Annotated in this window: 59 protein-coding genes and 1 pseudogene (1 of these 60 cut by a window edge); 47 read left to right on the top strand and 13 right to left on the bottom strand. The window is 40.5% G+C overall.

The window, feature by feature from the left end; all coding sequences use genetic code 11:
* From ABD010_RS08275 to ABD010_RS08285, 3 genes are all read right to left on the bottom strand, one after another.
* Positions 1–251 (bottom strand): hypothetical protein (locus tag ABD010_RS08275; protein ID WP_343811993.1); only part of this gene is annotated, 251 nt, incomplete at its 3' end.
* A 244-nt stretch (positions 252–495) separates the two neighbouring features.
* A complete protein-coding gene (gene rpsD / locus ABD010_RS08280; protein WP_343811994.1) occupies positions 496–1098 on the bottom strand; it encodes a 30S ribosomal protein S4 in 603 nt (200 codons plus the stop codon).
* A gap of 362 nt (positions 1099–1460) precedes the next feature.
* Positions 1461–1943, bottom strand: a complete 483-nt coding sequence (locus tag ABD010_RS08285; RefSeq protein ID WP_343811995.1) for a GAF domain-containing protein — start codon at positions 1941–1943, stop codon at positions 1461–1463.
* A gap of 118 nt (positions 1944–2061) precedes the next feature.
* Here ABD010_RS08285 and refZ point away from each other — a divergent pair, with 118 nt between their 5' ends.
* The 6 genes from refZ (at position 2062) to ABD010_RS08315 (ending at position 9100) form a co-directional block, all read left to right on the top strand.
* Positions 2062–2670, top strand: a complete 609-nt coding sequence (refZ, locus tag ABD010_RS08290; RefSeq protein ID WP_343811997.1) for a forespore capture DNA-binding protein RefZ — start codon at positions 2062–2064, stop codon at positions 2668–2670.
* A 235-nt stretch (positions 2671–2905) separates the two neighbouring features.
* Positions 2906–4597 carry a septation ring formation regulator EzrA gene (gene ezrA / locus ABD010_RS08295; RefSeq protein WP_343811999.1) on the top strand — a complete coding sequence of 564 codons (1692 nt, stop codon included), beginning with the start codon at positions 2906–2908 and terminating at the stop codon, positions 4595–4597.
* A gap of 158 nt (positions 4598–4755) precedes the next feature.
* Complete coding sequence (locus tag ABD010_RS08300; RefSeq protein WP_343812000.1) at positions 4756–5898, top strand: cysteine desulfurase family protein; 1143 nt, start codon at positions 4756–4758, stop codon at positions 5896–5898.
* A 6-nt stretch (positions 5899–5904) separates the two neighbouring features.
* A complete protein-coding gene (gene thiI, locus ABD010_RS08305) occupies positions 5905–7107 on the top strand; it encodes a tRNA uracil 4-sulfurtransferase ThiI (protein ID WP_343812001.1) in 1203 nt (400 codons plus the stop codon).
* Positions 7108–7177: 70 nt separating this feature from the next.
* Positions 7178–7378 carry an alpha/beta-type small acid-soluble spore protein gene (locus ABD010_RS08310; RefSeq protein WP_343812003.1) on the top strand — a complete coding sequence of 67 codons (201 nt, stop codon included), beginning with the start codon at positions 7178–7180 and terminating at the stop codon, positions 7376–7378.
* Positions 7379–7495: 117 nt separating this feature from the next.
* Entirely contained in the window at positions 7496–9100 is a 1605-nt protein-coding gene (locus tag ABD010_RS08315; protein WP_343812005.1) for an amidohydrolase, read from the top strand.
* Between the two features lie 632 nt (positions 9101–9732).
* Here the strand turns inward: ABD010_RS08315 and ABD010_RS08320 are convergent.
* Positions 9733–10536 (bottom strand): NAD kinase, encoded by an 804-nt coding sequence (locus ABD010_RS08320; protein WP_343812006.1) that lies wholly within the window; start codon positions 10534–10536, stop codon positions 9733–9735.
* 120 nt (positions 10537–10656) lie between these two features.
* On the opposite strand from ABD010_RS08320, the gene ABD010_RS08325 reads away from it, so the two are divergent.
* From ABD010_RS08325 to ABD010_RS08350, 6 genes are all read left to right on the top strand, one after another.
* On the top strand, positions 10657–11223 hold the full coding sequence (locus ABD010_RS08325) for a DUF2953 domain-containing protein (RefSeq protein ID WP_343812007.1): 567 nt from the start codon (positions 10657–10659) through the stop codon (positions 11221–11223).
* A gap of 12 nt (positions 11224–11235) precedes the next feature.
* Complete coding sequence (gene ytfJ, locus ABD010_RS08330) at positions 11236–11766, top strand: GerW family sporulation protein (RefSeq protein ID WP_343812009.1); 531 nt, start codon at positions 11236–11238, stop codon at positions 11764–11766.
* Positions 11767–11868: 102 nt separating this feature from the next.
* Complete coding sequence (gene tpx, locus ABD010_RS08335) at positions 11869–12369, top strand: thiol peroxidase (RefSeq protein ID WP_343812010.1); 501 nt, start codon at positions 11869–11871, stop codon at positions 12367–12369.
* Between the two features lie 115 nt (positions 12370–12484).
* Positions 12485–13477, top strand: coding sequence for a class I SAM-dependent methyltransferase (locus ABD010_RS08340; RefSeq protein ID WP_343812012.1), 993 nt, complete (start codon positions 12485–12487; stop codon positions 13475–13477).
* Positions 13478–13495: 18 nt separating this feature from the next.
* Positions 13496–14680, top strand: coding sequence for an acetate kinase (locus ABD010_RS08345; RefSeq protein ID WP_343812014.1), 1185 nt, complete (start codon positions 13496–13498; stop codon positions 14678–14680).
* Between the two features lie 12 nt (positions 14681–14692).
* The gene (locus ABD010_RS08350) at positions 14693–15205 is read left to right on the top strand and encodes a MogA/MoaB family molybdenum cofactor biosynthesis protein (protein WP_343812016.1); all 513 of its coding nucleotides are present in this window, start codon (positions 14693–14695) and stop codon (positions 15203–15205) included.
* A 27-nt stretch (positions 15206–15232) separates the two neighbouring features.
* Here ABD010_RS08350 and ABD010_RS08355 read toward each other — a convergent pair whose 3' ends face one another.
* Entirely contained in the window at positions 15233–15667 is a 435-nt protein-coding gene (locus tag ABD010_RS08355) for a universal stress protein (protein WP_343812595.1), read from the bottom strand.
* Positions 15668–15824: 157 nt separating this feature from the next.
* Between ABD010_RS08355 and ABD010_RS08360 the strand changes: the two genes are divergently transcribed.
* Both ABD010_RS08360 and ABD010_RS08365 read left to right on the top strand, forming a co-directional pair.
* Positions 15825–15977, top strand: a complete 153-nt coding sequence (locus tag ABD010_RS08360) for a hypothetical protein (RefSeq protein ID WP_343812632.1) — start codon at positions 15825–15827, stop codon at positions 15975–15977.
* A gap of 140 nt (positions 15978–16117) precedes the next feature.
* Complete coding sequence (locus ABD010_RS08365) at positions 16118–16876, top strand: SDR family oxidoreductase (protein WP_343812018.1); 759 nt, start codon at positions 16118–16120, stop codon at positions 16874–16876.
* 34 nt (positions 16877–16910) lie between these two features.
* Here the strand turns inward: ABD010_RS08365 and ABD010_RS08370 are convergent, their stop codons facing one another.
* Positions 16911–18008, bottom strand: coding sequence for a M24 family metallopeptidase (locus ABD010_RS08370; protein WP_343812021.1), 1098 nt, complete (start codon positions 18006–18008; stop codon positions 16911–16913).
* Positions 18009–18183: 175 nt separating this feature from the next.
* On the opposite strand from ABD010_RS08370, the gene ABD010_RS08375 reads away from it, so the two are divergent.
* The 5 genes and pseudogenes from ABD010_RS08375 to ABD010_RS08395 all read left to right on the top strand — a co-directional run bounded on the left by ABD010_RS08375 (position 18184) and on the right by ABD010_RS08395 (position 23118).
* Complete coding sequence (locus ABD010_RS08375; protein ID WP_343812023.1) at positions 18184–18855, top strand: PspA/IM30 family protein; 672 nt, start codon at positions 18184–18186, stop codon at positions 18853–18855.
* A 149-nt stretch (positions 18856–19004) separates the two neighbouring features.
* Positions 19005–19685: a metal-dependent hydrolase gene (locus ABD010_RS08380; RefSeq protein WP_343812025.1), complete on the top strand. Its 681-nt coding sequence runs from the start codon at positions 19005–19007 to the stop codon at positions 19683–19685.
* A gap of 322 nt (positions 19686–20007) precedes the next feature.
* Positions 20008–20541: a hypothetical protein gene (locus tag ABD010_RS08385; RefSeq protein WP_343812026.1), complete on the top strand. Its 534-nt coding sequence runs from the start codon at positions 20008–20010 to the stop codon at positions 20539–20541.
* A 57-nt stretch (positions 20542–20598) separates the two neighbouring features.
* Positions 20599–20754, top strand: a pseudogene (locus ABD010_RS08390) (GNAT family N-acetyltransferase); the annotation flags it as partial.
* A gap of 99 nt (positions 20755–20853) precedes the next feature.
* On the top strand, positions 20854–23118 hold the full coding sequence (locus ABD010_RS08395; RefSeq protein ID WP_343812028.1) for a YhgE/Pip domain-containing protein: 2265 nt from the start codon (positions 20854–20856) through the stop codon (positions 23116–23118).
* Positions 23119–23605: 487 nt separating this feature from the next.
* Here ABD010_RS08395 and ABD010_RS18350 read toward each other — a convergent pair whose 3' ends face one another.
* Both ABD010_RS18350 and ABD010_RS08400 read right to left on the bottom strand, forming a co-directional pair.
* Positions 23606–23692, bottom strand: coding sequence for a putative holin-like toxin (locus ABD010_RS18350; protein ID WP_390351090.1), 87 nt, complete (start codon positions 23690–23692; stop codon positions 23606–23608).
* Positions 23693–23838: 146 nt separating this feature from the next.
* Positions 23839–24054: a VOC family protein gene (locus tag ABD010_RS08400; RefSeq protein WP_343812030.1), complete on the bottom strand. Its 216-nt coding sequence runs from the start codon at positions 24052–24054 to the stop codon at positions 23839–23841.
* Between the two features lie 158 nt (positions 24055–24212).
* On the opposite strand from ABD010_RS08400, the gene ABD010_RS08405 reads away from it, so the two are divergent.
* The 9 genes from ABD010_RS08405 to ABD010_RS08445 all read left to right on the top strand — a co-directional run bounded on the left by ABD010_RS08405 (position 24213) and on the right by ABD010_RS08445 (position 32165).
* Entirely contained in the window at positions 24213–24566 is a 354-nt protein-coding gene (locus ABD010_RS08405; protein ID WP_343812032.1) for an HTH domain-containing protein, read from the top strand.
* A 129-nt stretch (positions 24567–24695) separates the two neighbouring features.
* Entirely contained in the window at positions 24696–24815 is a 120-nt protein-coding gene (locus ABD010_RS08410) for an SDR family NAD(P)-dependent oxidoreductase (protein WP_343812034.1), read from the top strand.
* Positions 24793–25458, top strand: a complete 666-nt coding sequence (locus tag ABD010_RS08415; RefSeq protein ID WP_343812036.1) for an SDR family oxidoreductase — start codon at positions 24793–24795, stop codon at positions 25456–25458. Before ABD010_RS08410 ends, ABD010_RS08415 begins: the two co-directional genes overlap by 23 nt.
* A 216-nt stretch (positions 25459–25674) precedes the next feature.
* The gene (locus ABD010_RS08420; RefSeq protein ID WP_343812597.1) at positions 25675–26562 is read left to right on the top strand and encodes a GNAT family N-acetyltransferase; all 888 of its coding nucleotides are present in this window, start codon (positions 25675–25677) and stop codon (positions 26560–26562) included.
* A 790-nt stretch (positions 26563–27352) separates the two neighbouring features.
* Complete coding sequence (locus ABD010_RS08425; RefSeq protein ID WP_343812038.1) at positions 27353–28774, top strand: VWA domain-containing protein; 1422 nt, start codon at positions 27353–27355, stop codon at positions 28772–28774.
* A gap of 187 nt (positions 28775–28961) precedes the next feature.
* Positions 28962–29486, top strand: a complete 525-nt coding sequence (locus ABD010_RS08430) for a GNAT family N-acetyltransferase (RefSeq protein ID WP_343812040.1) — start codon at positions 28962–28964, stop codon at positions 29484–29486.
* Positions 29487–29673: 187 nt separating this feature from the next.
* Positions 29674–30426 (top strand): prepilin peptidase, encoded by a 753-nt coding sequence (locus tag ABD010_RS08435; protein WP_343812042.1) that lies wholly within the window; start codon positions 29674–29676, stop codon positions 30424–30426.
* 131 nt (positions 30427–30557) lie between these two features.
* Positions 30558–30779 carry a hypothetical protein gene (locus tag ABD010_RS08440; RefSeq protein ID WP_343812044.1) on the top strand — a complete coding sequence of 74 codons (222 nt, stop codon included), beginning with the start codon at positions 30558–30560 and terminating at the stop codon, positions 30777–30779.
* A gap of 78 nt (positions 30780–30857) precedes the next feature.
* Positions 30858–32165, top strand: coding sequence for a DRTGG domain-containing protein (locus ABD010_RS08445; RefSeq protein WP_343812046.1), 1308 nt, complete (start codon positions 30858–30860; stop codon positions 32163–32165).
* A 48-nt stretch (positions 32166–32213) separates the two neighbouring features.
* Here the strand turns inward: ABD010_RS08445 and ABD010_RS08450 are convergent, their stop codons facing one another.
* The gene (locus ABD010_RS08450) at positions 32214–32519 is read right to left on the bottom strand and encodes a YtpI family protein (protein WP_343812048.1); all 306 of its coding nucleotides are present in this window, start codon (positions 32517–32519) and stop codon (positions 32214–32216) included.
* A gap of 185 nt (positions 32520–32704) precedes the next feature.
* On the opposite strand from ABD010_RS08450, the gene ABD010_RS08455 reads away from it, so the two are divergent.
* Complete coding sequence (locus ABD010_RS08455) at positions 32705–33652, top strand: DHH family phosphoesterase (protein ID WP_343812050.1); 948 nt, start codon at positions 32705–32707, stop codon at positions 33650–33652.
* Between the two features lie 48 nt (positions 33653–33700).
* On the opposite strand, the gene ABD010_RS08460 is transcribed toward ABD010_RS08455, so the two are convergent.
* The 3 genes from ABD010_RS08460 to ytrH form a co-directional block, all read right to left on the bottom strand.
* Positions 33701–33898, bottom strand: a complete 198-nt coding sequence (locus ABD010_RS08460; protein WP_343812051.1) for a YtzJ family protein — start codon at positions 33896–33898, stop codon at positions 33701–33703.
* Positions 33899–34072: 174 nt separating this feature from the next.
* Positions 34073–34582 (bottom strand): sporulation membrane protein YtrI, encoded by a 510-nt coding sequence (gene ytrI, locus ABD010_RS08465; protein WP_343812053.1) that lies wholly within the window; start codon positions 34580–34582, stop codon positions 34073–34075.
* Positions 34582–34914, bottom strand: a complete 333-nt coding sequence (gene ytrH, locus ABD010_RS08470) for a sporulation membrane protein YtrH (RefSeq protein ID WP_343812055.1) — start codon at positions 34912–34914, stop codon at positions 34582–34584. Before ytrH ends, ytrI begins: the two co-directional genes overlap by 1 nt.
* Before the next feature lie 62 nt (positions 34915–34976).
* Between ytrH and ABD010_RS08475 the strand changes: the two genes are divergently transcribed.
* From ABD010_RS08475 to ABD010_RS08515, 9 genes are all read left to right on the top strand, one after another.
* The gene (locus tag ABD010_RS08475; protein ID WP_343812057.1) at positions 34977–35114 is read left to right on the top strand and encodes a hypothetical protein; all 138 of its coding nucleotides are present in this window, start codon (positions 34977–34979) and stop codon (positions 35112–35114) included.
* A 21-nt stretch (positions 35115–35135) separates the two neighbouring features.
* Positions 35136–38498: a DNA polymerase III subunit alpha gene (gene dnaE, locus ABD010_RS08480; protein ID WP_343812059.1), complete on the top strand. Its 3363-nt coding sequence runs from the start codon at positions 35136–35138 to the stop codon at positions 38496–38498.
* A gap of 259 nt (positions 38499–38757) precedes the next feature.
* Positions 38758–39963, top strand: a complete 1206-nt coding sequence (ystJ, locus tag ABD010_RS08485; RefSeq protein WP_343812599.1) for an NADP-dependent malic enzyme — start codon at positions 38758–38760, stop codon at positions 39961–39963.
* Between the two features lie 25 nt (positions 39964–39988).
* On the top strand, positions 39989–40627 hold the full coding sequence (locus tag ABD010_RS08490) for a FadR/GntR family transcriptional regulator (protein ID WP_343812061.1): 639 nt from the start codon (positions 39989–39991) through the stop codon (positions 40625–40627).
* A gap of 101 nt (positions 40628–40728) precedes the next feature.
* Positions 40729–41589 carry an acetyl-CoA carboxylase, carboxyltransferase subunit beta gene (gene accD / locus ABD010_RS08495; protein ID WP_343812063.1) on the top strand — a complete coding sequence of 287 codons (861 nt, stop codon included), beginning with the start codon at positions 40729–40731 and terminating at the stop codon, positions 41587–41589.
* On the top strand, positions 41586–42542 hold the full coding sequence (gene accA / locus ABD010_RS08500) for an acetyl-CoA carboxylase carboxyl transferase subunit alpha (RefSeq protein WP_343812065.1): 957 nt from the start codon (positions 41586–41588) through the stop codon (positions 42540–42542). Before accD ends, accA begins: the two co-directional genes overlap by 4 nt.
* A 106-nt stretch (positions 42543–42648) precedes the next feature.
* The gene (gene pfkA, locus ABD010_RS08505) at positions 42649–43608 is read left to right on the top strand and encodes a 6-phosphofructokinase (protein ID WP_343812601.1); all 960 of its coding nucleotides are present in this window, start codon (positions 42649–42651) and stop codon (positions 43606–43608) included.
* A gap of 17 nt (positions 43609–43625) precedes the next feature.
* A complete protein-coding gene (pyk, locus tag ABD010_RS08510) occupies positions 43626–45386 on the top strand; it encodes a pyruvate kinase (RefSeq protein ID WP_343812068.1) in 1761 nt (586 codons plus the stop codon).
* A gap of 65 nt (positions 45387–45451) precedes the next feature.
* Positions 45452–45844, top strand: coding sequence for an FxsA family protein (locus tag ABD010_RS08515; RefSeq protein WP_343812070.1), 393 nt, complete (start codon positions 45452–45454; stop codon positions 45842–45844).
* Between the two features lie 2 nt (positions 45845–45846).
* On the opposite strand, the gene ytvI is transcribed toward ABD010_RS08515, so the two are convergent.
* Positions 45847–46953 (bottom strand): sporulation integral membrane protein YtvI, encoded by a 1107-nt coding sequence (gene ytvI, locus ABD010_RS08520; RefSeq protein WP_343812072.1) that lies wholly within the window; start codon positions 46951–46953, stop codon positions 45847–45849.
* Between the two features lie 294 nt (positions 46954–47247).
* On the opposite strand from ytvI, the gene citZ reads away from it, so the two are divergent.
* From citZ to ABD010_RS08565, 9 genes are all read left to right on the top strand, one after another.
* Complete coding sequence (gene citZ / locus ABD010_RS08525) at positions 47248–48363, top strand: citrate synthase (protein WP_343812074.1); 1116 nt, start codon at positions 47248–47250, stop codon at positions 48361–48363.
* A 100-nt stretch (positions 48364–48463) separates the two neighbouring features.
* The gene (gene icd / locus ABD010_RS08530) at positions 48464–49735 is read left to right on the top strand and encodes an NADP-dependent isocitrate dehydrogenase (protein WP_343812077.1); all 1272 of its coding nucleotides are present in this window, start codon (positions 48464–48466) and stop codon (positions 49733–49735) included.
* Between the two features lie 345 nt (positions 49736–50080).
* Positions 50081–50560 carry a MaoC/PaaZ C-terminal domain-containing protein gene (locus ABD010_RS08535; RefSeq protein ID WP_343812079.1) on the top strand — a complete coding sequence of 160 codons (480 nt, stop codon included), beginning with the start codon at positions 50081–50083 and terminating at the stop codon, positions 50558–50560.
* A 115-nt stretch (positions 50561–50675) separates the two neighbouring features.
* Positions 50676–51368: a response regulator gene (locus ABD010_RS08540; RefSeq protein WP_343812081.1), complete on the top strand. Its 693-nt coding sequence runs from the start codon at positions 50676–50678 to the stop codon at positions 51366–51368.
* Positions 51368–52732 (top strand): two-component system histidine kinase PnpS, encoded by a 1365-nt coding sequence (gene pnpS, locus ABD010_RS08545; protein ID WP_343812083.1) that lies wholly within the window; start codon positions 51368–51370, stop codon positions 52730–52732. The genes ABD010_RS08540 and pnpS overlap by 1 nt, the downstream gene beginning before the upstream one ends.
* A gap of 239 nt (positions 52733–52971) precedes the next feature.
* Positions 52972–55608 (top strand): DNA polymerase I, encoded by a 2637-nt coding sequence (gene polA / locus ABD010_RS08550; protein WP_343812085.1) that lies wholly within the window; start codon positions 52972–52974, stop codon positions 55606–55608.
* A 12-nt stretch (positions 55609–55620) separates the two neighbouring features.
* Positions 55621–56448: a DNA-formamidopyrimidine glycosylase gene (gene mutM / locus ABD010_RS08555; protein ID WP_343812087.1), complete on the top strand. Its 828-nt coding sequence runs from the start codon at positions 55621–55623 to the stop codon at positions 56446–56448.
* A gap of 23 nt (positions 56449–56471) precedes the next feature.
* Entirely contained in the window at positions 56472–57074 is a 603-nt protein-coding gene (gene coaE / locus ABD010_RS08560) for a dephospho-CoA kinase (protein ID WP_343812089.1), read from the top strand.
* 135 nt (positions 57075–57209) lie between these two features.
* A protein-coding gene (locus ABD010_RS08565; protein WP_343812091.1) for a glyceraldehyde-3-phosphate dehydrogenase crosses the window boundary here: on the top strand, positions 57210–57671 show its 5' end (the start). Its footprint extends 570 nt past the window's final position; only the first 462 of its 1032 coding nucleotides appear in the window; its start codon is at positions 57210–57212; its stop codon lies beyond the right edge, outside the window.

Genomic DNA, 57671 nt, shown 5'->3' on the forward strand with positions numbered 1-57671 from the left:
TTGTTTTGCTGTTGCTGCTGGGAGGCTTGAGCCTGTTGTCCCTGTTGCTGTTGAGCTTGTTGGAGCTGTTGTTTAGCCTGCTGCAGCTGCTGTTGCTGTTGGGCATCAGCCTGAGCTGATTGCTGTGCTTGCTGTTCAAGTTGTTGCAATTGCTGCTGCGCCTGCTGAATTTGCTGTTGATCACCTGATTGGGCAGCCTGCTGTGCCTGTTGAACTGCTTGCTGTAATTGTTGCTGATTTTGTTGTGCCATAAAAAATACCTCCTGTTAATAATTGTTTTCGCTGGTAGTTTGTACAGCAATTGGTTAATTTATGTATATTGAAATAAAAGATTTGGAAAAGGTGGTCAGCATTATATCTTTAAGAACGAATATGCTGCAGTTGTCGCGGAGGGATTGGTACCAAAAGTAAAAATTGTGTTGGGGAATTTTACATAATAAAAAGCCCCCAAAAATTTGGGAGCTTTTGCGTGAATTAAATGCTGAAACACTAGTTTTAACGTGAGTAGTACTCAACGATAAGTGCTTCGTTGATTTCAGCTGGAAGCTCGGACCGTTCTGGAAAACGTGTGTAGCTTCCTTCTAGTTTATTTTCATCGAATGAAAGATATTCCGGTACGAAGTTATTTACTTCAATTGCTTCTTTAACGATGTCCATGTTCTGTGACTTTTCACGAAGGCTGATAACCTGCCCCGGCTTGACTGCGTATGATGGAATGTCAACGCGTCCGCCGTCTACAGTTACATGACCATGATTTACAAGCTGACGTGACTGTCTGCGTGTACGAGCAAGTCCAAGACGGTAAACAAGGTTATCCAATCTTGATTCAAGCAGGATCATGAAGTTCTCACCATGAACACCTTTCATTTTACCTGCTTTGTCAAACAGGTTACGGAATTGACGCTCGTTCAATCCGTACATAAAACGCAATTTTTGTTTTTCTTGTTGTTGCAGGCCGAATTCTGAGATCTTTTTGCGCTGATTTGGTCCATGCTGACCTGGTGCATATGGACGTTTATCAAGTTCTTTACCGGTTCCGGTTAAAGAAATGCCTAGACGACGTGATTTTTTCCAAATGGAATCTGTAAAACGTGACATGGGACATTTCCTCCTTTATTGTTTTATTCGCATAAAATAAAACCGTGTGTTCCAGTTCGCCATACATTTTGTTTTCATGTACCATCGCTCCAGCAGCCGAGAGTTACGCGATACACCTCATATCGAGGAACAAAATGACATAAACGCAGGTTCACTTAAGCTACCTTTTTATTTTACACAACGAATAGTATATAAGTTTTAGCACAGGAAGTCAATCATAATCCGTGTTTTTTATAAAACTTTACTTGATTACCTTAAAGAATATCGTACATTCCAGCGGTTTTCGCACGTTTCGAGACGGGTTCGCGTGTATCAACGAATGATACATCTAATTCATGCCTGTATAATGATGCTGCGTAAAATTATCTCGAAAATCCTTCGACAATTCCCGCGAATTTTTCGAGATATTCCCGATCTGTTTCGTCAAAACGGTTTGTGCTTGGACTGTCAATATCCAGGACTCCGTATATTTCATTATCAATTATCAATGGCACCACAATTTCTGATTTACTGGCACTGTCACATGCGATGTGACCAGGGAACTTTGTGACATCTTCAACCAGCTGTGATTTTCGTGTTTTAATAGCTGTTCCGCATACTCCTTTTCCATAATCAATGCGCAGACATGCGGGCAAGCCTTGGAATGGACCAAGTACGAGCTGGTTTCCTTTCCACAGATAAAACCCAACCCAGTTGACATCGTGCAGAAACTGGTTTAATAGAGCGGAGGCGTTGGAAAGATTGGCGGTTGTATCACGTTCGTCTTCAGTCAGTGCCGTAAGCTGTTTTAACAATAATTCGTAATCATTAACTTTTCTACCTGAATATGCTGTTGCCTGAAACATGGTTACATTATCCTTTCATTGGCTGATATTTCGACATCCATTGAGTTATTTGTCGATAGAAAATTGAAGGATATATCTTTTGTTTGTCGTAAAATAGATATAAGGAGATGAATTTAATATGAAATATCCAACAAAACAAAAAGTCGTCGATGCAGCTTCCCAGTTGTTTTTTCAAAATGGATTTCATGGAACCTCGGTAAGGGATATTGCTGACAGGGCGACGGTAAACGTTTCTCTTATAAGTTACTATTTTAAAAGCAAGCAAGGATTATTGGAACATGCCGTGACACGTTATTATGAGACGTATCTTGAAACGATTGAGGAGACATTAAAGAATAGTGAATCCGAACAACCAATAACCCGGCTGAAACAAATGATTGAAACAATTATACAGTATAAACAGAGCAATCATCAATTTTCATGTTTTATCCACAGAGAATTATCGCTGGATTCTGTTTTTGTGCGGGAAATGGCGGTAACATATCTTGCAAAAGAAAATTATTTCATTAAAAATACATTTTTTGATGCACTTACAGTCAGTAACAGGAACAGGGCTAATGATCATCAATTTTTGCTGATGCAGTTAAAAGGGATGTTGATTACTCCCTATATTCTGCAGCATGAATGGAAAGATCAGGTAATTGGCGAGCGTTCACATGGTGCATTTGCCAGAAAGTATATTAAAACAATTGAAGAATGGATCGATTATGTCATCAAAAGCGGGTAGCATAGGTGAAAAATGTCATATTATACGTTTGTTATAAGCATATCAGAAAAAAATCTTGTCAAAATCGCAATTTAATTGAATTTTTTTAGCCAAAAATGTAGATTACATGGTATCATTAGTATAATAATGACATAATTGCAGGTGTTTTGTTGATAATCCGACAATCCCTGTTCTTCCAAGAGAAATTCATCGAATGATAACCCTCTTTTACAGGAGTACAGTCAGGAGGCATTTTATGGCTTACATCATTGGCATTATACTGATAGTTATTGCGCTGATTATTACCGGACTTATAATGCGAAAAAAGATTTATGATGTGGTAGACAGGTTGGAAGCCTGGAAAATGGATATTATGAATCGCAACGTTGCATCCCAGATTGGTCGGATTAAAAGTTTAAATCTTTCCGGTGAAACACAGGACAAATTCGAATCATGGAAAGATCGCTGGGAACTAATTGTTACAAAAGAATTGCCGGATATAGAAGAATATTTGTTTGATTCTGAAGAGGCGGCAGACAGGTACCGGTTTTCCAAATCAAAAAAGAAATTGCGTGAAACAGAAGAGATTCTCCAGTCTATTGAGGACGAGATTGAGAAGATGTTAAACGAGTTGAATCAATTAATGGAATCCGAAGAGTCGAGCCGTAAAGAAATTGAACAGATTCAACCAACCATAAAGGCATTGCGGAAGAAGCTCTCCCAAAATCGGTATCAGTACGGCAAAGCTGAAGGGCATTATGACGATAGGATTGATCAGTTGGATGAACAGCTGGCGCAATACCATGAACATGTTGAATCCGGAAATTATTCGGAAGCACATCATTTGGTGGAGGAATTGAAAGGTGAGCTTAACAGCCTTCAAAAAGAAATGGAGGAGTTCCCGTCACTTTACAAAGCATGCAAGAATGAATTGCCTGATCAGCTTGCAGAACTTTTAAATGGGCTGAAGGGTATGAAAGCTGATGGCTATCGGGTTGAACACTTTGGGTTCGAAAAGGAAATACATACGTATCAGCAGCGGCTGATGGATTGTGTGCGCGCATTGGAAAACGGCAATGAAGACCCGGCCAAAGAAATTAAAATCGAGGTTGAAGAACGAGTTGCAGAAATGTATCAGCTGCTTGAAAAAGAAGCGGTTGCCAGAAATTATACAGAAAGCAAATTGCCGGTTTTTCAGGAAGAAGTGGAAAATCTGGAAAATGATTTTCTTGTTACTAAGGAAGAGATTGAGGACTTACAGAAAGCATATTATTTTGAAGACACTGATATGGAAAAATACCTCGTACTTGGCAAATCAATTGGACAGCTAAAAAAACAGCTTGATATGGTTATGGCGGAAACAGAGGAAGCGGAATCTTCCCATTCCACACTGCGCTCTGAATTGGAAAATGGGTTTGAGCAGGTGGAAGACTTGCAGCAAAAACATGATGAATTTAAAAATCAAATTCAAAATTTGCGTAAAGACGAAGTGACAGCAAAAGAGAAATTGGAAGAAATGAAGAATGAACTTTATCGTATAAGCCGACGCTTAAACAAAAGCAACATTCCAGGTGTGCCAAGTTTTATCTGGAACCTGATGGAAGATGCTGCAAATAAAAATACCAGGGTATTGGATGCACTGAACAAACAGCCGCTTGACATTTCGGAAGTGCAGCAGGCATTATCCGATGCGGAAGCGGGTGTGGCCCAGATAGCTGATAAGACTGAAATAATTCTGGATCAGGCATATCTGACCGAACAGGTTATTCAGTATGCCAACAGATACCGCAGTCAGAACCCGGCTTTGTCTGCTAAGTTGTCAGAATCGGAGCGGTTATTTCGCTCATATGAATACGAATTGGCATTGGAGCAGGCTGCCAAGGCAGTTGAAGAGATTGAGCCAGGTGCACTGAAACGTATTGAAGAATATCAGCAAGCTGCAAACTGAATAATAGTAAAGACAAATCGTTTAATGTATGATGAACATTGCTTGGAATAAATGTTGTAAATGATGGGGCTGTCTTAAGAACGGGGTATGCGGTAAACCTGTTTCTAAGTCAGCCTTCGTTGTTTTGTCTTTGACATAGGGTTAAAAGGAGTTTTAGTATGATTTATTTGGATAATAGCGCAACAACGAAACCGGATCCTGCCGTTCTGCAAAGTTTTCATCAGGTTGCGGAAAGCTTTTTTGCTAATCCATCAAGCATCCATCAGTTCGGAGGAAAAGCGGAAACGCTACTGCAAAAATCAAAAGAGCAGGCATCAACCCTTTTGGGAGTGTCAGCGGAGGAAATCATCTTTACCTCGGGAGGAACCGAGGGAAATAACCTGGCAATTAAAGGATTTGCCACGAAACATCAGAACCGCGGAAAACACATTATTACTACTGAAATTGAACACCCATCCGTTTATCAGGTATGTCAAAGTCTTGAAGAGGAAGACGGGTTTCGTGTCACTTATTTACCTGCAGACGAAAATGGCCGAATTTCAATAGAAGATTTGAAAAATGCAATTCAGGAGGACACCATTCTAATCAGTATCATGCATGTGAATAATGAAATTGGTTCCATTCAGCCGGTTCGTGAAATTGGTGAGATTGCAAAAAAATATCCAAAACTTGCATTGCATGTTGATCATGTACAAGGAATGGGGAAAGTTCCATTGCAATTAGATGAGAGCGGAATTGACCTGTGTACCATTTCCGGTCATAAAATACATGGATTAAAAGGTACAGGGATATTATATGTTAACCAACGGACTAATTTGCTGCCACTGTTTCATGGTGGAAATCAGGAAAGGTCATTACGTTCCGGCACGGAAAATCTTGCTGGCTCAGTTTCACTGGTTAAGGCAATGCGATTAATCAGAGAACGTGAAGCTGATGGTATTGAGCATATGTATAAGCTGCGGAAAATACTTGCAAAACGCCTGGGAGTGATGAATGGGGTCATAATAAACTCAGCTGCAGAAGCTGCACCGCATATTATGAATATTTCTGTTCCCGGCATAAAGCCTGAAGTGATTATTCATATGCTTGGTGAAAAGGATATATTTATTTCTACTAAATCAGCTTGTTCATCCAGGCAATCGGATGAAAGTAAAACATTGGCTGCATGCGGGTTCGATTTGGAACGTTCCACATCCGCATTACGTATAAGCATGTCGTTTGATACAACTGAATCAGAAATCGAACAATTTTTGCAGACACTGGAAGAAGCAATCAATAAATTTAAGGCAGTTATGAGGTAGATAATTATGGAATATGATCACATTTTAATCAGGTATGGGGAAATGGCCCTTAAAGGGAAAAACAGAAAGAAATTTATTATACAGCTGCAAAATAATTTAAAGAATAAATTAGTTGAATTTCCCGGGGTCAAAGTAAAACGGACACAGGGAAGAATGTTCGTGTTATTAAACGGTTATGAGCCGGAACAGGTAATGCAAAAATGCAAAAATGTTTTTGGAATTCAAAGTCTGAGTCTGGCTATTAAAGTGTCCAATGATTCTAATGAAATAAAAGAAGCTGCATTATGGGCATTGAATAACAGTTCACAGGTTCAGACATTCAAGATATCCGTCAAACGAATTGATAAAGAATTCCCTATCCGTTCACAGGAAATGAACCAGGTTCTTGGCCGCCATTTGTTGACAAATACAGATGGATATACAGTCGACGTCCACCATCCCGACCTTGAAATTAAGGTTGAAATCAGAACCGAAGCAACCTATCTAACATCCAGTGTGGTAAATGGTCTTGGCGGATTACCTGTGGGAACTTCCGGTAAATCGCTGCTCCTGCTCTCGGGCGGGATTGACAGTCCGGTTGCCGGTTTTCTTGCGATGAAACGTGGTGTTCAAATTGAAGCAATTCACTTTCACTCGCCGCCTTTTACAAGTGAACGTGCCAAGCAAAAGGTATTGGATTTAGCTGAGAAACTGACTGTATATGGAAATGCAGTTAAAGTGCATGTCGTACCGTTCACGAAACTGCAACAGCATATTTTCCGAACGATGCCGGACGGATATGCAATGACCATCATGCGCCGGATGATGTTTCGAATAAGTGAGAAGATTTGTGAACAGGAATCAATCCTTTCCATGACAACCGGGGAAAGTCTCGGACAAGTGGCAAGTCAAACAATGGAAAGTATGAATGCGATTAATGAGGTGACAAATATTCCGATTATCCGTCCATTAATTGCAATGGATAAAGATGATATCATTAAAGTTTCTAGAAATATTGACACATACGATATTTCCATCAGACCTTACGAAGACTGTTGTACGATATTTGTGCCCAAATCACCAAAAACAAGACCGGGCCGGGAAAAAATTAATCAATTTGAATCACAGGAAGATTTCACATCATTAGTTGATGAAGCAGTGACCGGCACAGAGGTCATTAAACTTACAGGAAAACCAGAAAAAGAAGATGAATTCAGTGATTTGTTTTAATTTACAGCAACTACCAGTTTAAAATCCCTTCAACCTTCAAACTCTATAAGTACCAAGGAGGTGATTGAAGATGGCAAACAATAATTCAAACCAATTGGTAGTACCTGGTGCACAACAAGCACTGGATCAGATGAAAACTGAAATCGCATCAGAATTTGGTGTGCAGCTTAGTGCTGACAACACTTCCCGCGCAAATGGTTCAGTAGGCGGAGAAATCACAAAACGCCTTGTTCAAACTGCTCAGCAACAATTTGGCGGTGCACAACAGTAATAACAACAAAATATTAATTGGATTGGGCTGCTCCTATTTTAGGGGCAGCCCTTGATTTTTATTGGTTAAATGGGTAAAGTTTTTATAAAGAATACGAACTTTACTGGGGGAGATTACATGGGCAGACTTTGGTTCGGTGGTCCAATTTATACGATGGAGAATGAGAGAAATGCAGCAGAGGCGGTCTTTACGGAAGGGGAATTTATCAAAGCTGTCGGTACATATGAACGACTGTATCATGATTTTTTTGACCAGATTGACAATGTCGTGAACCTGAAGGGAAAAATGATGCTTCCCGGGTTGGTGGATAGTCATATGCACATCATCCAACACGGGGAAAAATTACTTCGGCTGGATTTGTCACAGATGAAATCTGCCAATGAAGTAAAGGAAGCGTTGAAAAATCGGACTGCTAATTTGTCAGATGGAGAATGGCTTGTCGGTGAAGGCTGGAATGAAAATCAATGGCAGAATCCGGCGATATTTTCCAAAGCTGAATTGGATGACATATGCCCGGATAACCCGATGTTGCTTTCTAGAGTGTGCCGCCATGCTTTACTCGCAAATTCAAAGGCCATGCAACTATCCAATATTACGAAAGAAACTCTTGATCCCCAAGGTGGTATTATCGTTCGGGATGAGGACGGGGAAGCAGCCGGTTATTTTTTGGACACAGCTCAGGATCTAATCAAAGCGGCAATGCCGGATGTTTCACAGGAATATTTACAACAGGTAATTAAAATAGCTGTGGATGATCTTTTAGCAAAGGGACTTGTCGGGGGACATAGTGAAGATTTGAATTATTACGGTGGGTTCACAAAAACATATCAGGCATTTATGCATGCTGTAAATGAAAACAACAGAAAGTTCAAGGCGCATTTACTGGTTCATCATGAAGTGTTGGATGACAGGATAGAAGAAAATCTGGGATTTCTTGATGGAACAGTATATATTGAATTGGGAGCCGTTAAGATTTTTTCTGATGGTGCGCTTGGCGGCCGGACTGCATGGCTCAGCAGTGACTATAGTGATGATGAAGGAAATACAGGTGTTGCGATTCACAGCAGGGAAAGTCTGGAAAAAATTGTGCGAAAGGCGAGAAAGCATGGTCTGCCAATTGCGGTCCATGCGATAGGAGATCGGGCTGCTGATGAAATCATAGCTGCTATGAAGAAATATCCGTTGCAAAATGGAGCACGTGATCGATTAATTCATGGTCAGATACTTAATGAACGTTCATTAAAAACATTGACTGAAATACCCGTTATCGTGGATATTCAGCCGTCTTTTGTAGCATCTGATTTTCCGTGGGTCATTGACCGGCTTGGCAAGGATCGATTGAAGCTTTCATATGCATGGAAGACAATGACGGAAGATGGTGTGATTTGTGCTGGTGGATCTGATGCCCCAATTGAGGATGCCAACCCACTTTTGGGCATCCAGGCAGCGGTGTTGCGAAAATCTTCATTTGATGGAGATGTTTATTTACCGGATCAGAAACTTTCCATGTTTGAAGCAGTGCGCCTTTATACTGTTGGAAGTGCGCAAGCGATTAGTCAGGAAAACTTCCGTGGTCTTATTAAAGAAGGATTTACCGCAGATTTTACTGTTTTAGGTGACGATATTTTTCAGATAGACCCAGAAACGCTTGATCAGGTCGAAGTGGCCATGACTGTAGTGGACGGAGACATCGTCTATGAAAGAACCCCTTACCAATCGTGATATGCAAAGTCATTCGCAGTTGAACTAAACTGCGATATAACTGCTGGAATATTTTCTATAATTCGCCCTCCCTGCCGTCCGGGATCTCTCCGGGCGGATGCTTTCCGCGGGCACGGCCTCAGCCCCCTTGAGAAAACCGCTCTGCGGGGTCTTCGGACTCGTGCTGTTCCCGCAGGAGTCACTGCCCTCCGCTCACCCAGACTAGTGTGGTGGTATCATCCGTTTTTCTATAAGGATTTCGATTCAAGTAAAGAATCATAAACGTAAAAATAGCGGAGGAAATACGTGCCCCTACAAAGGGGTATGCCGACGTTGGCCGCAAAGGCCGGTTTTAGTCGGCCTTCCTTCACTCGGGAGCAGAGGCCTAGATGAGACTCCGTAGCGCAGTAGTGATTTTTTTGCGAGGAGTGTAATACCACTGAATGTGCTTGCAACACGACGAGCTCAAGGAGGCTCATCAGCCGCCCACGGTAAAGAAGACACAGCGAAAGTGATTTTCTTGAGCTGATGTCGCACTTATACTCGAAAGTGAAAGCGACGTGTATTTCCGCAGTGGTGGTAGAACATCATGCTATGTCGCAGTTTATAGATTTTTTGTGTGTCATTCCGCATCATTTTATGGAGAATACAGTCTACAAAAATGTCCGCTTCACCCGGGACCAGAATGAATTGTTCTTCAGCTTTACCGTTTTAATGACCTTATCGCTGAGGGTAATGTTTAATGATTGAATGTTACGGATTGAATATGCCTCATTATCCAAACCAATGATTGGATAATCATTCCCGTCCTGTACAATTTCCAGTGTTAATTCACGATCACTATTTAATAAAAATGGTGATCCCAGTGTCCGGTACCGGTTGTTATTTAATGATGCCAGTTCAGATACCTGGAAACAATGAAGTTTCGGGTCGATAACGGATCCGCCGGTTGATTTATTGTATCCGGTGCTTCCAGTTGGTGTGGCGACAATTAAGCCGTCTCCCCTAAACGTTTCAAAGTGCATATCATCAATATAAACATTTACAACAATCGTCTTAATGATTGTTGAACGAATACTGACCTCATTCAGACAATTAAAGTCGGATTCACCATTAACCTGTACGTTTATTACCGGAAAGCGTCTGACTTCGAGTTCTGCGTGTTTCATGGTATGCAGCATTTCATCCATGTTATCCATATTAAAATCACAATAGAGACCTGATTCATTTGATTGTGTAATCCCTGTATATAAACAGTCCTGCCGAAAACCGGTTTTGCGGACTGCCTGAAGAAACGCACCATCACCACCGATGCTCAAAATTATATTCGCATCACTGGCATTATTGACAATTGTAAATCCATTCTTTTCAGCTTCCGTAATCAAGGAATCGAGCTGATTTTCTGTAGTACCGGCTGTTTGAAAAAGATAAATGTTTTTACGATTTTCACGCGTCAATGTTATTCCTCCCATCCATATCCTTTTTTTATCGTACCATTTTTGCTTCTTTCGCACTAATAATTAGCTGAAATGGATAAAAAATGAAATTTGCTGCAAAGTATTGCTAGAGGTGAGGTTATGTGGATTGTTGGTATCATCTTATTGATATGTATAATAGTTTTGTGTTCAAATGCTCTTATTACCTGTCAGGCAGTCTTTCAGAAGGATTGCCAAAAAGTTGTCGTCTCCGTACAGTTTTATCGTATCAAAATTTTCAGCAGAACGGTTCATCTTTCCGAACAAGAAACAGTTGAAATGTCCGTTGAGCAAAGTGTTGAATTGTTTCAATCTACCGGCACAAACCTGATAAACAGCGTTAAAGCGTATCATGATGCAGCCACCATTTTATTGAAGCAGCTTACATTTAGAGAGTATTACTGGAAAACGGAATTTGGAACCGGAAAAGCTGACGCTACCGGTCTGGCGTCAGGTGGTATATGGGCGATTAAAGGATATTTGACCGGATATGTAAGTAACAAAAGCACCTTTAAAAACAAGCCTTCCATTTCCGTAACACCTTACTTTAACAGGATTTGTTTCCGCTCCGAATTGGAGTGCATTGTTTCAATAAGAATCGGGCAAGCTATGTACGCACTTCTTAAAGTGATACGGAAAGTTCCGTTTAAAAAAGAAGCGGTAATATAAAGGAGGAGCATCATGAGTGAACATCCAATTCAAGGATTGATGACAACTGCAATGGAAAATTTGAAAGATATGATTGAGGTTAACACGATTATTGGAGACCCGGTTGAATCCCCTGATGGCAGTGTTATCGTTCCTGTTTCAAAAGTAGGCTTTGGGTTTGCTGCCGGTGGAAGTGAATTTTCAGGCGGAGGAGGTAAGGGCGATGATTCTGGTGGTGACAGCCTTCCGTTCGGTGGAGGTAGCGGCGGCGGTGTCTCCATTACACCTGTTGCTTTTTTGATTGTCAGCCAGAAAGGGATCAAAATGATTCATATGGATGAGAATGTGCATTTGTATGAGAAAATGATAAATTTTGCACCACAAGCTGTCGAAAAAATCCAGCAAATTATAAAAGAGTCCAATCAATCAAATCAGCAAAAAAAAGGTGGTCAGAATCAACAGAAACAGAAACAGAAACAGGATCAGCAAGGTAATCAGAATAACGACAAGAAAAACAATCAGAGTAACGGTGAAAATTCTCAGCAAATGGATTATGATATATAGTTCACAAAACTGTCTTATTTGTATGACGGTTATTAATAGACAATCGCAGCATGTGAACGCATAATAAAAGTGTAGACAAAATTTAGAGGAGGAATGATTCATATGGCTGATGTTACATTCCATCAAGAACCTGTCACACTTTTAGGTAATGAAATTTCTGCAGGGGATAAGGCACCGGATTTTAAAGTTCTGTCAAATGATCTCAAGGAAGTCTCACTGGACGATTATAAAGGCAAAGTTAAGCTGATTGCAGCAGTACCGTCAGTTGATACCGGTGTCTGCTCGGAGGAAACCAAGCGTTTTAATGAAGAAGCAGACAAACTGGATAATGCACACGTACTGACGATTAGTATGGATTTACCATTTGCGCAGGGGCGCTGGTGTGCTGCAAATGGGGTCAAGAATCTGGATACTTTATCCGATCACCGGGATGCAGATTTCGGTGAAAAATATGGTGTTCTAATTAAAGATATGCGGTTACTGGCACGGGCTGTCTTTGTGATTGACTCAAACGACACCGTTAAATATGCTGAATATGTGAGTGAAGTAACGGAGCTGCCTGATTTCGATAAAGCTTTACAGGCAGCTAAAGAAGCTGAATAATTCAATACATCGAATTTTTAATCTCCCCTGCATTTTACACGGCAGGGGAGATTTTTGTACAATAACCCGGGTCTTTTGATACACTCAAGGTAGTCGAAAGCAGAGGATGTGCAATATGGAAAAAACGAACGTGGAAAATTTATTTGAATGGATCGATCAGACGACAGAATTAATTCAGCAATATGATAATGCTCCATACCTGGACTGTCTTACAGGTACTTTAAGTACACTATTTTACCGGGATATCCCGGAGGAAACGGATAAGGAACTGTCACAGAAATTGACAGATGAATTAGAGGGAGCAGAATTAGAATCCTACACAAACACGGAAATTCGCAAAGCTGTTCAGCTGGCCATTTTGAAAGGTATGAAAGGTTCCACTCAGCAACAGCATTTAATGACGCCGGAAACTGTAGCATTATTTACCGGTTACTTGGCTGAAAAGTTAACAAAAGGAAGGGAAAATATGCGTGTATTTGACCCTGCCAGTGGAACAGGAAACCTGCTGACGATTGTCCTGGAGCATCTTGGAAACGTCAGCAGTGTGTATGCCGGTGAAGTTGATCCAACGTTGATTGAATTGGCAGTATTAAACGCAAATCTGCAAAGGAAAGAGATAGAGTTTTTCCACCAGGACAGTTTGCGGCCATTCTTATTGGATCCGGTTGATTTAATTGTTGCAGATCTTCCGGTCGGCTATTATCCCGATGATGTACGCGCGAATGAATTTGAGCTTAAAGCAAGCGCGGGGCACTCGTATTCTCACCATTTATTTATCGAGCAGAGTATGAATTACACGAAAGAAGCCGGGTATTTAATTTTAGTCATTCCTGATTTCCTGTTTGATAGTGACCAGTCAGATCAGCTTTATGCGTTTATTCACGAATATGCACATATAATCGGTGTTATCAGATTGCCGAAAAGTGCATTCAAATCAGAGAAAAACACAAAAAGCATCCTGATTCTGCAAAAGAATGGTGAGGGTGTATCAGCACCTAAACAACCACTGCTGGCAAATCTGCCTTCTTTTAATAATACAGATGCGATGAATGATATTCTGGGACAAATTAACACATGGTTCTCTGAAAATATGCCGAATCAGGAATGAGAGGGAGTTGAGTAACAAATGGAAAATGTATTGGCGATCAATGCTGGAAGTTCCTCGTTGAAATATCAATTGATTCAAATGCCCGAGGAAAAGGTATTGGCAAAAGGAATATTCGAACGGATTGGACTTGAAAATTCCATATTTTCCATAACAATAGATGGTAAAAAAGACAGTGTGGAAGCGGACATACCGAACCATGAAGCAGCTGTTAAATGGCTGTTGGAACGGCTGAAAACTTCAGGGGTAATCCAATCTTTGGATGAAATAAGTGCAATTGGACACCGGATTGTCCACGGCGGAGAGCGTTTTACTGATTCGGTTCTCATTACCGATGAGGTTCTCCGCGGCATTGAGGATGTTTCAAAGTTGGCCCCGCTTCATAATCCAGCCAATCTGACTGGTGTCAGGGCTTTCAAAGAAGTTCTGCCGAATGTGCCAATGGTAGCTGTATTCGATACTGCTTTTCATCAGACAATGCCTGAAAAATCATATTTGTACAGCTTACCATACGAATATTATGAAAAATATGGAATCCGAAAATACGGGTTTCATGGCACGTCCCATAAATATGTATCGCAAAGGGCTTCCGAAATGATGGGGATTCCGCTTGAACAATTACGGCTGATTACGTGTCATTTGGGTAATGGTGCAAGTATCGCTGCAATCGATAAAGGTAAGTCAATTGATACGTCAATGGGTTTCACACCACTTGCCGGAGTAACAATGGGGACTCGTTCAGGTAATATTGATCCTGCACTGATTCCATATATCATGGAGGAGACAGGCCAATCAGCTGATGAGGTTATGAACGTGCTGAATAAAAAAAGTGGAATGCTGGCCCTGTCCGGATTTTCCAGTGACTTGCGGGACATTGAGCAAAAAGCCGACACGAATGAACGGGCTGAATTGGCATTGGAAGTATTTGCTGCACGTATTCACAAATATCTTGGCTCGTATGCTGCACGCATGTCCGGTGTTGATGCGATTATTTTCACAGCAGGTGTTGGCGAAAACAGTGATGTTATCCGGGAAAAAGTGCTGACTGGACTCGAATTTATGGGAGTTTACTGGAATCCTGAGTCAAACAAAATCCGGGGTAAAGAGACGTTTATCAGTTATTCCCATTCGCCTGTGAAAGTACTTGTTATCCCTACAAATGAAGAAATAATGATAGCACGTGATACGGTTAGGTTTACAAGTTAAGGGGGGAGCGGAATGTCGGTTCATGAGCATAAACAAAACAATTTGGTTGTACGGTGTATGATTGTTACAATCAGCGATACCCGAACTGAACAAAACGATAAAAGCGGGTTTCTTATTACAGAGCTTCTCGAGAATGCGGGACATTCAGTTAGCAGGAAGGAAATTATCCGTGATGAACGCCCGGCAATTGAAGAAATAATGAATGCTGGATGCGGCGACTCGGAAATTGACGTCATTATTACAAACGGCGGCACGGGAATTGCCGGTCGCGATGTTACGATTGAAACAATTAGTCCTTTATTTAACAAGGAAATCACCGGGTTTGGCGAATTGTTTCGCATGCTCAGTTACCAGGAGGACATCGGCTCGGCTGCGCTGTTATCAAGGGCAGCGGCCGGAGTAATCAATCATACAGCAGTTTTTGCTATTCCGGGATCATCCGGTGCAGTCAAACTGGCTATGAATAAACTGATTCTTCCTGAACTTTCCCATGTTGTCAACGAAATAACAAAAGATACAAGATAACGCCTGTTTTGCTGACAACAGGCGTTATTATCTTACAACAAGTACATCGCAATTGGCATACCGTGTAATGCTTTCGGAAACACTTCCAATCAGAAATCGTTCAACAGCACCCATACCTGTAGCCCCGCAAATAATCAGATCGGCACCAAAATCCACAGCGATTTCTTTGGCGATTTTCACTTTTGGTGATCCGTATTCCACACACCGTACAATATTTGTAACTTTCGTTTCGTGTGCGTTCTCCACATAGCTGTCCAGCAAGTCTTTGGCATATTTATCCGCACGTTCAGCCAATGTTCGGTCATATGCTTCAGCCGTTGCAAATGTTCGTGAATCGACCACGTGTGCAAGAATCAGGCGGGCATCATTACGTTTAACAATGTCGAGTGATTTTTTAAAGGCGTTTTCAGAAGCCTGTGAACCATCAACAGCAACAACAATATTCTTATATTCAAAATCCATCATTTTCGCCTCCCTTTTTAGGTATAAAGAATTTCTTACTATTTCTACTAATCAATACCCTTTTTGTGGACAGTTTAATCGATATTGTGTGAGTTGGAAACAGCTACCTACAGTATTTAGTGAATTACTGCACATACTAGAACTGGAGGTGATGATTTTGGCCAAACAAGAAAAACTGTTTGAAGATAAAAAAGGCATAGCAACTGTGCAAAATCAGCTGTTGGAAAGTTATCAGAGTGGTGTTATTGAAGATAAAGAGAACCTTTCAAATAACAGAAGCATTCACACCTTCAATAATCAAAAGAAATGACAATGCGCATCCATCCCTTTTCTTGAGGGGTGGATTCTTTTTGTTTTATCCACTGCCAATCAGTACACTTCGCTTTTGTTCTCAGTATATTATGATATAATTCCAATCATGACAGGCATTTTGAAAGAGGGGGTATCGAAATGGGACACGCATTGATAACTGCCGGGACTTCGGGCCTTGGGAGAAAAGTGATTGAAGAATTTTTAAAAGCAGGCCATTGTGTCACCACTACATACTTTTCAAATTATGACAAGGCGCAAAAGGCTAAAGAAAATCTGGCGGAATACAGCCATCGTCTGCATATTGAACAAGCGGATATTACAAAAAAGGATGATATAAAAAAACTGGTGGATCGTGCTGTTGCAAAATTCGGGGGAGTTGATTATTTAATTAACAATGCCGGACCATTTGTATTCGAACGGAAAAATTTGATGGATTATACGGAAGATGAGTGGCATGAAATGATGGAAGGTAATTTGAATGCCGTGTTTTATTTGCTGCGTCAGACAATTCCTCATATGCGGCAGCAGCGTTTTGGCAGAATCATTAATTACGGTTTTCAAGGTGCTAACAGTGCATCGGGATGGCCATACCGCTCCGCATTCGCAGCTGCCAAGAGCGGGCTGGTGTCGCTGACGAAAACGGTTGCTTTTGAAGAAGCGGAAAATCAGATTACATCTAATATGGTATGTCCGGGTAACATCGTAGGAGATATGAAAGAAGCAAGTATTGAGGAAAGCAGAAAAACATATGACGAAAAGACACCAATAGGCAGATCCGGAACCGGTGAAGATATAGCGCGTACTATCATGTATCTTTGTGAGGATAACTCAGATATGATTACCGGTGCTGTTTTTGAAGTCACCGGCGGGCTGGATGTCATCCATCGTTATCGGTAAATTAAATCAGCACCTTCATGAAGGTGCTGATTTTTTAGTCGATGATTTGCAGTTCTTTTGGAAATTTCGTCAGCGTTTCGGCACCGTTTTCGGTCATGAAAATCATATCCTCAATCCGTACACCACCTGTTCCCGGTACATATATACCAGGTTCGATGGTATAACACATTCCCGGCTTCAGCGGAAGTTCATTTTTGTTGTGCATCGATGGATATTCGTGTGCTTCAATACCAAGTCCGTGTCCAATCCGATGGGTGAAATAGTCACCATAGCCCGCCTGTTCAATAGGGTTGCGTGCTGCCAGATCAATTTTCCCCACCGGAGTTCCCACAACGGATTCATCAATTGCCTTCTTTTCAGCCGCTAACACCGTGTTATATATTTTTTCCTGTTCTGGGGAGATTGATTTATAAGCAACGGTTCTTGTTGTATCTGAACAATATCCCTCAAAAACGACCCCAAGATCAAACAGTACAAGGTCCCCTTTTTCAACGGTTTTCATAGAGGGGTTTCCATGCGGTGAAGCAGTTTTGGTACCTGAAATTGCCATGGTGGAGAAGGACATGCCTTGAACGCCCTGCTTTTTAAGTTCATATTCTATCTTGGCGATGATACCCAGTTCGGTTGCACCTTCATGGATTGCTTTGATACCTGTTTCCACACCAAAGTCAGCAAGGGATGCTGCTTCTTTCAGCATTTTATATTCCTCTTTGCTTTTCAGCACACGCATATTAGCAAGTATCTCTTGAGCATCTGAAAACACAGCTTCCGGGAAAGTTTGCTTTATCTTAGTAAACCGCTCAATTGATAAACTGTTATATTCCAGTCCAACTGAAGCAGGAATACTGTCATTGCGTTTTAAATAATCGAGCAAAAGCTGCCAAGGATCTTCATGGTCCTGGTAGCCGATGATTTCATAGTTCCACCCGGCATTCTTAGCATCTTCTTTTTCCATGGAAGGGACCACGATAACAGGATCATGGTATTTGCTGATATATGTTGCTATCACACGTTCATGCGGGTCGGTATAATAGTTGCTTACGTAATAAAAATTTGCCGGAGATGTGATAATCATACTCTCTAAATTATTTTTCTTCATTTCGTTTAATAATGTATCCAGTCTGTCTGACATATAAGCACCTCTTTATTTCATGAATGGTTTTATTATAACAGACTGGGAACAAGTTATAACAGTTGGACCAACGTGATTTATTAATGAAACTTTTTCGTAATTAATACGTATTTCATTACAGAGACGTAAATGGGAATACAGAAGATAGGGTGGCTAAATTAAAAGGAGGAGCGACATGTTTAAATTCTTTAAACGGCTGTCTACTGTAGTAGGTTCTGAATTGAATGCCATGCTGGATAAAGCGGAGGACCCGGTGAAAATGCTTGAACAATATATGCGTGATATGGGTGAGGACATTCGCGAAATGGAAACGGCAGTAGCCAGACAGATGGCAAATGAAAAAATGCTGAAGCGAAAAGCTGATGATGCGACGGCCATGGCTGACAAACGACAGCGTCAGGCGGAACAGGCGGTTGAAGCCGGTGACGATGATTTGGCGCGCCGTGCACTGGATGGCAAGGGCGAATTTAATAAACAGGCATCCATGCTAAGCGAATCATGGAACCGGGCAAAAAAAGATTCGGAACTGCTTAAAAATAAATTGGATGAAATGAAGAAAGAATATCAGGAAATGAAGCTGAAAAAGGATACATTGACCGCACGTGCAGAATCAGCAAAAGCAAGAACAAAAATGGATCAAAAGATGTCTTCTATTGGAAATGATGACTCCAAAAGGGGATTCGAGCGGATGGAAGAAAAAGTAATCCAGTACGAGGCTGAGGCGGAAACCAGTGAAGATATCTCAACCGAGAGCAGAAGCCTGGATGATGAATTTAACGAGATCGATAAAAATAATGCAGTTGACGAGGAATTATCAGCACTGAAGAAAAAGCTGGGAAAAGAATAGTCCAGCATTGAACAGACGCCATTGCAACAGGTGTCTGTTTTATTTTTGTTTCATGATGAATAAAAAAATTCGTAAACGGGTAGAGGAAAAGGTAAGACTTTTATAGAATAGAGTAAAGAAGCTATAATTTTGCAGAAGGAGCGGTTAAAATGAAAGTATCTTTTCATGGACAATCTGTCGTACGAGTTGAAACAAGCAATCATATAATATTAATCGATCCGTTTATTTCGGGGAATGAACAGTGTGATTTAGATGCAGAATCGATAAAAGCTGATGTGATTCTGCTGACACATGGTCACAACGATCATGTCGGGGACACCTTTGATATTGCCAAACGGAATGATGCATTGGTCGTTGCACCGAATGAACTCGCCGAATATTTTGGCGGAAAAGGGTTGAATACTCATCCAATGCATATCGGTGGTGCACATGAATTTGAATTTGGCAAGGTTAAGTTGACTCAGGCTTTTCACGGATCTTCTTATACAGAGGAAGACGGCACGGTCATTTATGCTGGTATGCCTTCAGGAATATTATTAACTGTAGAAGGAAAAACCATTTATCATGCAGGTGATACTGCATTGTTTAGCGATCTCAAGCTTATTGGGGAAATGAATGATATAGGGCTTGCCTTTCTGCCAATTGGTGATAACTTTACAATGGGGCCGGAAGATGCCCTCGTGGCAGCAGAATGGGTTAATGCGAAAACAGTTGTGCCGATGCACTACAACACATTTCCACTCATCGAACAGGATGCGGATGATTTTGCCGCAAAAGTAAAACCCGGTAAAGGACTTGCTATGAAAATAGGGGATACAATTGATCTTTAAAACGGAATGAAGAGTTGAAAATGAAAATGTGGGCTTTTACACAATGGGTTTTGTTTAATATTGCAAACATTTAAATGAAGGCTAAAATGACTACCAAAATGCGCGTTAATTTGGTGGTCATTTTTATGATGGAATTATGTAATTATTTTATTTGTTATTTAATTACATAACATCATATGGAATTCAGAATATATGGTAAAATGAATGTGGAGTTTGTTTGTGATTTTCTTAAATTTATGAGGTCAGTTTGTATGATGTTTAGCCATACGATCAGGTCATTTAATTGAATAATACATATATATCTGTACAAGGAGGAATGACCTTGAAAAACAAAAAACAAGTTTGGTTCGTTATAGGTATGTTGATGTTGGTAATCATTTCTGGGATTATATTCGTTTATCATCAGTCGAAAACGACTACTTTCGAAAAGGTTTTAACAAATATAATATCAAAAGAGGAGAATATCAAAGAAGTTACCATTCGACGTTGCAACATAGAGGAAAATGCTGAAAACGATAAAGTAATGACTATTAGTAATAAGAATGAACTAACAAAATTCTTTGAACAACCTTCAGATATGAAATTAAAAAGAACGTCTGAATCTAATAATAATCATCATTATATTATAGATATGAAAACCGGCGAAGTGAGTTATATGGTTATTATTAATGATAATGGTACCTTAGTTACTTACGGGGAAAAACCAATTCGAACAAATAAACATCAATATGAAATAACAGGTCCCAACAAACTTGTTGAGACGATAAAATCCAATGAAAATAAATGGGAATTAATAGAAAAGGATACTGGAACACTGGAGTCTGGAAGTTTATATAAATTTTGTTCGAATTCTTAGGGTGCTAATCTTTAAAGGAGCCCCTGGACTTACTCTCTAAATAAGCACAAGAATTATCAGAGACAAGTAATAGCAACAGCATTAGTTAATAAACTTGAGTTCGAAGTGATACATAGAGGACCTTCCACAATTAATACAGAGGCAAGTTTAACAGCCAAACCATTCTTTGAACATCGCGGGTATCAGACAATAGTATCCCAAACTGGTATGTAATGGGATTACCCAACTACCATCCTTTTTACTTTTTCACATTACCCTGTTATAATATGTAATTGTTGACAAACAGTAAATATTTGGATAAGGAAGACAGGTATGAAAAATATTTGGAAAATCTTTTCAAAAGATATGAAAAACATCTCAAAAAACTGGGTAGCAGCAATTTTGATTGGCGGACTCGTGATTTTGCCTTCCTTGTATGCGTGGTTCAATATAAAGGCATCGTGGGATCCATACGGGCAGACTGGTCAGATTCCGATTGGTATCGTGAATGAAGATAGTGGGGCGGAAGTGCGTGATAAGCCGATAAATGCCGGTAATGAGCTCGTGAAGGAATTGAAGAAGAACGACACCATGGAATGGCATTTTAATGACCGGGAAACGGCAATGGATAAAGTACGTTATGGTGATTATTATGCGGTGATTATTATCCCTGAGAATTTTTCAAAACATTTGGCAACGGTTGTGAGTGACCATCCGAAGAAAGCCAGTGTTAAATACTATGTAAACGAAAAAATAAATGCCATTGCACCAAAAATCACCGATAAAGGTGCTAGTGTTATTGTCAAAAAGATCAGCAACAGCTTTGTCTCGACAGTGAATGGTGTTATTTTTGATATGTTTAACAAGCTAGGAATTGAATTGGAAAAAGATCTTTCGGACATTAAAAAATTTGAAGAGTATGTGTTCAAATTAGAGGAAGATTTGCCGAAGATTCATGAGCTGATGACAGAATCCCTGGATGATGCCAATCACGCACAATCGCTTATGAATCAAGCACAAGGGATTATTCCCAAAGCAAAAAATGTTACCGGAAGCGGGCTTGAGACGATTAATGATACAGCTTCAATGCTGAATAAGGCCGAGAATCGCCTGAATGAATTGTCACCAAAGATAAAAAAGGATTTGAAAAAGGCCCAATCAACAGCAAAGGATATTAACAGTTTTATTGATGAAGTCAGGAATGTGCCGATTGATTTCAGCAAAGGTGACAAACTTCAAAAGCGGATTGATCAGCGTGTTACAGATGCGATTAACCGAATTTCTGCGGTGGAAGGTGCGTTGAAACAAGTACAAAACATGGGTGATCAGTCGGGCGAATCCGGCGATAACAATAATGAGCCAAACCAGAACGCTGGTGGTGCTGCAAATGATGGGGCTAATGATACGGAAGGATCCGATCCGGGCACGAATCAAAAACAGCAGCAGATAATAAATGATGCGATAAAGCGCCTGAAGACAATTAAAGAAGCCCTTCAGGAGGCACAGGTCAATGCCGGGAGTTTGGATAAGTTTTTGAAAGAGAAACAAAAGGATGTTGACAGCATACTTGCCAATTTGGAAGAGCTGTCGACGAATACATCCAATCGCATTGGCGACTTTTTGAAAGAATACAACCAAAATATTGAACCGGCTGTAATGAATAAAATCAACAGTGCACAAACAACGCTTTCTGAAGCAAAATCGATTTTGACCGGTATCCAGTCAACGATACCTGAAATTGAAAAGATGTTGGGTCGAACGGAAGGGAATCTGCAGGAGGGCAGGGATGTTCTCGAATATATGCTGAATGAATATCCTTATGTTCATGATAAAGTGAACCAGCTTGCAGATAAGATACGGAGTATTCAAGGAGAGACTGACATCGGTGAAATTATCAAGCTCCTTAAAAACAATCCCGATGCAGAACGTAGCTTTTTTGAAGAACCTGTTCAGTTAAACAAAAATCAACTGTTCCCAATTCCAAATTATGGTTCTGGCATGACGCCTTTCTACACTGTTTTGGCGATATGGGTCGGTGCTTTGCTGCTTATTTCATTGCTGGCGGCAGAAGTGCACCATGCAGAATGGGATCCGACTGTAAGGGAAATTTATTTTGGAAAGATGTTAACTTTTATCATAATAGGCTTACTGCAGACATTCATTATAACACTTGGTGACTTGTTCCTTATTGATACGTATGCGGTCCATCCGGTCTGGTTTATCATATTTGGGCTGTTTATCAGCTTAGTTTTCATGGTGATGGTGTATACGCTTGTTTCAGTTTTTGGCGATGTCGGGAAAGCAATGGCGATTATCCTACTCGTCCTGCAGATTGCCGGATCTGGCGGAACCTATCCAATCGTACTGTTGCCGGAGTTTTTTCAATTTATTAATCCGTTTCTTCCATTTACCTATGGCATTGACTTGATGCGGGAGGCTGTAGGTGGTATTGTCTGGAAGCGCGTTAATTATGATTTGCTTGTTTTATCCTTATTTGGAGTGGCATTCATTCTGTTTGGTGCTATTTTTAAAGGGGTAATCAATGATAAAAAGGATAAACTTATGAAAAAGTCGAAGGAATCTGGCTTATTTCATTAAAAGTGTTTGGGAAACCAATTTTGTAAAGCACGAATAATAAATGTAATTTTAAGCAGCGGGTCTGTTTCCCGTTGCTTTTGTAAATTGGAAGAATGGGGGTACATATTATCGATACCACCGCTGGAACACGCTGGCCCCCAAAAGTTTGCAGTTATTTAAATTGGCATGACTTTATAATGTATTCACATCACCAGGGATTACCCTCGGTTTAAATCGCATATAAGAGCCAAGTTGAGAATGTTCATTTGAAGTAGTTAGAAAAAAGGCAAAATTAATCTATACTCATCTTCTCAATTTGGATATTAATGATAATGTGTACAAACATTGATTTCGTGGTATAATTAACATAGAAAGATAATAAGTGCATACACTAATAAAGACCGCCCATGCTGATACATGGAACGGTCATAATAGACTGAACCCCGACAAGAGGGGTTGGCAGCTTGGGAAAATAATCCCTCACTTACCTGCTAAAGTGCATGAGGGGTTATTTTTTATGGTTATTATCAGAAACGATAAACGCTACTAACATCCCAAAGGATATCATAAGCGTTAGCGCACTAACAGTGTCCATAGGCTACACCCCCCTCCACGGGAAGTCTCCCACTGAAGACTACCGACGAGCGAAAGTGCTGCCAAACCCCTCATGCGAAGCCAGCCTATTGTATTTTATTATAACATATTGCTATCATTACTTTAATGATCAGGTCATTTTTGTTTTTACTTAAACAGTTTAAATTTTAAAATAAATAGCGAAAACTTAATGCAGGACTCCATAATCATGTTTTTTTCTTCTTCCGATAACGGAGCATTGGGATCTTCACCATAAGCCCCAAATTTCACTTTCTTTACGTTTGTCGCTTGTAATGCTTGGTCATAAAAGGTTAACGCCTCTTCTGTATTCCCTCCAAATTGTAAATAAGGAATAGCTTTCATTTTCTAATTCCTCCTAATAAAAAATTAATTGTTTACTCCATTATGCGCGCTCTTACTCAAAATTTTAAGGCGATCTGTTCAAAGCTCTCCCCTCCTTTTCATATTTAAAGTATAATAGAGCATAGGTGACACATGTATGTCGTATATGGGAGGGTAATATGAAAAAAGTTGAGCGATTGATCTCGATTGTTATGATCTTGTTACAAAAAGAAGTGGTTTCGGCATCCGAATTCAGTCGACTTTTCCATGTAACAAAACGTACGATTCAGCGTGATATGGAACCATTAGGTTTTGCAAATAAGCGATTATTAAAACATAAGGATATTGAAAATATACTCGTCGCTTTAGGTGGCTTTGAGCAACTGATTAAGGATCAAGAAATTCAAGCAACGATCCAGAAAATCAAAGGAATGACTGGCGAAGATATTTCTCCAAAACTTGATCAGACGAGTTTCAATATCTTGATCTATTGTAAAAGATTCAGGCCGCAAAGTGTCTCTTTTTCAAATTGAAGGTAATTTACTTAGTGAATTAGTCAAACTCCTTTTTGCATTTTATTGGGGCGTTCCAATTCTGGATGAATGAATATAGGTGTACAATAGTGATGTTAGCTTATAATCATTGGAAGGAGAGATACATGAATGGGTCGACTTGAAAATAAAGTAGCGCTAATTACTGGAAGTGGAAGCGGAATCGGGAAAAAAATTGCCTCCGCATATGCAAAAGAAGGAGCAAAGGTTGTTATTGCAGACTTTTGCTGAGAAAGCGATGAATAATACTGTAACGGAACTAACAGATGCTGGTTATAAAGCTATCGGCGTGAAAGCGAATGTTGCTGTCAACGCTGAAGTAGAGCATATGATTGACCAGGCGATTGAAAAGTTTGGACGGGTGGATATTCTAGTAAACAATGCTGGGGTCGGTGATAATATGCAATCGGCTGCCAATGTTCAAGATGATACATGGAATCGGGTCATGAGTATCAACTTGAGTGGTGTTATGTATACCATACGAAAAATAATTCCTCACTTTCAGGACATTGGTGGAGGAACAATTGTTAATATGGCATCCATTACAGGTCTTACCGGTGGTCGTGGTGGACTAGCATATACAGCAGTCAAACATGCCGTGGTTGGAATGACAAAAAACGTAGCATCACATTATGGACCCCATAATATTCGTTGTAACGCTATTGCTCCAGCACAAGTGCAAACCGGATTTGCCTCATCGATGGAAAATACTGACTCATTTGGTATGGAAGCTGCCACACGCGGAACAAATTTAATGCCTAAGTCTGGAACAGTGGATGACATTGCCAATATCGCACTATTTTTTGCAACCGAAGATTCCGCCTATGTCAACGGTGCCACATTGGCTGCCGATGCCGGATGGAGTGCTTATTAAGGAAAAAGTTTTATCACTGATGAAGGGGACCGCCTATTCCAATCGGTTTCCTTTTCAGTATCTTTGCCTTGGTGGACGATAAGCCTAAACAATACATACAGTGAATAATAGTTTTAAGCGATTGGGCGCCTATCTGGAATAAGAATAGACATCTTATCTTGCGGAAATAGGTCAGATTGGTGAATAAAGTTGGGAGGTGCATTAAGTTTGACTACAATGAAACATTTTCCTGAATTAAGTGTTGTCGCAGACTTTATTGCACAAATGAACTCACTTCAAGAGAACCATATCGGTTATTGTGGAAATAAAGCAGATGAAATACTTAGTACATTGGAAGAAGACTTTACGGATGTGCCAGCAAGGGATGCATTTGTGTTAGCGATGGAAAACAATAAGGTCGTTGGAGTTTGTGGATTTGATGCTGATTTTGAACGGAGAAGTGCAGAAATTTGGGGTCCTTTTGTAGACAAAGGAAGTGCATTTCAAGTATCGAACTTGTTATGGAAAGCACTTAATAAAAAGATCCCAAATGTTATACAAACTGTATCGTTATTTCCTGACAATCATAATAAAATGGCATTAAACTTTGCTACTGCATTAGGATTTAGTTCAGTTAGCGAGCACGCAATATTGACATGCACAAAACGTTCCTTAAAGGGTTACCTAAAGAAAATGAGCGATGATAATGTTAGTAGGTTATCGGAGTCCCATTATAATTCGTTCGTTAAATTACATGATCAAATTTTTCCGGATACATATCTATCGGGGAAAGAAATGCTTGAAGGTTTGGATGAAGAAGCCACAGTTTTTGGGGTAGTTAATAACGGAAACTTGCTGGGATATGTTTATGCAGAAGCTGATCCTAATTTTGGGGAGGGCAGTATTGAATTTTTTGTTGTTGACGCATTGGCACAGGGCAAGGGAGTAGGTTCTGCACTTTTAGCAAAAGGACTGCAATGGTTGTTCTCGTTCCCATCTGTTAACGAAACTACCCTTTGTGTTCGTTCTGATAACTTAAAGGCTATTCATCTATATAAGAAAGTCGGTTTCCAGGTTTACCATGAGCTTACATTGTTTGAGAAAAATATAGATGGCAGGACATGACTGTTCTTCAGCTAAAGGACACTTTCTTTGAATAAAAAGCATTAATGTAAAGAGGGCTGGTAAACAATGAATTTTATGTTTTTAATTTTAATTTTTATTGGTATCTTTCTTGTATTTGATGCAATACGGAAAGTTAACAATAACATACTTGAACAGACTGAAGAACTAAAAAGAATACGTGAAGAATTGATGAAAAACAATAAAGAGTAGGCTATTTTTCTTCAGTAATACCAGATGCTTATAATAGGATGTTTGTCAGGAACAAGGGTACATCCTACATGGTTTATGTTAAAATAGGTAGTAATAAATCATGATTTGGAGAGATATATGATGATATTGCAAACGATTTTTATCTTCATACTAACATTTGCAGTCTTGGGGATTATTAGTTTTATCTTAAACACTTATTTTCCCAATAGGGCAAGAAGCACAAAAACTGGCGGTTTCATAATTTATCTTTCACAAAGCATAGCTATCACTATTCTTTTTATTTGGTTTATATAGTTGTATTGGGGGCAAAAAGATAATGAGGCTTGGTATCGTCAACGGAAGAAAAGAAAAAATGGTTAAAAAGTAAAGATTTGCAGCATTTGAATATGCAAAGGAATCATACAGTAAGGGAGCAGTTGTTAATTCAACTGTGCACGGTAAAGACGAACGGGCGCCTATCCGAAAGAAAGACTGAAAATAATTTCGATTTTTGCCAAAAAATCAATACCAGTTGGATGGATTGCGTTTAAGTATAGTTTAGCTTGACGGGCCAATTGAAATAAAAGGGGAAATTATTAACATGCGACAAGTCAGGATAATCACAATTATATTAATATTACTACTGTTACTCGTTAGTTGTAGTAATGATTCAAATGGAGATACTTCCGCATCAGATAAATTTGGAGAAAATAAACAAACAGAAAAAAAGAATGCCAAAGAAGCTGAAGCTGATAATGTAGCTGACCAAACAGAAAAGGTTCAGGGGTCTGAAACCAATGCTTTTTTGAAAACTTTGCCAGAGGTTCCTACTGATACTGCAGGGTTCATTCATCAAAAACAAGGCATATATGCGTCAAAGGATCTTAAAAACAATACGGTAGAAAAGAAAGTTATTAAAGATTTGAAAAGATTGGAACCCCTATCCAAGAATGCAACTGGTGAACAATTAAATAATTATTTTCAATACTTTTATAAGCTAGTTTCGCATGATTTTCCAAACCCAAAAGATTTAATTAAAAAATGGCAATTTCTTAACTTTGGAAATCCGGAATTGCCTGATTCGCGGTTTCAATTTAAACAAAACTATAATATTGAAATCATATTGGATTCTAGTGGAAGTATGGCAGCTATTTCTGGTGGAAAAACCCGTATGGAGTTAGCTAAAGAATCTATTAACAATTTTTTATCAAAGGTACCTGAAAAAGCAAACGTATCGTTGCGCATCTATGGTCATAAAGGATCTGGAGCTGAATCGGATAAGAAAATGTCTTGTAGTGCAATAGAACAAGTATATGGTTTTGCCCCATATAATAAGCAAAAGTTTCAAAAGGCATTGAATAAATTTGAACCTAAAGGCTGGACTCCTATCGCTTCAGCCCTAAAACAATCTATGAAATCCATGAAGGAATATGATTCTAAGAATAATACAAATTTAATCTATCTTGTTAGTGATGGTATTGGAACTTGCGGCGGAGATCCTGTTAAAGTTGCAAAATCGTTTTCTAAGTCCAATGCTAAACCAATTATTAATATTATTGGTTTTCAAACCGATGCAAAGGCCCAGAAACAATTAGAAAAAATGGCAAAGGCGTCAAATGGAATTTATACAACAGTAAACAATCAAGATGAGTTAGAATCTGAATTTGATAATGCTCAGGAAACATTGGATGCTTGGGAGGAATGGAAGCAAAAGGCTTTGTCTGAAGCTGAAGGTGCTGCACCTTCACATAGTGTTGACATTATGAATCATATAGGGGATTGGACCAGTCTAAATTTATCTCAGTGGAGTCATCTCTATAAAGTGATTAATATAGCTCACCAAGCGGGAATTATTACAACCGAGCAAATGGAGAAACTTCAGGAAAAGGCTAAAAAAGTAGAAGATGATGTAAAAAAATCAGTATCTGAGATTAAACTGGATTTAAAGGGTATTAGTACGGAAACGATTAAAAAGTTAAAACAGGAAATTAACAAAAAGTACAATAAACAAACCCAGAATTAAATTGTAATTATAAATGGGATTCAGATTATGTTTTTTAGTTAATAACTGTCAATACTTTTTGCAATATAATCCAACTTGTTAAAAAATAAAGGGATGGGGCGGCCTGTATAAATGGATTCTTTAAATATTTTTGAAATGATTGTTATTTGATGATTGTTAATCAAATCTTATTATAGGGGGGATATGGATGGCAGGTAATAATGGTATAAGCATTATTCGAACGGTGGAACTGGAAGATGCCGGGGCAATTGTAAATATTATGAACGCCGTTATCGCTGAAGGTGAATATTTAATAACAACCCCCGCAGAGTATAACAAAACGCCGGAAGAACAAAGGGAATCGATACATAACATATTAGAAAATGAAAGAGAAACCTTACTTGTTGCAGAGGTAAATGGGAACGTAGTTGGGTATATCGTATTTTTTTCACAAACCAGGAAGAGAATGTCCCACACTGGTTCTGCTGGGATGATGGTTAATAAAGATTTTAGAGAAATGGGAATCGGTAAAAAGCTAATGGAAGCATTATTATCCTGGGCAAAGAATAACCCTTTAATAGAAAAGGTAAGCTTAGGTGTATTTTCAAATAATCACAGAGCGAAAGCGCTATACAAAAGTTTGGGGTTTATTGAAGAAGGACGAAAATTTAGGGAGTTTAAGATGGATGAGAATGAATATGTAGACGATATACTTCTTTATAAGTTGGTTTAAAGTATCGAACGCATTCCTAGTTAGATCCACGACTAAATACCCGTTATTAATCTTCAAACAGACCTTTTCTTCTTACAGCAAGCGAGTCTCCGCGTTCTTTTTAGTATTTGAGAATCAAATTATCCAAAACAGTAAAGCGGTGCTATAATAAAGATGGTTACGATTGTAAAAATAAGGAGCTTTGGTCATGGAAATTGTATTTATTCTGTTCTTCTTTCTGGTTGGGACTATATTGGGATCTTTTTTCAATGTGGCTGGACTGCGGGTACCAAAGAAAGAACCCTTTGTCGCTGGCCGATCTTATTGCCCAAAGTGCCGCCAAACGATTTTCTGGTACGATCTTATTCCGGTGTTATCTTTTCTTTACTTGCGCGGAAGATGCCGCCATTGCAAAACCCGGATTTCATTTGTTTATCCAGCGGTTGAATTGGCGACAGGACTTCTTTTTTCCTTCAGTTACATAAAAATCGGTCTGAGTGCTGAACTGATTATTGCTTTGGCACTCGTTTCGATGCTGATAATTATTTTTGTTTCAGATCTGCATTATATGTTGATTCCAAATCGTATTCTGCTTTTCTTTTCACCCATTTTTATCGTATTGCGCATTGTTCAGCCGCTTCATCCGTGGTGGGATTCTGTTGCAGGCGGGCTGATAGCTGGAGTGCTGCTTGCTGTGATTATTATCATCAGCAGAGGCGGAATGGGCGGTGGTGATATGAAATTATTTGCCCTTTTGGGAATTGTATTTGGAACCGAAAAAGTACTGCTGGCTTTTTTTCTGGCAACGCTGATCGGGGCACTTTTCGGCGGGATATTGCTGCTTTTTAAAATTGTGGGAAGAAAGCAGGAAGTACCGTTTGGACCTTATATCATTGTTGGAGCATTGCTGGCGTATTTTTACGGGAACGAAATGATTACATGGTACTTTAATTTGGTTTAGACAGTATGACCGCGCATTTCTGTTCTGAATTAAAATGTTTCTTCATATTTTAATAAAAGGCTGTTTTACATTACGGTTATAAAGCAATACCTGTTTTAACAGTCAATTAAAACAGAAATGGAGGCGGTTTTGTGCGTAATTATGCAATATTGCGATTATTGCTGGCAGGCTTTCTGTTATATTTTGCATGGCCATTAATACCGGGGGCGGAGACACAGCTGGAAGCAATTTTCTGGGGAGGCTGGCTGTTTTTTCTGCTTCTGATCGTTGGGTCAAACTTTGCTACACTATTGCAAATGACCAGTCCGCCGGCTATGGAACAGGGGAAGATGAAACAGCGGCAAAACGCTTAAGCATTGAGTTTTCTCTGTATCAACTGTATAATAATTAATATATAAATGACTAGTACAGTTGAAAGTCGGTGAACGGAAATGGCGACAAAACATGAACAGATTTTGCAGCATATTTTAACGTTGGAGATTGGGCATAAAATATCGGTCCGCCAGATTGCCAAAGTTTTAAATGTAAGTGAAGGTACAGCCTACCGAGCGATTAAAGAAGCTGAAAATCAGGGGATTGTCAGTACGATAGAGCGTGTTGGAACAATCCGGATTGAGCGGAAGAAGAAGGAGAATTTTGAACGGCTTACTTTTGCTGAAGTAATCAATATTGTCGATGGACAAGTGTTGGGTGGACGGAAAGGTCTGCATAAGACACTGAATAAATTTGTGATTGGTGCAATGCAGCTGGATGCGATGATGCGTTATACCGAAGCAGGATCGCTCCTGATTGTCGGGAACCGGGTGAAGGCTCATCAATTGGCAATCAGCGAAGGCGCAGCTGTATTAATTACTGGCGGATTTGATGCAACGGATGAGATTAAAAAACTTGCTGACGACAAAGAACTGCCGCTGATGTCAACCAGTTACGATACGTTTACGGTCGCGGCAATGATCAATCGGGCTATTTATGATCAGCTGATCAAAAAGGAAATTGTATTTGTTGGGGATATCTATACACCGTATAATAAATCATTCTACATGTATACGAAAGAACGGCTGCACCGCTGGTATGAATTGAATGAGCAATCAGAGCATACCAGATTTCCGGTTGTTGATGAAAAGGAACGGATTATTGGTATGATAACTTCAAAAGATGTAATCGGAAAAGATGAATCGCTACCAGTTGATAAGGTGATGACCAAAAATCCGATCGTTGTTCAGGAAAAAACATCTTTGGCATATGTTGCCCATATGATGGTTTGGGAAGGCATTGAGGTTGTGCCGGTTGCGGATGCTTCTCAAAAACTGCAGGGGATTGTCTCGAGGCAGGATGTTTTGAAGGCCTTGCAACAGGTTCAGCGTCAACCGCAAGTGGGGGAAACGATTGAAGATATTGTGTCACGTAATCTGCAAGCTGCGGGTGATGATGAGACGAGCTTTCAGGTTCAGGTTACACCGCAAATGACCAATCAGTTGGGAACATTGTCAAATGGTGTGTTTACGGCACTCATGACTGAAGCCAGCAGCAGACTCCTGCTTTATTACAAGAAGGGTGATCTGGTGGTCGAAAGTTTAACTGTTTACTTCCTGAAGCCAGTTCCGATTGAGAGTATATTGCTGATAAAACCGACCTTAATGGAGGCGGGGCGAATATACGCGAAGATTGATATAGAGGTTTATAATGGGCGGAAAATGGTTGGGAAAGGGCTGTTAATGGCGCAGTTAATCGACCGTTAGAAAGGCTTGGCTTATCGCTGGAAAGATTCTGATGAAAAAGCTGACCGATTACTGGTCAGCTTCTGTTGGATTCAATCGTTTCCATTCGTTGCGGTAATGTTTTGTTTCCTTCACACCGGTGTTCAGCTGTATGATGCCAAAAACCAAAAATACCAATCCAATCCATAATGCAATTTGTGTCTGGTAGAACAGGTATTCATTAATGGCAAAAAAGATGAGAAAGCCTCCGAGACTTACCCGTGATTTTGCGTTAAAGTAACGCTGTTTTAATCCGTCCCTTGTTTTCAGAATGGCAACTTTATAGTAAATCCAGAAAACGGCTGATAAGGTAATCAGTATAGGAAAAATAATCATTTAATCTACTCCCGTATGATCAATATGTACCCCCGTCAACTGTCAGTTATGTCCTATTCGCTTTACTGACGTTTGTGGGGTGAAACTTCCATTATTTAAAGTTTCACATTATATTGTAGCTTGTTTACGATTATTTTGCCAGACGGTGATTCCATAAATTTTGTGACAAAGATAGGAGCATACGAATGATAACCGATAACATAATTTCTGCGATTAAAAAATATGACACGATAATTATTCATCGTCATGTGCGTCCAGATCCTGATGCATATGGTTCCCAGGCTGGTTTGAAAGAAATTATCAATGCCTCGTTTCCAAACAAGCAAGTGTTTGCAGTGGGTGAGGAGGAGCCGTCATTAAATTTTTTGGCAAAAATGGATAATGTTCAGGATAAAATGTATCAGCATGCACTCGTAATTGTTTGTGACACTGCCAACGCTGCCCGTATCGCTGACCAGCGTTATGATCGTGGTGCAGAACTGATTAAAATCGACCATCATCCAAATGTGGACCAATATGGGGATACCGTTTGGGTTGACACAGCAGTAAGCTCAACCTGTGAATTGATTTATGATTTGTATTTGGATGCAAAGGATCACGGATTTCGCTTGAATGCCAAGGCTGCAATGCTCCTTTATGCCGGTATTGTTGGTGATACTGGAAGATTTTTGTTTCCTAGCACATCCAAGAAGACATTCCAGCATGCGGCAGAGCTAGTTACTTATAATTTTGATCGTTCAAGACTTTATGAAGGTATCTATAATATTCAGGACAATATTGCCAGACTGCGCGGGTACATATTGCAGCATTTTAAACTCGCGGAATCGGGAATGAGTTCGGTCAGGTTAACTCGGCAAGAACTGAAGGAGTTCCACGTGAGTCCGGCTGACTCAGGACAGCTCATTGGTGTCTTGGGTGATATCGAGGGTATAAAAGCGTGGGTGTTTTTTATTGAGGAAGATGATCAGATTCGTGTCAGGCTTAGGTCAAAAGGTCCTGTAGTTAATGATATTGCGGCAAAATATAATGGTGGTGGCCATCCAATGGCTGCGGGAGCATCGGTGAATACCTGGGAGGAAGCTGATATGGTGGTCGATGATCTGGAGAAAATTTGTGTGACGTATTCGAAATAAAATGACTAAACAACGTGCTAATTTCCATAATGGAAATTAGCACGTTATTTAACTGCTCTTTTTTTCATCCATCGGAATAAACCAGCAGCCTGAGGTTGTATTGTCCAAGTGTACATTTATATTATTCCGTTCAATCGAGCGTGTTATCAGCCGAATCATTTCCTGAGTCTCAGCATAGGCTGTTCTTCCACTAAGTAATTGTGCAATTTTTTCATCGCGTATCCGTCTTGTATTCATGATGTGCATTTAACCAGCTCCTTTCAATTAAATTTAGTCTATGAAAGTTTCTGCTGAAATGTTATTCTGTATAGTTATATTATAAATAAATTTTTTCATTTTTACTACAATATCAGTAGGATTTTCATCGAATGTTCACAATGGAATTTTAGCAGAAAGCCAGTTTTATACTTAACTGGCTAGTCACGCTGAGTCCCCGATTTCGGCTTCCGCGGTAATTTTCAATGTTTTACTGATGGTGAGTTTTTTTATTGTAAAGACGTACGTAAGTTCATCCACTGTGTATTCTTTGTTTTCCAATGATGAAATCAGAAGCTTGGCACTTTCATCAATAACCGATACTTTTTGCCCGATAATATGATTGATTTCCTCCTTCATTAAGTTCTGCAAATCATGTATAATTAGTTTATCCAGTTTTAGCTCGTCCTTGTTTTCAATGGTTATTTCAACGGAAGTGACTGTCAACGGCTCTTTTGATTTTTTATCCAGGTCCTGCTTATCCTCCAGCAGTGCTTCGTTTTGATTCTCCAGTTCCGATACTTTATCCTGTAAATCTTTATTTTCGCTCATCAATTGTTCATACATGAATCCGTGCATATAAACAAAAATAAAATAGGCGATGCAGGCACCGATAAACGCACCTGCAAAAAAACGCTGCCATGATGGTTTTTTATAGTATGGGGGAATATGCATTATCCGATATCCTCCTGAATGAGCCAGCCGAGCAGTACCATAGCTGTTTTAACTCCGCCCATGGCCGACAAAATAAGCATAATCTGTTTAAACATATCAAGTGTTGACCCATCATAAATACCTCGTTCAAAATTGGCGATGGCATCAAAGGTCCCTCCGATTGCTGCAACGATGGCCCAAATACGCAGGCTTTTTGCGATTCGGTTCATTGATGTAAATGGCGCGTCACCAGTTGCGAATGACCCCATACTTCCTATAATGGCACCACCGATAATCACACCAAACGCGATAAAAAAACAATGAATAAATTGTGCGACAAATCTTTCTTCCATTTCTACCGCCCCTTATTGTTACTGATATCATTCTATGAGACATTTGGACAGGATATGATTTGGTGCACGGTACAACATTGGCAGCTTTGAAAGTATTCAGCAACGATAGCTTTCCGCTATTAAAACCTGGTGATAAGCCAAGTTTTCCGATTACGATTAAAATGAATGCAGTGTTTCAGCTGATTAGCTATAATAAATAAAGAGAAGAGGTTGGATAGCTTATGTCTTTTACACATCTGCAAGTTCGGAGCGGCTACAGTATTATGAACAGCATGATCACCATAAACAAGCTGGCCGAAAAAATAGCTGAACTGGATATGGACGCAGTGGCACTTACTGATGAGCATGTATTATATGGTACGGTTCAGTTCTATCAAGCCTGCCGCGCAAAAGGGATTAAACCCATTATCGGTATGACAGTACGAGTGGGAATTTCCGAAGATGATGCGGCAACTTGTATCTTGCTTGCCAAAAATAATCGGGGATACAAAAATCTGACAAAAATCAGTACACATATCCGACTGGCAGAGATGGACTCAATCGCTAAATCGGAATTTGAACCGTATACCGATGATTTGATTTGTATCCTGCCGGTAATGGATGGGAAGCTGGAATCCTTACTGGTCAATGAAACACATGAGCAAGTACAAAACTACTTGCAATCGGAGTGGGGGATGTTTAGGGAGGATAATTTTTATCTCGGTGTGCAGGATCATAGCCTTGACACGGAACGAAGGGTCAACACCGCGGTGAAATCATTCCAGAAACTTTATGGCTCGTCAGTTACGGTTGTCAATGATGTGCGATATGTGAACGGGAATGATGATATTGCCTATGATTGTCTGCAGGCAATGAAAAATGGCAGAGGATGGGTGCCCCGCAATCCTGATGCAAGCCTAAGGCAACATCATATTCGTTCTACAGATGAAATGCAGCAGATCTTTGGTACTGATTGGCCGGAAGTGTTGGAATGTACTGAAGAAATCAAAGAAAAATGCAATGTCAGCTTTGATTTTGAAACGAAAAAAATTCCTGCTTATCCTGTGCCTGATGATTGTGATGCACATACATATTTGCTTGAAATGTGCAGGGTAAATCTACCAAAAAAATATCATACGATTACAGATGAAATAGATAAACGATTGAATTATGAATTAAGTATCATCCAATCGATGGGATTCAGTGATTATTTTCTGATTGTCTGGGATTTCATTGCCTATGCAAAGGAAAATAATATCCTGGTCGGCCCTGGCCGCGGGTCTGCCGCCGGGTCACTGGTGGCGTATGTACTTGGGATAACGGAAGTGGACCCGCTTCAATATGACTTATTGTTTGAACGGTTTTTGAACCCGGAGCGAATAACAATGCCCGATATTGATGTGGATTTTTCTGATCACAGAAGAGATGAGGTTATCTCGTATGTGCGGGAGAAATACGGAGAAGAATACGTGGCACAAATTATTACGTTCGGCACATTTGCTGCAAGGTCATTAATCCGGGAGTTGATCAAAACGATTGGAATTGATCAGCAGGAAGCGTACTTTATTTTAAAAGAAATTCCTTCACAGGCCAAAAAATCCGTTGTGGAGCTTGTACAGGGCTCGCAGGAATTGCAGGGGTATATTAAACAATCACAACAACTGAAGGTATTATTTAAAGTGGCTGCCAAACTGGAGGGCTTACCGCGTCATATTTCAACACATGCAGCAGGTGTGGTGATAAGTGACAGGCCATTGGTTGAGAATGTTCCGCTGACCGTTGGGGCCAATCAGACGAACCTGACTCAGTTTTCGATGAATGATCTCGAAGCAATCGGACTGCTGAAAATGGACTTTCTTGGATTGCGTAATCTGACGCTGCTGGAACGGATTTTTCAGACGATTTCATATCAGTCGAAGCAAACATTCCATTTTAAGGATATACCGGATGATGATGCAAAGACGTATGCAATGCTGCAGGAAGGCAGGACAAACGGGATATTCCAGCTAGAATCAGAGGGGATGAAACGGGTCCTGAAGAGCCTGAAGCCAACTTCCTTTGAAGATATTGTTGCAGTAAATGCTTTATACCGTCCAGGTCCAATGGAACATATCCCGGAGTATATTGACCGGAAGCATGGGCGTGAACAGGTCACATTTCCGCATCCTGATTTGGAGTCTATTTTGGGAGAAACATATGGAGTATTGGTTTATCAGGAACAAATTATGCAAATCGCCCATAAAATTGCGGGGTTTACGTTGGGGGAAGCGGATATATTGCGCAGGGCTGTCAGCAAAAAGCAGCAGCATCTGATGGAGGAACTGAAAGAAAAGTTTATTGCTGGCTGTTTGGACAATGGATACAATCAGCAAGTTGCAGGAGAGATTTTTCAATGGATGGTAAAGTTTTCGAATTACGGTTTCAACAAGAGCCACGCGGTTGCCTATAGTAAAATTTCCTATCAGCTGGCATATTTGAAGGTTCACTACCCCAAAAGCTTTTTTGCGGAACTTCTGAGTTCGGCGGTTCATCAACAGGATAAGCTGCAGTTGTACAGGACGGAAATGAAGGAAATGGATATACAACTGCTCCCTCCGTCCATCAACAGAAGTTATGGGAAATATTCGGTCGAGAATGATGGGATCCGAATGGGGTTTATGTCCATTAAAGGGATTGGAAATAATGTGGTGAAACAAATAATCAAGGTCCGAAAAGATGATTCGTATAAAAGTTTGTTTGATTTATGCATGCGGGTTTCGTTGAAAGTTATCAATCGGCCTGTGCTTGAAGCACTGGTGATGGCGGGAGCTTTTGATGAAATATATGGAAACCGGGCAAGTCTATTGGCTTCGATTGACCGGGCATTGGAACAAGGGGAATTGTTCAAGGAATTTACCGATCAGTCCAGTCTTTTTCAGGACGGGGTAGATCTGGAAGCATCGTATATTGAGATGGAAGATTTTACGCAAATGAAAAAGCTGGCTGATGAGAAGGAGTTGCTCGGAGTTTATATTTCGAGTCACCCTTTAAAGCGCTATCGCAGCATATTGGAGCACCATGGCTATGTTTCAATGGCAAAAGTCCAACATATGGAAGGCCAACGAAATGTAAAAAGCGCCGGCATTATTCACTCTATTAAAGTTATCCGGACAAAACGCGGGGAATCAATGGCGTTTGTAACAGTAGGGGATGAAACGGGAGAAATGGAAGGTGTCATTTTTCCTGATGTTTACCGTGGCGTTAACCCCTGGCTGGCTGAAGAGCAAATCGTTACGTTTTTCGGGAAAATTGAAGCACGAAATAATAAGCTGCAATGGCTGATGTCCAAATTGGAAATTTTTCAAAATGATGACTGGGAACCGGATCGAAATCAGCGGTTATTTATCAAGGTCACAAATCAAAATAGCAGTGATGCGTTTCCGGCTATTAAAAAAATCGCTTCCGGTCATAGGGGGAATACTCCGATTATCGTGTATCATCAGCCAATGAGACAGACATATAAACTCAGTACGGAATATTTAATCGATCCTTCCGCTTCATGTATGGAATTATTCCGGAATTATTTTGGTGCGGATAACGTTGTATTGGATCGTGTTCATGATTAAATATGGGGTGCTGCTTCTGCTTTACACATATATACCATCTGTTATAATTAAGTAGTTAAGTGGTCAGACCACTGAGTTGTTTGATTGAAGTTTTGTAATATAAGAATTTATACTTACAGAAATTAATAAAAAGTCAGGACTACCTTTTAAAGAAACTGCGGCATCCGCAATAGATAAGGCGAGTTCCGGGTTTGTAAAACAATTTCTATACCATGAAGGAGTGAAATTCGTGTCAGATTTGAGAAATGAAGCATTGCATATGCATAAAATGAACAAAGGTAAATTGTCTACGGAGCCCAAGGTTACTGTCCGCAATGCAAAAGATTTAAGCTTAGCCTATTCACCTGGTGTGGCGGAACCGTGTAAAGAAATTCACGATCATAAGGAAACCGTATATGACTACACGATGAAAGGTAACATGGTCGGTGTGGTGAGTGACGGTTCTGCAGTTTTGGGCCTTGGCAATATTGGGGCTGAAGCGTCTTTACCTGTAATGGAAGGTAAGGCGGTACTTTTCAAAAGCTTTGCAGGTGTGGATGCATTTCCGATTTGCCTGTCGTCCCATGATATAGAGGACATTGTTCATACGGTGAAGTTGATGGAACCTACATTTGGCGGTATTAATCTGGAGGATATTGCTGCACCGAACTGTTTTATCATTGAGGAGCAACTCAAAAAGGAAACGAATATCCCAATTTTCCATGACGATCAGCACGGAACAGCAATTGTAACCGTGGCAGGTTTGATTAATGCACTGAAATTAACCGGGAAGTCTTTCTCCGATATAAAAGTGGTTGCCAATGGTGCAGGTGCTGCCGGAATTGCGATTATGAAGCTGTTGTACAGTTTTGGTGTCCGTGAGATGATAATGTGCGATTCAAAAGGTGCGATTTATGAAAACAGACCATACGGCATGAATGACGTAAAAGAGCAGGTCGCCAAAATGACCAACAAAGATAATAAAGAAGGCAGTCTTGAGGAAGTACTGGAAGATGCTGATGTGTTTATCGGTGTTTCCGTAGGCGGGCTGCTAACACAGGACATGGTTAAAAAGATGAAAGATGATCCGATTATTTTTGCAATGGCCAACCCGGACCCTGAAATAATGCCTGAAGATGCGAAGGCAGCCGGTGCAAAGGTAATTGGGACAGGCAGGTCTGATTTTCCGAATCAGGTCAATAACGTACTTGCTTTTCCAGGTATATTCCGTGGTGCTCTGGACGTGCGGGCAACCCGGATTAATGAGAAAATGAAGGTTGCTGCAGCCGAGGGGATTGCATCGCTAATTGCTGATGAGGAACTAAGTACCGATTATGTTATTCCTGCTCCTTTTGACCCGAGAGTAGCGCCGTTAGTAGCGTCCAGTGTGGCAAAGGCAGCGATGGAATCAGGTGTTGCCAGAATACAGGTTGATCCGGAAGAGGTTGCTGAAAAAACGAGAGTATTGACACGAATTGATGAATGAAATTTTGGTATTAAAGGAGTGAACCATGGCTGTGTCCATGTCCCCAAAGCAAAAAGTCTATCAGGGTGTATTACAGGAAATTCGCAGGTATATTGACAGTAATAATCTGGTACCCGGCGATAAACTTCCTTCTGAACGCGATTTATCCGAGAAACTGCAGGCTGGAAGATCCTCCGTGCGCGAAGCCTTGCGAGCGATGGAATTGCTGGGATTATTAGAGACCAGACATGGTGAAGGCACCTTTTTGAGTGCTTATACTCCTTACCAGACTGTTGAATTGCTATCTTCTTTTATTTTACAGGGAGGCACCATAAAAAAAGATCTTGCTGCCACGAAAAGAATAATAGAAAAGGAATTGGCCAAGCTTGCCGGGCGTTTTTTGGACACGAAAGACTTGGATGTTCTCAGGTCAAATCTTGAAAATACGCATCAAACGGCCGGTGAAAAACATAAAGCGTTTTTTCGGCACTTAAGCGAACAAGCCGGCAATGTGCTTCTGAGCAAAATATGGTATTTAGTGGATGACTTTTCAAGTACGGTTAATGCGGTTTATTATGAAGAGGGATTCTACATAAAGCTGTTGGATTTATATAAAAGCAATGATATTGATTCTATTGAAGGACTATTCAATTCAAAAATAATGGATCGTGACGACGTAAACTGACACCTTTTTCAGATTTCATCCGTTATAGTGGTGAAAGACAGATTAGAACTGAAGAATTGTATCGGTTATGTCTGGTTTTGTTAGAAAAAGGAGGTATTCCCTTGCTTAAGGATTTTTTCAGCAAAAAAAAGAAATATGCATCCATGCCCAGTGAACAGGGTAAGCTTGAGGTTCCGGAAGGGCTGATGAAGAAGTGCAGCGGATGCAATAAAATTTACTATCGAAAAGAAATGATTAAAAATGATAATGTATGTCCCAATTGCGGATACCACCATCCATTGACAGCATGGGAACGTATAAATGGATTATTTGATGAAGGAACCTTTGAAGAGTGGGACAAGCAGTTAACAACTACCAATCCACTCAATTTCCCGGGATATGAAGAAAAAATCGCCAAAGATCGTGATAAAACCGGTTTAAACGAAGGTGTGGTAACAGGTAAAGGGCTAATGAACGGCACCCCTGTTGCGTGTGCAGTAATGGATGCGAGTTTCCGGATGGGCAGTATGGGTTCTGTAATTGGAGAAAAAATTGCCCGTGCGATTGAACAGGCCAAAAATGAATCACTGCCGTTCATGATTTTCACAGCATCCGGTGGTGCCAGAATGCAGGAAGGAGTTTTGAGTCTGATGCAAATGACGAAAACTTCCGTGTCCATCAGCCGGTTTTCAGATGCCGGCGGGCTGTTGATTTCGGTAATGACCCATCCGACGACAGGTGGTGTTTCCGCAAGTTTTGCATCACTTGGTGATTATAATTTTGCCGAACCCGGTGCATTAATCGGCTTTGCCGGGCGCAGAATTATCGAGCAGACTATCCGTGAGAAATTGCCTGAGGATTTTCAGACCGCAGAATTTTTGATGAAACACGGACAACTGGATAAAGTAGTTCACCGGCATGATCTTAGGTCCTTGTTAACCTCATTGCTTGCGATGCATTGGAAAGGCGGGACTGAATCATGAAACAGATTATGGAATTTGAAAAACCAATTGTGAATCTGAAAGAAAAAATTGCGGAACTGAAAAATTTTACGCAAGATAGTGAAATCGACTTATCTGACGAAATTAATACGCTTGAAGAACGGCTGGAAGTTCTGGAGAATGACATTTATGGTAATTTGCAGCCTTGGAATCGGGTGCAAATGGCGAGGCATCAGGAACGGCCAACAACACTGGATTATATTCAGGAATTATTTACTGATTTTATCGAGTTTCATGGTGATCGGCTGTTCGGAGATGACGCAGCAATCGTTTCCGGGATTGCCAACTATAAAAATAAGCCTGTGACAGTAATTGGACATCAACGGGGGAAAGACACGAAAGACAATATCCACCGGAATTTCGGTATGCCACATCCGGAAGGTTATCGGAAAGCACTAAGGCATATGCATCAGGCTGAAAAATTTAAACGGCCGATTGTATGCTTTATTGATACAAAAGGGGCGTATCCGGGAAAGGCTGCTGAAGAGCGGGGGCAAAGTGAAGCAATTGCACGTAATTTGATGGAAATGGCCGGTTTGACCGTGCCAATTATCTGTATTGTCATCGGTGAAGGTGGAAGCGGCGGCGCCTTGGGCCTAGGTGTGGGAGACCATATCCATATGCTGGAAAACTCCACCTATTCGGTTATTTCCCCTGAAGGAGCGGCAGCGCTTTTATGGAAAGATTCAGGACAAGCACAACGGGCTGCGGAAACAATGAAAATCACTTCCTATGATTTGAAGGAACTCGGCGTAATTGATCAGGTCATTCCCGAACCCAAAGGTGGTGCCCATCGGGATATAAGTGAGCAAGCTGAAAATATCGATGCTGTAATGGAAGATTCATTAAACAAATTAATACAAATGGATGAATCGGAATTACTTGAAAAGCGATGGGAAAAATATAAGAAAATTGGTGAATATACAGAAATGTAACAGGATGAGGTTGACGACTGTCAGCCTCATGATTGTTTTTTAATTGAATTTTACGTGGCTTACGATTATCTTTGAGAGAGAAACTTTGTAAATATGAGGTGGAATGATGAAAAAGATTGGAGTATTAACAAGTGGTGGCGATGCTCCGGGTATGAATGCAGCGATACGTGCTGTTGTACGTAAGGCGATATATCACGGCATGGAAGTTTATGCGGTGAAAAACGGATTCCAAGGTCTTATTGATGGAAGTATAGAGAAAATGGATATTGGGTCGGTTGGGGATATCATCCAACGAGGAGGAACCATATTGCGTTCTGCGCGCTGTGATGAATTTAAAACCGATGAGGGGCAAAATAAGGGTATTGAGCAGTTAAAAAAATATGAAATTGAAGGACTTATTGTAATCGGCGGCGATGGCAGTTTTCGTGGTGCCCAGAAACTCACTGAAAAGGGTTATCCCTGTATAGGCGTTCCGGGAACCATTGATAATGATATTGCCGGTACTGATTTTACAATCGGTTTTGATACTGCATTGAATACGATTATTGAAGCAATTGATAAGATTCGGGATACGGCTACATCCCATGAGCGGACATACGTGATTGAGGTAATGGGCAGAGATGCCGGTGACCTTGCATTGTGGTCCGGGCTCGCTGATGGCGCAGAGAGTATTCTTGTTCCGGAAAAAGCTGATGACTTTCAAGAGGTAATTGAACGACTGAAACGCGGTCACGAACGCGGGAAAAAACACAGCATCATCATTCTTGCTGAAGGTGTAGGAAGCGGACTGACTTATGGCGAACGAATTCAGGAAGCAACAAAACTGGAAACGAGAGTAACCGTACTGGGGCATATCCAGCGCGGCGGATCTCCTACCGCATCTGATCGTGTTTTGGCAAGCAGACTTGGGGCAAAAGCGATCGATCTTTTACTGCGTGGTGAGGCTGGAAGAATGGTTGGAATACAGAACAACAAGCTGGTTGATCGCGATATTCTTGACGTACTGTCCGAACAGCATCAACTTAACAGTGAAATGTATCAGCTATCAAAAGAATTGTCGATATAAATGAAGGAGGAAATATTGTGCGGAAAACAAAAATAGTATGTACCATTGGTCCGGCTTCTGAATCTGTTGAGAGACTGGAAAAACTGATTGAATCCGGAATGAATGTCGCCCGGCTGAACTTTTCCCATGGTGATTACGAGGAACATGGCCAGCGTATACAAAACATTCGACAAGCTGCAAAGAATCTTGGAACGACAGTAGCCATTCTGCTGGATACAAAAGGACCGGAGATAAGAACCGGATCCTTTAAAAATGGAGAGGCTGAACTTTTGGAAGACAGCATTGTCTACGTATCCATGAATGAAATCGAAGGCACAGCCGAACGCTTTTCTATAACGTATGGCGGGCTTATTGATGACGTGCACAAAGGTTCAAAAATTCTGCTTGATGACGGTTTAATTGAATTAGAAGTAATTGAGATTGACCATACGGAGCAGGAATTGAAAACAAAAGCACTAAATTCCGGAACAATCAAAAACAAAAAAGGTGTAAATGTTCCGAATGTCAGTGTGAATTTACCGGGGATAACTGAAAAGGATGCGCAGGATATTGTTTTTGGTATTGAACAGGACGTTGACTTTATTGCTGCTTCTTTTGTTCGAAGATCTTCTGACATTCTTGAAATTAAGGAACTTCTCGAACAACATGATTCGACACATATTCAGCTTATCCCCAAAATTGAAAACCAGGAAGGTGTCGATAATATTGAATCGATCCTGGAAGTGAGTGATGGATTAATGGTTGCCCGGGGTGACCTTGGTGTGGAAATACCGACTGAAGAAGTCCCATTGGTTCAGAAGCACTTAATTACCATTTGCAATACTGTTGGGAAACCGGTAATCACAGCGACACAAATGCTTGATTCCATGCAGCGTCAGCCACGCCCAACCAGAGCTGAGGCGTCTGATGTTGCCAATGCAATTTTTGACGGAACGGATGCCATCATGCTTTCCGGCGAAACTGCAGCCGGCAACTATCCGGTCGAATCGGTGCAGACGATGAGCAATATTGCGTTAAAAGCTGAAACAGGATTGGATCATACAGCAATTTTACGCAGTCGTTCAAGGTCAGTTGATATGACAATAACGGATGCAATCAGCCAGTCGGTAACACATACAGCGATGAATTTAACTGTCAGTGCAATCATTACACCGACAGAAAGTGGTCATACTGCAAGGATGATTTCCAAATATCGTCCAAAAGCACCAATTGTTGCTGTAACCTTTTCAGAACGGGTTAACCGCCAAATGTCGCTTGTCTGGGGCGTTCATGCTGTTATGGGCGGACTGGCACATACTACGGATGAAATGCTCGATACTGCGATTGACAGTGGATTAACAACAAATCTTTTTGAACGGGGAAGCAAGGTACTGATTACAGCTGGCGTTCCAGTTGGTGAGAGTGGAACAACAAATCTGATGAAGGTTCACGTAATCGGTGATGTAATGGCAAGAGGTCAGGGGATTGGCCGTAAAAGTGCGTACGGTAAAGCGGTAATTGCCAAAAATGGCAAAGAGGCGCTTGAGAAGTTAGAGGAAGACGACATTCTGGTAACATATGGAACAGAGCGAGACATGATGCCAGCCATCGAAAAAGCTTCCGGAATTGTTACGGAAGAAGGCGGACTGACATCACACGCCGCTGTGGTAGGTCTCAGTCTTGGAATTCCGGTTGTTGTCGGAGTTAAGAATGTATTTGACCTGGTCAGTGACGGAGAAGACATTACCATTGATGGTGCAAAGGGAGATATTTATAAAGGGCATGCCAGTGTTTTATAATGTATAATAGTAAAAGGAAGGGGAGTGCCCCCTTCTTTTCTAAATCAGGCTCTTGAAAGGGTGAAATGATGCGTTGGTTATTACTCGCATTTTTAATCGTACCAGCTATGGAAATTGGTATCTTTATTTGGGCAGGTGGTATAATTGGCCCATGGTGGGTAGTTACACTAATATTACTTACCGGTATTCTGGGCATATCAATCGCCAAAGTTCAAGGTACTGAAACATGGAAACGCGCACAGTTATCGATGAACCAGGGAATTATGCCGACGAATGAAATCATCGATGGGATTTGTATCTTTATTGGAGCAGTCTTTCTGTTTACCCCCGGTTTTATAACAGATACTGCCGGGTTTCTGTTAGTTCTGCCATTTACGCGGAGACCATTCAGGAACATGCTGCAAGGATTTATCAAAAGCAGACTGAATAAAGGTACGATTATTTATCGCAAATGGTAGGTTCACCCCTTAATAAATTGCCATAACTGATTGATTATTCCAGCTTCATGAAGCGCCCGGATAATAATCAGAAAAGCTGGTCCAATGATTAACCCTGCGAATCCCCAAATTTGCAACCCTGCAAATAATGCAATCAGTACTGCCAGCGGATTTAATCCGATGTTATTTGAGATCACTTTCGGTTCGATTAATTGCCGCTGGATGACTACGGTCATATACAGTACTGCCAGCGGAATCGTCATTTCATAATTACCGGTCAGGAACAAATATATAATCCACGGGATAAAAATAATTCCCGTACCAATAAACGGGAGCATATCAACCAATGCTGCCAGTAATGCAACCGTCATTGGATAGTCCATGCCTATTAAGAGAAGTCCGAGATAAATTATCACGGTTGTCAGCGAAACCAAAAACAGTTGTGCCTTGATAAATCCGAAAATGGCTTTTCTCAGATGAATCCAAACTTCCAGGCATGACGTATGTATTGATTCCGGTGTAATTTTTTTTATGGAATTTGTTATTGTATGCCAATCATTTGTGATAAAAAAAGCCGCGATCACAATGAACATAATCACTGTAAGTGAACCGGGAAGTGCTGATAGTGTCTGTGGTATGGTCATGAGTATACGATACAGGAATTCAGTTCCGATTACAGCAAATTGATCAACGAGCTCAGTTATATAGTTGTTGATTGCTTCCTGCTGCGGCGGGTTCAATGTATGAAAAAAAGATGTAAGTTTATGATAAAAAGGCAGAACTTTTTCCTCGATGATTATTTCGATGCCTCTGATAAATGCCTGAAAATGAGCAGGAATTTGTTCCGCCAGATATGCACTGCCCTGAATAAATTCCACGATGACAAAAACTACAATCCCCATTAATAGCAGAAAAAAACTGGTAAGGACTGCAAAGGAGGCTAATGGGCGCGGCATTTTCAGTCTTTGTTCAGCAAATGAAACAAACGGATGCAGCAGGTAAGAAAGAGCACCAGCCAGCAAAAATGGATATAGGTATTCGAAAGAGTAATGCAACAGGAATATGAATAAAATAAGGAAGCTGGCTGTCAATACAAACCGTAATATGGAGTAAATAATATGCCTGTCCAATGTCATCCCTGCCAATCTGAACATTTTTATTTCTGTATTATGTTATGTATGTTGCAGAGCAGGAAAATAGACATGAGCACAATAAACACTGTGCAGAAAATATTGATTTTATAAAATTGCCTTAGGCTAAAAATATTGGGTGTTTTAATCGGTTTCAATTCACATTATGAACATAATCCTTTATAATTGTTGATGGGGATGACAATGTTATATTGTAGAAATATTGTCGAACATAATTACTAATTAAATTATCCTAAGTTAATGAACAATTCATAGAAAAAGGAGAGGTTTGTTATGGCAACAACTAAAGGTCTTGAAGGAGTTGTCGCAACGCAATCATCAATCAGTTCGATTATTGATGATCAGTTGACATATGTTGGTTATACAATTGATGATTTAGCAGAAAACTCCAGCTTTGAAGAAGTGGTTTACCTGCTATGGAATTTGAAATTGCCAACGAAATCCGAACTAGATAAATTTAAGGCTGAATTGGCTGCCAACCTGGAATTGCCTGAAGCAGTAATCAATCATTTACGTTCTTATGATTTGTCTACCGTGCATCCAATGGCTGCATTGCGCACCGCAATTTCCATCCTTGGGCTGTATGATGATGAAGCGGATGTGATGGAACCGGAAGCAAACAAACGAAAGGCAATCCGTATTCAGGCTAAAATAGCGACAATTGTTACAGCATTCGCCCGCATCCGAAAAGGTAAGGATCCGGTGAAACCCAAAAAAGAACTGGGTTTTGCGGCTAACTTCCTCTATATGCTAAATGGCAAGGAAGCTGAGGATGTTGAAGTGGAGGCTATTAATAAAGCTCTTGTGCTTCATGCAGACCACGAATTGAATGCATCGACGTTTACAGCCCGTGTCTGTGTAGCAACCCTTTCGGACATATACTCAGGTGTTACTGCAGCAATTGGTGCGTTGAAAGGACCGTTGCATGGTGGGGCAAACGAACGTGTCATGGCGATGCTGACTGAAATTGGCGAAGAAGAAAATGCTATTCCTTATATTAAAGATAAGATGGCAAATAAAGAAAAAATCATGGGTATGGGACACCGTGTTTATAAAAATGGCGATCCCCGTGCCAAACATCTGAAAAGAATGTCACGTGAACTGACTGAAACAAGCGGCCAATCCAAATGGTATAACATGTCCATCAAGATTGAGGATTTTGTTAAAGAGGAGAAAGGGCTGCCGGCAAACGTTGATTTTTATTCTGCATCGGTCTACCACAGTCTGGGAATTGATCATGATTTGTTTACCCCAATTTTCGCAACAAGCCGCGTTTCAGGTTGGTTGGCACATATTCTTGAACAGTATGACAACAACCGCCTTATCCGTCCGCGTGCAGAGTATGTTGGACCGAAAACACAAGCTTACACGCCTATTGAAGAGCGATAGTTGATTCAATCTTAATAGTCGGTATCTTTCCCGGCTATTATCACGAAATGGTGCAATATGATAGAATAGCAAATGTACAAGATCATTAGGAGGAGTTAGTATGACACAAGGAGAAAAAATTACCGTTGAGAATGGGAAAATGACCGTTCCAAATCAACCAATCGTTCCATTCATTGAAGGTGATGGGACAGGCCCTGATATTTGGGCATCCGCCCGCAGAGTAATTGAAGCTGCGGTAAAAAAAGCGTATAACGGTGAAAAAGAAATTCAATGGACAGAAGTACTTGCTGGACAGAAAGCATACGATAAGACAGGTGAGTGGCTGCCACAGGATACACTCGACATGATTGATAAATACAAAATTGCTATTAAAGGCCCGCTTACAACACCAATCGGCGGAGGAATCCGCTCATTGAACGTGGCACTTCGTCAAAAACTGGATTTGTTCACTTGCTTGCGTCCGGTTCGTTATTTCACCGGTGTGCCATCTCCGGTTAAACGCCCCGAAGATGTGGACATGGTTATTTTCCGTGAAAACACCGAGGATATTTATGCAGGAATTGAGTGGCAAAAAGGTTCCGACGAAGTAAAAAAAGTTATCGACTTTTTGAAAAATGAAATGGACGTTAACAATATCCGTTTCCCTGAAACTTCCGGAATTGGCGTTAAACCTATTTCTGAAGAAGGGACTAAGCGTCTGGTACGTGCATCTATAGATTATGCACTGAATGAAGGCCGTAAAAGTGTTACTTTAGTACATAAAGGTAACATCATGAAATTTACGGAAGGTTCCTTCAAAGCATGGGGATATGAAGTAGCCGAGCAGGAATATGCTGACAAAGTATTTACTTGGGCAGAATATGACCGTATTGTTGAAAAAGACGGTAAAGACGCTGCAAACAAGGCACAGGATGAAGCAGTAGCTGCCGGCAAACTTCTTGTAAAAGATGCTATTGCTGATATCTTTCTGCAACAGATCCTGACTCGTCCGAATGAATTTGACGTAGTTGCAACTATGAACCTTAACGGTGACTATGTTTCCGATGCACTGGCAGCACAAGTGGGTGGAATTGGTATTGCACCGGGAGCAAACATCAATTATGATACCGGACATGCGATTTTTGAAGCGACACACGGTACTGCTCCTAAATATGCCGGAATGGATAAGGTGAACCCTTCATCTGTTATTCTTTCCGCAGTATTGATGCTTGAGCATCTGGAGTGGAGAGAGGCTGCTGATCTGATTACGAAGGCAATGGATACAACAATTGCATCAAAAGTAGTTACGTATGACTTTGCCCGTCTAATGGATGGTGCAACGGAAGTTAAATGTTCCGAGTTCGGTGATGAATTAATCAAAAATATGGACTAAATATAAGAACGAAAACTGCCCGGCAGTGATGTATGCCGGCTCCGGTTTTCGTTCTCTATTTTACATACCGCGGATTTTTTGAACTGGTAAAAAAGCTTCATTTTATGCACCTGGTGTATAAAGAAGCTTTTTTTTGACCAGGTATTTTGCAGAAGAATAGGTTTTATTTTATCCATTTGCAAACTAACCCCGCCATACGAATGTTAAAATGGTTCCGTTTCGTGATTCGCTTTCTTTATCCATATAAAAATAGGTACTGGATTGTGAATTCTTATCAGATTAGCGTAAACTTTCATTTTCTGGTATAATAGTAAGCGCTTACATATATATGGAGGGGGACGTATCGTGATTGGGAAAAGAAGAAGAAGACTCGGAAAATTGATTAATGAGTTGGAAATCGGGGACTCCTATACTGCGACAAGGACAATAGAGGACAGAGACTTATTGTTATATCTCGGTTTGACAGATGATTCAAACCCGCTGTATCTGCAGCATGACTATGCCTCGCAGACACCATACAATCAGCCAATTGTTCCATCTGTTCTGCTATATGGAATGGTGAGTTCAATTATTTCCATGCACCTCCCGGGACCCGGAAGTCATATCACCAGGCACGAGATGTTTTTCCCTAAATCTGTTCACCACTTTTCGGAAGTGAATTTTAATATTGAAATTATTGCAATCGATCAGACTGCTCACCAGGTCACTATGTCTGTCGTGGCATATGATACCGATGGAGATGAAGTTGTCCAGGGAAAATTGAATGTATGTCCAGCGTACGAGCCGGAATCCATCACTGGTCAATCGCTTGAAAAATTCTTTTAAAATGATTCCTGTACATCTTTGTAAATTAATCTTTACATGCCATTGTGTTCACATCCCGTTCCTTTCATTGTATGATTAACTTAACACATCTTGGTCACAGGAATGGGGATTGAATATGGAAAAACGGATTCTGATTGTTGATGATGAAAAATCAATTGTGACATTATTAAAATTTAACGTAGAACAAGCCGGATTTGAAACGGATGTAGCTTATGATGGATTAGAAGCAATTAAATTGGTTGAAGTAAACAACTATGATTTGATTATTCTTGATTTAATGCTTCCGGAAATGGATGGAATGGACGTTTGCAGCTATTTACGAAATAATAAAGTTGATGTGCCGATTCTAATGCTGACGGCAAAGGATGATGAGGTTGATAAAGTGTTGGGATTGGAACTGGGGGCAGATGATTATTTAACCAAGCCTTTCAGTCCCAAAGAGGTAATAGCCCGGATCAAGGCTATTTTAAGACGTGCGGCTAAAGTGGAGGGAACTAGTATTTCATCATTGCGAATTGGGGAACTGATAATCTACCCTGATCGCTATGAAGCCGAAATGCATGGTAAGACACTTACATTTACGAGAAAAGAATTTGAATTGCTCTATTATCTTGCTTCCCATAAAGCAAAAGTTCTTTCACGGGATCAGCTGCTCAGTGCAGTGTGGAATTATGATTTTGCGGGTGATACACGGATTGTTGATGTTCATGTTAGTCATCTGCGGGAAAAAATTGAGCCAGTTACTAAAAAACCGGTATATATTAAAACTGTCCGAGGCTTAGGATACAAAATGGAGGAACCTCAATAATGCGGGCTATATTTACAAGACCATTATTTGCTTATATAGTAGGGATTCTTGTCGTAGTGATTGTTACAGGAGTCCTAATGATGCAAACAACTGATGAATATATCATCCTTGGGGCAATTTTGGTGGTCGAATTCGTCATTCTGCTGCTGATGATGCTTCATTTGTATGATAAATATATGAAACCAATTAAAAAAGCAACGCGAACAGTGGATGAACTTGTTAAAGGAAATTACAGTGCACGAATTCATCAATCCGCACAAGGAATTGTCGCGGATTTAAACAATAAAATAAATATCCTGGCACGTAATTTGAGTGAATTTGCCATACAGGAACAGATGCAGGAGAAGCAGCTTTCCACAGTAATTGATAATACACAGAGTGGACTGGTGCTGCTCGATGAGAAAGGGTATGTTCATCTTGTCAACCGGAAATTCACCTCTATGTTCGGGGGCAAACAGCATGATTACGTCGGTTTTCTTTATTATGAAGTGATGCAAAATGAAAAGATACATGAAACCGTTCAGCAGACATTTTTGTATGAAAAGAATGTGACAGAATCATTCACGCAGGTAGTGGAAGTGGATAAAAAATACATTGAGATTGTCGGTGCGCCAATCTTCAATGAACGGAACATGCTGAAAGGTGCCGTTCTCGTCTTTTATGATATTACCCACTTAAAGAAACTTGAGTTGATGCGGAAAGATTTTGTTGCCAACGTATCCCACGAGTTAAAGACACCAATTACTTCCATAAAGGGATTTACCGAAACACTGCTCGATGGTGCATTGGATGACACTGACACTCTACAAAACTTTTTAACGATTATCAATGATGAAAGTACTCGTCTTCAGGGGCTGATTGAGGATTTATTAACATTATCTAAACTGGAAAAAGACGAGTATCAATTAGTGAAAAATGATGTAAATCTGAACATATTGATCGGTGAAATAATGCCAATTGTAAATCAGGCTGCTGAAGAGAAAAATATAACACTTTCAATTGATACAGTCGACAATATTGAATTTTTGGCTGAAAGTGAAGGTGTAAAACAGGTGATTATAAACCTTTTGATGAATGCCATCAGCTATACACCTGAACATGGCAAAGTTGCTTTATATGCGGAAGAAACCGATGATTGCGTCCATATTAAAGTTACCGATACAGGAATTGGCATACACAAGGACGCGATTCCAAGAATATTCGAGCGTTTTTACCGGGTCGATAAAGCCCGCAGCCGGAACACGGGAGGAACCGGTCTGGGACTATCCATTTTAAAACATATCGTAGAAGTACACGATGGCAAAATATCAGTTGAAAGTGAACTGGATAAGGGATCTACCTTCCATGTGTATTTACCGAAATAAGAAACACCCTCGGTTTGAGGGTGTTTCTTTGGCAGTTAGAAAATATAAGGTCCTTTTACTGGATAGGCGAGACTATGGGTGTCACCCAAATGCCTGGAGATGACCAGGTTTTCAAATGAATGAGTCTCTAAAAAGAATGTTATGTAGATCAGATAAGAGGGATAACTTTTTCAATCTCTATTATTCAATGATAAAATAGGTTTAGTGTTTATAACGGTTTGATTGGAGGAGAGGTACATATGGGTGAAAAACTGGTGCTGATTGACGGTAACAGTATAATTTACCGGGCATTTTTTGCTCTACCTTTATTGAACAATGATAAAGGTGTTTATACCAATGCGGTGTACGGATTTACGACGATGCTTTTGAAGATTCTTGAGGATGAAAAGCCGACACATATACTGGTGGCGTTTGACGCAGGAAAAACAACTTTCCGTCATGAAACATACAAGGAGTACAAAGGTGGCCGCCAAAAAACACCGCCGGAGCTATCGGAACAGTTTCCATTGCTTAAAGAGATGCTGGATGCTTTTCAGATTCCTCATTATCAGCTGGATCAGTACGAAGCAGATGATATTATTGGAACACTTGCCAGTGAAGGTGAAGCAAAGAATTGGGATGTGACGGTTATTTCAGGTGATAAAGACCTGTTGCAGCTTGCTTCAGATCGTGTAACGGTAAACCTGACGAAAAAAGGCATCAGTGATATCGAATCGTATACGCCATCCTTCATGAAAGAAAAAATGGAGATTGATCCTGATCAGCTCATTGATTTAAAGGCATTAATGGGGGACAGCTCTGATAATATTCCAGGCGTTCCTGGTGTTGGTCAGAAAACAGCGACAAAACTTCTGAAGCAGTACCATACACTGGAAAAGGTTTATGATAATCTTGACGAAGTAAGCGGCAAAAAGCTGAAGGAAAAGTTGACAGATCATCGGTCAGAGGCTTTTATGAGTAAAGAATTGGTGACAATCAACCGTGACTCGCCAATCACGGTTAAGACTGATGAACTGGATTACAGCGGGTATCCTGCTGCAGAGGTTAGTACCATGTTTAAAAATCTTGGTTTTCAATCACTGTTGCCGAGAGTGGATGGAGCTGCTGAGGAAGATGAATCATCACAAGAATTGAACGAGATAGAATACGATATTTTGCATGAGATTACACCGGATATTTTTACAAATAACGCGGCGTTGGTTGTGGAAATGTTTGGTGACAGCTATCATCATGCTGCGATTGAGGGATTTGGGCTTGTTTCCGGGAGCCGTGCTTGTTTTATACCAACTGAGACAGCAATAAAGTCAAAGGATTTTAAGGCATGGGTGGAAGATGCAGGTAAATCAAAAACTGTTTTTGACGCGAAGAAAACGCTTGTTGCATTATTGAGACACAATATGCATATACAAGGAATCACATTTGATATGCTGCTCAGTTCTTATTTGTTAAATCCATCAGAAAACAATCATGATATACCCGCCATTGGTCACCGAATGGGACGAACAGAAGTCCTGTATGATGAAGAAGTTTACGGAAAAGGAGCGAAAGCAAAAGTTCCGGAACAAAATGTGCTGGCAGAGCACGTTGTCCGGAAAACCAATTTACTGTATCAGATCAAAACACAGATGGACGATCTGTTGAAGCAAAATGATCAGTACCAGCTTCTAAAGGAACTGGAGATGCCATTAGCACTTATTCTTGGCGAAATGGAACATACGGGTGTTCTGGTGGATATCGATCGGCTTGAAAAAATGGGCGAAGATTTGACACAGCGGCTGGATAACCTGGAACAGGAAGTGCAGGAGCTTGCTGGTGAGGAATTTAATCTGAACTCGCCAAAACAACTCGGACCGATTTTGTTTGAAAAACTGGAGCTGCCTGTGATCAAGAAGACAAAGACAGGGTATTCCACTGCCGCAGATGTACTCGAACAGCTGAAACATGAGCATCCCATTATTGAAAAGCTGCTTCTATACAGGCAACTTGGCAAACTGCAGTCAACCTATATTGAAGGCCTGCTTAAGGTAGTCGATAAGGATACAAACAAGATTCATACGCGGTTTAACCAGGCACTTACACAGACTGGCCGTTTGAGTTCGATTGATCCGAATCTGCAGAATATCCCGATCAGGCTTGAAGAAGGGCGTAAAATCCGCCAAGCCTTTGTACCGTCTAAAAAAGGGTGGATGATGTTTGCAGCGGATTATTCACAAATTGAACTGCGGGTACTGGCTCACATAGCGAAGGATGAAAAACTTTCGGATGCCTTTAAAAATGATCAGGATATCCACACCCGAACCGCGATGGATGTTTTCCATGTGAAGGAAGATGAGATAACATCCAATATGCGCAGGCAAGCTAAAGCCGTCAACTTCGGTATTGTGTATGGAATAAGTGATTATGGACTGTCACAAAGCCTCGGTATCACAAGGAAAGAAGCAAAAAAATTTATCGAGCGTTACTTTGAAAGTTATCCTGATGTTAAAAAATATATGGATGATATCATCCAGGAAGCAAAACATCAGGGATTTGTAACCACCCTTATGAACCGGAGAAGGTATTTGCCGGATATTACGAGCAGGAATTTCAATCGGCGGTCATTTGCTGAACGGACTGCAATGAATACACCAATCCAGGGGAGCGCTGCAGATATTATCAAAAAGGCGATGATTGATCTGCATGAAAAGCTGCTCGATGAAAAACTGGAAGCACGCATGCTGCTTCAGGTTCATGATGAACTGATTCTGGAAGCGCCAGAAGCAGAAATTGAAAAATTAAAAGAAATAGTGCCAGCAATTATGGAGAGCACCGTTGAATTATCTGTCCCGTTGAAGGTCGATTATGAATATGGTGAAAGTTGGTTTGATGCAAAGTAAGGGGATAAAGTCATGCCGGAATTACCAGAAGTGGAAACAGTTAAGCAAACATTAAAGCGATTTGTTATCGGTAAAAAAATAAAAGATGTCGAAGTATACTGGCCAAATATTGTGAAGCGGCCAGATGATGTGGAAAAGTTTAAGTCGGAATTAACTGGACAAACCATCCAGGACATCACTCGAAAAGGGAAGTTTTTACTTTTTCAACTGGATGATAGTGTTCTAGTATCACACTTACGGATGGAAGGAAAGTACAGTGTTCATCCTTCATCTGAAATTATTAAAAAGCATACACACGTTATTTTCCGTTTTGTCGGCGGCGATGAACTCCGCTACAATGATGTCCGCAAATTTGGAACGATGCATATTTTTAATAAAGGTGAAGAATTTGGCGGGAAGCCGCTAAATCAATTAGGTCCGGATCCATTTGATAAAAGTTTTACACTGGAATATTTTTATAAAAAATTGAAAAAGACGGAGCGTAATATTAAAACGGTGTTGCTGGATCAGAGTGTTGTAGCGGGACTTGGTAATATATATGTTGATGAAACATTATTCAGAGCCAATATTCACCCACTGAAAAAATCGAGCAAACTGACCAAAAATGAAATAAGGGAAATTCGTAATCAGGCAGTAGACACGTTGCAGGAAGCCGTATTGCAGGGTGGTACGACTATACGCTCCTATGTGAATGGTCAGGGTGATATGGGAATGTTCCAGCAGGAGTTATTCGTCTATGGACAGGAAGACAATCCATGTAAACAGTGCGGCAAGCCAATCGTAAAACTAAAGATAGGCGGACGCGGAACGCATATTTGCGCAGTTTGCCAAAAATTATAAACAAGTAAGTGAGGTTGTATCTGATGGCACTGGTTCTAGGGTTAACCGGAAGCATCGCAACGGGAAAGAGTACAGTTTCTTCCATGTTTGCGAATTTCGGTATACCTGTAGTTGATGCAGATAAAATAGCAAGAGAAGTTGTAATGCCAGGTAAACAAGCTTATAAGCAGATTGTGGAAGTGTTCGGGAAGGATGTACTGTTCGATGATCTAACACTCGACCGGAAAAAGCTCGGCTCGATTGTTTTTGGAGATGAAACGAAACGCAATCAACTTAATGATATTGTTCACCCGGCAGTAAGGGAAAAAATGGCAGCGGACAGGGATGGCTATCTGGAATCGGGAGAAACATGTGTTGTGTTGGATATTCCGTTGTTATTTGAAAGTAAATTGACTCATTTTGTTGATAAGACACTAGCAGTTGTTGTGGATGAGGATATGCAGTTAAAACGGCTGATGGATCGTGATGAGTCAACAGAACAAGAAGCAAAACAGCGGATTGATTCACAAATACCGATCAGTGAAAAAGCAAAACTTGCTGATGCAGTAATTGATAACAACGGAACAGTCGAAGAATCTTTTCAGCAGCTTGAATCGTTATTAAGGGAATGGAGCGCTATATCATAGTATTAGCGCTCCTTTTTACGGGTAAATAACACGTAACATTTTTTTCACAAAGTTTTAAGCACATTTTTCTTGGAATATGTTATACTATTTATAATAATAAACTTAAAGAGTATAACATATACAGGAGGACTACAGATGAATAAAACCCGGATTGCAATTAATGGATTTGGACGGATCGGACGGATTGTTTTTCGTCAGGCTATTTCGGATAACCAACTAGAGGTCGTTGCAATTAATGCCAGCTATCCTCCAGAAACTCTTGCACATTTGATCAAATATGATAGTGTTCATGGAATTTTTGACGGTGAAGTGGAAGCGCTTCAGGAAGGCATTCAAGTAAATGGGCAATTTATTAATATTGTAAGTTCACGTGAACCCGAAAAGCTTCCGTGGAAAAAACTTGATATCGATGTGGTGGTGGAAGCTACGGGGAAATTTAAAACAAAAGAAAGTGCAGGGCTGCATCTTGATGCGGGTGCCCGCAAGGTTGTTATCACTGCACCGGGAAAACAGGTTGATAACACAATTGTAATGGGGGTTAACGAAGACACGTATAACCCTGATGAAGATGACGTAATATCCAATGCATCCTGTACA

This window comes from Virgibacillus siamensis, from assembly GCF_039522605.1.
GTDB lineage: Bacteria > Bacillota > Bacilli > Bacillales > Amphibacillaceae > Lentibacillus > Lentibacillus siamensis.

Excerpts from the sequence above, each read along its gene's own strand:
- rpsD (WP_343811994.1), bottom strand. The coding sequence starts at position 1,098 with ATGTCACGTTTTACAGATTCCATTTGGAAAAAATCACGTCGTCTAGGC.
- ABD010_RS08285 (WP_343811995.1), bottom strand. The coding sequence starts at position 1,943 with ATGTTTCAGGCAACAGCATATTCAGGTAGAAAAGTTAATGATTACGAA.
- refZ (WP_343811997.1), top strand. The coding sequence starts at position 2,062 with ATGAAATATCCAACAAAACAAAAAGTCGTCGATGCAGCTTCCCAGTTG.
- ezrA (WP_343811999.1), top strand. The coding sequence starts at position 2,906 with ATGGCTTACATCATTGGCATTATACTGATAGTTATTGCGCTGATTATT.
- ABD010_RS08300 (WP_343812000.1), top strand. The coding sequence starts at position 4,756 with ATGATTTATTTGGATAATAGCGCAACAACGAAACCGGATCCTGCCGTT.
- thiI (WP_343812001.1), top strand. The coding sequence starts at position 5,905 with ATGGAATATGATCACATTTTAATCAGGTATGGGGAAATGGCCCTTAAA.
- ABD010_RS08310 (WP_343812003.1), top strand. The coding sequence starts at position 7,178 with ATGGCAAACAATAATTCAAACCAATTGGTAGTACCTGGTGCACAACAA.
- ABD010_RS08315 (WP_343812005.1), top strand. The coding sequence starts at position 7,496 with ATGGGCAGACTTTGGTTCGGTGGTCCAATTTATACGATGGAGAATGAG.
- ABD010_RS08325 (WP_343812007.1), top strand. The coding sequence starts at position 10,657 with ATGTGGATTGTTGGTATCATCTTATTGATATGTATAATAGTTTTGTGT.
- ytfJ (WP_343812009.1), top strand. The coding sequence starts at position 11,236 with ATGAGTGAACATCCAATTCAAGGATTGATGACAACTGCAATGGAAAAT.
- tpx (WP_343812010.1), top strand. The coding sequence starts at position 11,869 with ATGGCTGATGTTACATTCCATCAAGAACCTGTCACACTTTTAGGTAAT.
- ABD010_RS08340 (WP_343812012.1), top strand. The coding sequence starts at position 12,485 with ATGGAAAAAACGAACGTGGAAAATTTATTTGAATGGATCGATCAGACG.
- ABD010_RS08345 (WP_343812014.1), top strand. The coding sequence starts at position 13,496 with ATGGAAAATGTATTGGCGATCAATGCTGGAAGTTCCTCGTTGAAATAT.
- ABD010_RS08350 (WP_343812016.1), top strand. The coding sequence starts at position 14,693 with ATGTCGGTTCATGAGCATAAACAAAACAATTTGGTTGTACGGTGTATG.
- ABD010_RS08355 (WP_343812595.1), bottom strand. The coding sequence starts at position 15,667 with ATGGATTTTGAATATAAGAATATTGTTGTTGCTGTTGATGGTTCACAG.
- ABD010_RS08365 (WP_343812018.1), top strand. The coding sequence starts at position 16,118 with ATGGGACACGCATTGATAACTGCCGGGACTTCGGGCCTTGGGAGAAAA.
- ABD010_RS08370 (WP_343812021.1), bottom strand. The coding sequence starts at position 18,008 with ATGTCAGACAGACTGGATACATTATTAAACGAAATGAAGAAAAATAAT.
- ABD010_RS08375 (WP_343812023.1), top strand. The coding sequence starts at position 18,184 with ATGTTTAAATTCTTTAAACGGCTGTCTACTGTAGTAGGTTCTGAATTG.
- ABD010_RS08380 (WP_343812025.1), top strand. The coding sequence starts at position 19,005 with ATGAAAGTATCTTTTCATGGACAATCTGTCGTACGAGTTGAAACAAGC.
- ABD010_RS08395 (WP_343812028.1), top strand. The coding sequence starts at position 20,854 with ATGAAAAATATTTGGAAAATCTTTTCAAAAGATATGAAAAACATCTCA.
- ABD010_RS18350 (WP_390351090.1), bottom strand. The coding sequence starts at position 23,692 with ATGGACACTGTTAGTGCGCTAACGCTTATGATATCCTTTGGGATGTTA.
- ABD010_RS08400 (WP_343812030.1), bottom strand. The coding sequence starts at position 24,054 with ATGAAAGCTATTCCTTATTTACAATTTGGAGGGAATACAGAAGAGGCG.
- ABD010_RS08405 (WP_343812032.1), top strand. The coding sequence starts at position 24,213 with ATGAAAAAAGTTGAGCGATTGATCTCGATTGTTATGATCTTGTTACAA.
- ABD010_RS08410 (WP_343812034.1), top strand. The coding sequence starts at position 24,696 with ATGGGTCGACTTGAAAATAAAGTAGCGCTAATTACTGGAAGTGGAAGC.
- ABD010_RS08420 (WP_343812597.1), top strand. The coding sequence starts at position 25,675 with ATGAAACATTTTCCTGAATTAAGTGTTGTCGCAGACTTTATTGCACAA.
- ABD010_RS08425 (WP_343812038.1), top strand. The coding sequence starts at position 27,353 with ATGCGACAAGTCAGGATAATCACAATTATATTAATATTACTACTGTTA.
- ABD010_RS08430 (WP_343812040.1), top strand. The coding sequence starts at position 28,962 with ATGGCAGGTAATAATGGTATAAGCATTATTCGAACGGTGGAACTGGAA.
- ABD010_RS08435 (WP_343812042.1), top strand. The coding sequence starts at position 29,674 with ATGGAAATTGTATTTATTCTGTTCTTCTTTCTGGTTGGGACTATATTG.
- ABD010_RS08445 (WP_343812046.1), top strand. The coding sequence starts at position 30,858 with ATGGCGACAAAACATGAACAGATTTTGCAGCATATTTTAACGTTGGAG.
- ABD010_RS08450 (WP_343812048.1), bottom strand. The coding sequence starts at position 32,519 with ATGATTATTTTTCCTATACTGATTACCTTATCAGCCGTTTTCTGGATT.
- ABD010_RS08455 (WP_343812050.1), top strand. The coding sequence starts at position 32,705 with ATGATAACCGATAACATAATTTCTGCGATTAAAAAATATGACACGATA.
- ABD010_RS08460 (WP_343812051.1), bottom strand. The coding sequence starts at position 33,898 with ATGCACATCATGAATACAAGACGGATACGCGATGAAAAAATTGCACAA.
- ytrI (WP_343812053.1), bottom strand. The coding sequence starts at position 34,582 with ATGCATATTCCCCCATACTATAAAAAACCATCATGGCAGCGTTTTTTT.
- ytrH (WP_343812055.1), bottom strand. The coding sequence starts at position 34,914 with ATGGAAGAAAGATTTGTCGCACAATTTATTCATTGTTTTTTTATCGCG.
- dnaE (WP_343812059.1), top strand. The coding sequence starts at position 35,136 with ATGTCTTTTACACATCTGCAAGTTCGGAGCGGCTACAGTATTATGAAC.
- ystJ (WP_343812599.1), top strand. The coding sequence starts at position 38,758 with ATGCATAAAATGAACAAAGGTAAATTGTCTACGGAGCCCAAGGTTACT.
- ABD010_RS08490 (WP_343812061.1), top strand. The coding sequence starts at position 39,989 with ATGGCTGTGTCCATGTCCCCAAAGCAAAAAGTCTATCAGGGTGTATTA.
- accA (WP_343812065.1), top strand. The coding sequence starts at position 41,586 with ATGAAACAGATTATGGAATTTGAAAAACCAATTGTGAATCTGAAAGAA.
- pfkA (WP_343812601.1), top strand. The coding sequence starts at position 42,649 with ATGAAAAAGATTGGAGTATTAACAAGTGGTGGCGATGCTCCGGGTATG.
- ABD010_RS08515 (WP_343812070.1), top strand. The coding sequence starts at position 45,452 with ATGATGCGTTGGTTATTACTCGCATTTTTAATCGTACCAGCTATGGAA.
- citZ (WP_343812074.1), top strand. The coding sequence starts at position 47,248 with ATGGCAACAACTAAAGGTCTTGAAGGAGTTGTCGCAACGCAATCATCA.
- icd (WP_343812077.1), top strand. The coding sequence starts at position 48,464 with ATGACACAAGGAGAAAAAATTACCGTTGAGAATGGGAAAATGACCGTT.
- ABD010_RS08540 (WP_343812081.1), top strand. The coding sequence starts at position 50,676 with ATGGAAAAACGGATTCTGATTGTTGATGATGAAAAATCAATTGTGACA.
- pnpS (WP_343812083.1), top strand. The coding sequence starts at position 51,368 with ATGCGGGCTATATTTACAAGACCATTATTTGCTTATATAGTAGGGATT.
- polA (WP_343812085.1), top strand. The coding sequence starts at position 52,972 with ATGGGTGAAAAACTGGTGCTGATTGACGGTAACAGTATAATTTACCGG.
- mutM (WP_343812087.1), top strand. The coding sequence starts at position 55,621 with ATGCCGGAATTACCAGAAGTGGAAACAGTTAAGCAAACATTAAAGCGA.
- coaE (WP_343812089.1), top strand. The coding sequence starts at position 56,472 with ATGGCACTGGTTCTAGGGTTAACCGGAAGCATCGCAACGGGAAAGAGT.